Genomic DNA, 48,970 nt, shown 5'->3' with positions numbered 1-48,970 from the left:
CAAGATCGGGCATAATAAATGCCCCTAAATAAAATCCAAGGGCATTTTATATTCTATGTGTTCTAAAAATTAGGGCTACTCCTGAAAGTGCCTAAGTAGATCAAATAACGTAAACCCTAAATTTTATTATTGGTTTAATCCTAGGACTACATCACGGCTCCCTATTCTGTCTTTGCTTTAGGATGTGAGTTCAAAATATCCTGAAGGTTAGTTACGATTTGTTTATTTAGTCCAGCAATGTTTTTAGTCTCATTGGGGTCTGTCTTATAATCAAATAATTCGTATATAACATCCGCATTATCTTTAAGGTTGGTCCATCTTACCATACGATAACGGTTGTTCCTGATAGCTTCCCCTAAATAGTTATTCCTGATATATGAGTGATAGGCATAATCCGAATTTCCTAGGACTTCTGCATCCAAATCCAATGACGCTTTTAAACTTGTTCCGTCCAAAGGCTGAGGAGTGATCGGTAATTTCAACCCTGCCAAATCAACCAGTGTTGGGTAAATATCTACAGTTTCAGCAATTCGGTTAGTTGAACTTCCAGGTTGAGTAATCCCAGGTGCCACAAATATCAGTGGAATACGGGTGGCCTGTTCATAATTAGTGTGTTTAGTCCAAATACCGTGATCACCCAAGTGCCAACCGTGATCTCCCCACAATATAACAATTGTATTTTTATCTAAATCCAGTCGCCGAAGTTCTTCTAGTACTTTGCCCAATTGTGCATCCATATAACTTACACTTGCGTAATATCCATGGATCAATTTCCTCTTCAATGAATCTTCGTATAAGTCAGGGCCTACTGGAATTGGAGTGAATTGATCTATCTCTCCTCCCCTTTTTACAGCAAACTTGGGTGATCCTTCGGGATAACCCTCAAATTGTGGCATCGGCAATCTTTGTGGATCATACATATCCCAATATTTCTGTGGCACTGAAAATGGCAAATGGGGTCTAGCGAAACCGACGGCCATAAAAAATGGACTGTCTTGGTTCTTACTATGCATTCGTAAACGATCCACTGCTTCATTTGCCACTCTACCGTCGGCATATGCGTCATCCAATACATCTGGACTTTCCCAAGCTGCGCCTCTAGGAAGGTCCTTGTTCTTAGGCGTATCTGCAACATACATTCTGGTATTTTCAAAGAATGCTTCTTCCCTGGTCAATTCCCGCCCCGTACTTTCGGGAACGATATATTCGATAACCTTATCTTTATGATGTGGAATACTCCAAGATATTTCATCGTTGGTATTTCCGTGTCCAATATGATATACCTTGCCCATGGACTCGGTATGATAGCCAGCATTTTTAAATACCTGTGGTAAGGTAATTGCGTTAGGGAATGGCTCTCTAAAGTCTTTTCCAAAACTGTATAGACCTGTACTTGTCGATCTGGACCCCAACATCAAATTGTACCTAGAAGGAGCACAAACCGCCTGGTTGGCATAAGCCATGTCGAAGCGCATCCCCATCGATGCCAAGTTATCTATATTTGGACTTTTAACTGTTGTGTCTCCGTAAGTGCCAAGAGTAGGTTTTAAATCATCTACAAGGATTAAAAGTACATTTGGTCTAGTCTTCTGTTCTCTTTTTTGTCCATAAGATATTGCAAAGCAGAGCAACAAATTAATTGCCCATAGAATTGATTCTTTCCTAACGTAATTCAGATTGGTTTTATTTAACATAATAGTGAATTCAATTTTATTCGTAAATTTTTGCTTACTTCCAAATATTCATCGGCTGATTATTGCTAATGCTTTGTTTTCCGTGCAACCATGATATTAAGTGCTTCGTCCCATGGAAGTACTTTTTTTTCCTTAGCCCAATCATTCCACATCTCAATCATATGAGCCACTTTTTCAGGCTCCTTCTCACTTAGGTTGTTTATTTCACTCCTATCCTCTTCAATGTTATATAGCTCCCAATTATTATCTTCGTTAGACTTCCATTCCATTACTAATTTATAATTGCCCAACCTAACCGCCTTGTTGCCTTCATGTTCCCAAAATATAGGTTCAGAATGAATAGATTCCTCTTGGCCTTGTAGTAAAGGAAGAAAGCTTTTTCCCTCCATAGGTGGTATAATATTTCCCTGAAATTCTTTAGGGTACTCTAAATTGGAAATATCAACAAAAGTCGCCATGATATCCGGTAGAAAACCATATTGATCAATTATTTTTCCGTTTAATTTCGGGTCGATATTGTTTGGCCAATGCACAATCATTGGGGTCGATATACCCCCCTCATGCACCCAATGTTTATATTTTCTATAAGGCGTGTTGGATGAATTCGCCCATGCCTGCCCGTAAGAAAGAAAATATCCCGATTTTGTCCGTAGGTTTTCAGAATTTCCTCCACCTAACATACCTCCTTCTGCACAAGCTCCATTATCGTTTAAAAAAATAATAATAGTGTTCTTTAATAATTTTTTATCCTTTAAATGTGATACCAACTTTCCTATGTTCTCGTCCATCTGATCTACCTGTGCTGCATAGATTGCCCGCCGAAGCGAGAGTTCCTCTTTTTGGGTGTCACTTAATGTATTCCAAGATATAGCATCTTCAGAGGTAAGGGCCCACCCTTCATCTATTAAACCCAATTTCTTCATTTTATCATAACGACTTTCACGTAATTCTCTCCATCCATCTTTATATCGTTCTAAATATTTGCTTATTTTTTCCTTCGGAGCCTGCAATGGCCAATGAGGCGCGGTGTAAGCCAAGTACAAAAAAAACGGTTTTTTATTTTCCTTCCTTTCCGACTCATCGATGAATTCTATGGCATGGCCCGTAAATGCATCAGTGGTATAGTAGTTGTCCTCATGGACTGCAATTTGTTCATTATTAAAAGTAATACCCCTTGGCCATTCAGGTTTAAAGTAATTGGATGCTCCAGCAAGAATTCCATAAAATTTATCAAACCCCCTCTGTAAAGGCCATTGATTTTCATTATCCATGCCCAGGTGCCATTTTCCTGACAAATAGGTTTTATACCCGTTCAACTTTAGAAGTTCTCCTAAGGTAACGTTGTTACGATTTAAAAAACCTCTATAAGACGGTACACCTAAATCATGTGAATTCGGGTCCCCAGGAACATTAGTCATATGGCCTATACCGGTCTGATGCGGGTACAGGCCCGTCATTAGTGATGCCCTTGTGGGGCAACAACGTGCGGCATTATAAAACTGAGAAAAGCGAACTCCATTATCCGCCAAATAATCCAAATTTGGAGTTTCTATTTCACCCCCATAACAGCCCAAATCAGAATACCCCATATCATCGGACATTATTAAAATGATATTTGGCCGATTATCATCATTGGCCAGTAATTCCCAAGAGCCTTTTGATTCTTTAAAATAAAATATAGAACCAATTGTAAAGACAACGAATAATAGTACAGTTTTCAATATATTCATTCTTAATCAATTTCAATTAATATTAGTTACTCTTTTCCTTTAACTTTTGATCGTGTGACATCCACTTGCCCTTTCCTTTTTGACGCTTAAGAGCTTCCTTTTCTGTTTCCACTCCTTTATCTCCTTGTTGTACCATCCAATTTTCAAGAATAGCGGAAAGTTCATTTTTCACTTTTGCCATTTCCGGTCTTCCCGCTAAATTGATTTTCTCAAATGGATCATTTTCTAAATCATATAATTCTTCAAATGGTCTTTTTTGATATTTTTTGACCCAATCCAGTTCTTCTTCTGTTTTAGCATTTTGTATCCAATCCTTATATATACTGTCGCGTACTACAACTATGTTATAAAAATTGCTTTCGGAACTTAGATTTTGAATATACCTGTATTTATGCGATCTCACAGAACGAATTGGATAAGATTCGGAACCATCAATTATACCTCTGGTTGTTTGAATCCCATAAGTATAATCACGGTGCTCATTTTTCTTGCCCATAAGAACTTTCAAAAAACTTTTGCCGTCAAACCCATTGTAATCCTTTGCATCTGAAATACCCGTATTTATTTTTTGTGGAACTTCGTCTATAGCTTCTAATAGTGTAGGTACTACATCCACATATTGTGCTGTTGCTCTATTTCTAGTCCCTGGGTCTATTTTCCCCGGCCATTTTGCAATGAATGCTGTTTTTAAACCCAAATCATAACATGTCCATTTGCCAAATGGATAAGAATATCCCTGCTCACTAGTGAATATAGATATGGTATTTTTTGTTTTCCCAGCTATTTCTACATATTCTAAGGTTTTCCCGAGAAGGCTATCCATATATGTTATTTCGGCATAGTATCGGGATAATCCCTCTCTCGTTTTAGGGGTATCTTCCATATAGTCGGGCACTTGCAGTTTATTAGGATCGTACATGCTCGGATTGCCCCGATTCCATGGGGAATGTGGCTGATTCTGAGCTACTATAAGAAAAAAAGGTCTGTCGTCGTTTACTATTGGTTCGATTACTTCCAAATCAATATCGGCTCCATCCTTTCCGCTATCGTGCTGTCGTCCGCCTAAATATTCCATTGGAAAAGACGCATCCGGTCCATAATGTTGTTTTCCGACCAATGCCACACGGTATCCCAAATCCCCAAAATAATGTGCAAGGCTTTTGACTCCGTCATATACTTGTGAATGGTTTGGAAATGCACCACTGCGAACAGGGAACAATCCAGTCATGAGTTGCTGTCTGGTAGGTGCGCACATAGCAGTGGACGTAAACATATTGTCCAGAGATATCCCTTCACTTGCCAGTTTTTGAATATGGGGGGTTTTTACATCGGGATTGCCATAAGGCTCACAATCCCGCCAGGTCATATCATCTGCCAAGAACATAACGATATTCGGTTTGGGTCTATCCTGACCAAAAATTTGTTTAGTTTTAGTCCTGCATGAGTTCAATACAAGAGTAAGTATAATTATAACACCTAGTATTGGTTCAATTTTCTTGGTTACTTCGTATCTAAATCTTGCACCTCTATTCATGTGCTTTTTTAATTTTCCAATTTTTAGGGGGAATCCAATCTTTCGGTTCTCTAATGTATTTTCCCTTTTCAATAGTTTTAAAAGAATCAACCACGGTTTTTAATCTTTCAAAGACCTCAGGATAACTATCTGCAACATTTTTTGTTTCACTCATATCTTCATCTATCTTGAACAATTCACCTTTTACCAATTTGAAGGAATCGTTGACCAGAGCACCGTTCCCTAAGAAAAAGTCCCTTTTCCTCAGTGGTTCGCCAGATAATCTGCTTTTGATGCTGATGCCATCAACTTGATGTTTCGGAATTTCTGAAACCATATCGGCCAAAGTTGGAAACACGTCTATATACCCGACCACTTGGTCAATTTCTTCTTTTTTGTTAAGTGCCCCTAAATCCTTTAACAGGGACACGACCCTTACGCCACCTTCCCATTCTGTATGTTTTTGTCCCCGCAACGGTTTATTATTCCCTCCAAAATATTCAACGCCCCCATTATCACTTAGGAACCATATGATCGTATTATCGTAGATGCCTTCTCTTTTTAAATATTGCATTATTTCTCCAACCGAATGGTCTAAAGAACTGACCATCCCAGAAAAGGTTTGTCTCAAATTATTACCGCGTCCCTCCATGCCATATATCTCCTTTTCCCTTTCGGCACCTGCCATGCCCCCTACGGGAAAGTCTTCCATTTTCATATTGGGGTCAAAGTCATATTTGTTAAGTTCTTCAAGTTTTGACTGCATTGGAGAATGAGGTGCGTTAAAGGCCACATATGTAAAAAACGCACCTTTCGTTTTCACACTGTCTATGTATCTAATTACATCTTTTTCCACCAAATCGGTGGAGTAGCCCTTATCGAAACTTGTACTATAGTTTTTATGCCAATCGAGTTCAGCATCTCTTTTGTGCGTAAAATAATCTATCGCACCATTATAATGACCATAAAAATAATTGAAACCTTGATTTAAGGGATGGTATTTTATATTGGAATGGCCTAAATGCCATTTACCAAAGGCAGCCCTGTTTTCATAGCCATTATTTGCCAAATATTCAGGAAAGGTAATCTCTTCTGGTGGCAACCCATTTTTTGTAGGGGGCGATACTACACCGTAACGCATTCCGAAACGGTTGGGATATTTGCCCGTCATCAATCCTGCTCTCGTAGGTGAACACACCGGTGCAGTATAAAAGCGATTAAACACAAAAGATTCTGTAGCTAAAGCATCAATTGAAGGTGTTTTTATGTCACTTCCATGGAAGCTTACATCGTTCCACCCCAAATCGTCAGCAACAATTACAATGACATTTGGCTGCCCTTTCTTGATTTGAAGTGATTTCGTTGCCGGATTTTCTTTGCATGACAAAATAATTAAAATGAATGCAACTAAATAAAAAAGCTTTACCATAAGATTCATTGGATTTTTTTTTAAAATATTTATGACAGTGGTTAAGCCAAGTAAATATTTTTAAAAAATACCTGTTTTAACTACATAATAATGCCCACAACTATCATCCAAAATAATGTTTGTCTACATTATCTCAAACTATTCAGATACAGTACTAAATTACAATCTATACCTTTCGATATCCTATCTCACTATCGACAAATTCAAACCTATTGATTTTACTTAACGGAGTCATACCATTCCAGAGTTTTATTAGACATTGCACGCACCAAATTCTTATGGTGTTCAGCCACGTTATTAGTCTCAGCATGATCCTGTTCCAAATTATACAATTCAACGCCTTTACCATCTGGGTTTATTAGCAACTTCCACTGGTTATCGCGCATGGCAAGCTTTGGACTTCTAAATCTGGGGTTTCCTGGTTTGATATCAAACTCACTTCCATACTCCCAAAAAAGAGGACTTATCCTCGATTGAGGCTTCCCTAATAAGGCTTTACTCATATCCTCCCCATCAAGATTTATGGGAGTCTCAATACCACAGATTTTCATAAGAGAAGGAAAGAGATCTGTCGCATGTAAAATAGTGGAAACATCTACTGCTCCAGCTGGAATGACTTGTGGCCATCGAACTATAAAAGGTTCTCGGATTCCGCCTTCATACAAACTCCATTTACGCCCTCTAAAAGGATCTGCACTACCAGGGGGAGTGAAATTTTCATTATAATAATGTTGCCAATCGGTAGGTCCATTATCGCTCGTAAAAATTATCAATGTGTTTTCGGCCAACCCCAACTCATCGATACTATCCAATAAGCGCCCAATTTCCATATCCAACTCATGTAAAACTGCAAGGAATTTTTGTTGATAATGATTGTTTTCATAATAATCATAGGCTTTTTCAAACTTTCCCTTTGGGCGAAATGGATCGTGCACATCGCCTGTCCAAAGATTCACATAAAAAGGTTCGTCTTTATGTTCTCTAATAAACTTGATCGTTCTATCTACATAAATAGAGGTTCTTTCGTGCTTTTCAACCCATGTTATATTACCCTGTTTTAATTTGGCACTTTGTTCCGATAAACCATGGTCCTTGTCCATCAACAAACGATCACCTAAACCTTCAAAGGACACCAATGATTCATCAAAACCATAGGCACTTGGCAAAGGGGCATCATCCACATCTCTACCCCCTCCCATGTGCCATTTTCCAAAATGTGCGGTAGCATATCCAGCCTTTTTCATTTCTCTGGCAATAAAAGGGGCTTTTGAATCCAAAAAACTGGCCATGCCCCGTTTTGTATTGTAATCTCTTGCTGCCAGATATGAATTTATTTTATGTCTAGAGGGATACTGCCCAGTCATGACACCTACCCTAGAGGGTGAACAAATTGGCGCAGCAACATAAAAGTTTGTAAATTTGGTGCCCTGTTTTGCCAAACGATCAATGTTTGGTGTCCGTATATAAGGGTTACCGTAACTACTTAAGTCTGCATATCCCATATCATCTATGAAAATAAATATAATGTTGGGAGAATCAATATTGTTATTTTCTGGAAACTGAAATGCCTTTGTTTCAATCGAAAAAACAATAAAAAAAGCTAATATTAGGAATCTTAGATTTATCATAATGTTTAGTGATGTTTATTAAGTCGTCTTTATGGTCAAGTAAAAAAAATATTTTCCAATAAAGGAAATTGTAAGCCATAGTTACCCAAACCTCGTCATACAAAATTCGTATGACCAAAAACTCTATACCATGTGGTAAGTCAAACTATTAATTAGTATCCAGGGTTTTGTACTATAGTTCCATTGGATGACCCAATTTCATTTTGAGGCACTGGTAAATGAACGTGAAAATCCTGTATGTTCTCTCTGGGCGACTGTAAATAAACTGATGTTGTATTTCTCATTGTTTCTATATTTCTTAATTTATTTAAGTGTATTGGTGTTGACCGTCAAGAATTAACCCCGTAACCCTTTCTTTAATAATCACCTGTCTGTTCTACTAAGCTTAAAATTTTATTCCTAGCCAATTTAAATTTAAAGGTGATACAGAAAAAGCAGACTTAACAGATTAATTCCCATGGTGATACAATATTGTAAAATTTCAAAGAATTATCCGATACAATTCATCCCATAGACCATGCAATTCGGGTCAAATACATTGAATTTTTATATTAAAATTTAATTTGAATGGTTTGAACGAAAAAATGATACAATATGTTCTTATTATTAAGGCTAATAATGATTTATTTGAATGGATAGAGTAAATAATATTTAAGAACACATGACTCTAGTTCGTGTGATCTCAACAAAAGGCAATTACTGGTATCCAATATTTCCAGGGGATTCATTATTCATTTCATTAATTTATGTCTTAGACTTTGGTAATTTACCTTTCCCAAAGCAGAAAGAAAGTAATGGATGCTTTCCCGCTTCAAAGTTTTTTATAGATTTTACTTACTAAAAAATCAACTTAAAGCAGCTCAGATGAGTATGAACCGGAAATTATTTTATTACCAGGCTTATCCCATAAAAAGGGGTAATTATTTAATTTATATACAACTTTATTAGGAATGTTTTTTAAACTTATATGCGGCAGAAGGAAGAGAATTTTAAATTGGTATTTGAGCAGCTATATGGCCCTGTCCTGGCATATACCAAGACATTGACCAACAATCATGACAAGGCGAAGGATATAGTTCAAAATTGCTTTGTTATGCTTTGGCAAAAACGTCCAGACTTGATAGAAAGCCAAACCCTGAAAAGGTTTCTATTCACCACTGCCTATAACTCCTATGTAGACCTCTACCGAAAAGATCAACGCAAAAACAGAATTCTGGATGATCTAAAATATAGCATGGCCAATGAATATACAAGTGAGGAAAATGGCAATGTTGAACTAAAAATAAAAAAACTGAAAATGGTAATTGAACAATTACCTCCCAAATGCCAGGAAATATTACTTCTAAATAAACGGGATGGCTTAAAGTACAAGGAAATAGCCCTTAGAATGGATATTTCCGTTAAAACTGTGGAATCCCAAATGAGGATAGCATTTAAAAAAATAAGGGAGACCTTTAAAGCCGATGAAATTCTGCTTTTTTTACTATTCACCTAGAAATTCGTTTTACTGACCCATAATCCCAAAATTTTTATGCAAACTCTTTTTTTAGCTATAAAAAAAGGAACAACGGTCACCCATTGTTCCTTTTCCAACTAAACTAACAAACTCTAACTTATTTTTTACCGTTATTCCTGCAAAAGACCAAAACTATCTGGGCTCCAAAAAGCAAAGCCGGTTTTACTCTATTTGGGCAGCTCATTGAAAAATTCCGCGCTGAAATGAATATCTCGCTGTTCGATCATCCATTTCCTAAGCCTTTCTCGTAGATTTAATTTGACCTTTTTATATTCAGGGTTGTTCGCAATATTATTTAACTCGTAAGGGTCCTCTGTCAAATCGTAAAGCTCTTCACTTGGACGATGTAAATAATTATCGACCATTTTTTTTGCTCTGGTACTTGTATCCGCGGCAGCTATCCATGAAAGCCAATACCCATAATGACGGTCATATCCCGGCCAATTGTCACCCAATGTCGAATCGGTTATCCAAGATGTATAGGTTTCGTGGTATTCCGGGTTTGTAATATACTTGTATTCTTTAGATCGTATAGACTTGATTGGGTAATCGGTCTTATTGCCATCTTTGGAAGAGCTGGAAAATGCATAAGTCTTATGATTCGCTGCCTTGCCCAACAATACAGGCAGCATACTTTGTCCATCTAACTTTTTAACAGGCTTTCCTCCTGCTATATTTATCATTGTTGGGACTATATCCACAAATTCAATCATTGCCGAGGTTCTGGAATTGGATTTTATATGACCGGGCCATCTTGCTATAAATGGAACTTTTATACCCTCATCATAAAGTGTGTATTTACTATGGACAAATTCGGCTCCATGATCACTGCTCATAAAAACTAACATGTCATCATATAAATTTAATTCTTGGGCTGCCGAAATAGCTTCTCCTACTTTTTTATCTGCAATCTCCACATGTGAATAATACCTGGACATTGTTAGCCTTGTTTGGGGCTCATCCACTAAATAGGGGGGTAATTCAACCTCTTCAGGAGTTTTACTCCATTCCGATGGCCACGGCGTATGCGGATTCGAAATACAAACAAAGAGGACGAATGGCGCCCCTCCCTTATTTAATATTTTCATGGCCGATAGCATCTCATTTTTGGTCAATGTAGAATCCCAGGCAAAATCTTGAAGACGCTTTACGTAATCAAAATCAAATGAATCTATAGGATTAATATGGGTTTTCCCAATGAGTCCAACCCGATATCCCAAATCTCCCAAATATTTGGAGACACTATTTATACCCTTCTTTATAGGAGCATGATTGGCTTCGGCACCATGCCTCATTGGATATAAACCGGTCAATAAAGTTGCTCTGCTAGGGACGCACATGGCCGTGCTTGTAAAGGCATTGTCGAACACCATACCTTCAGAAGCCAACTTATCCATATTGGGCGTACTTAGCACTTTATTACCATATGCTCCCATATCACGTTGACTTTGATCATCAGTTAGAATGAAAAGCATATTAGGTCTATCTGAATAGGTCTGAAAAGATGATATTTGTGCCCAGCTAAAATGGAAACCAATAAAATAAAATACAATCATTCTAAAGTAATGCAGAGTTATTTTGTTCTTCATTTTCTATTTATAGTTTCATATCTCCAACTTCCAAGTTATATTCACAATCAGGCCTATAACCACTCATCTCTAAAAAAGATATTTCTAAAATAAATCCTGCTATAATCGAAATACTTTATTGTTGAAATGAATTGTCACTGGAACATTCCAAACTATTCCTACTAGTATCAGGATTTACCCTTAATCTTCTATGAGTTAAGGTCATTCACCAGTTCATTATGATAATACTTGTCTTATTCATCTTTAAATAATTCTTAACTGGCTTATCGCTTTACTCATTTGCCAAATACTCGATTGTTAGATTTGAACTTGACTTCTAGTTACGATTCAGTATTAAAAGATATCCTCAATATCAAAATTTTATGTTGTTTTGCCTTAAAGGGCCTAAATCTATAAGCCCAGCCCAACAACCATATTACAATAAAGTTCCTCATAAGTATATAAACAATGGCATAAAGACTAATTTATTGTCTCATTATAAGCCTCCCAACTATCCGTGGAATTATCATTCCTTTCAGTCCAATTTTCCAATTCTTGGGACAGTTTTAATTTTAATTCTTGATATCTAGAATTTTCCGCTAAATTATTTTGCTCGAATGGATCTTCAGAGGTATGGTAAAGCTCTTCAGCCGGCCTTTTCAAATATCGATTTACTAATATTAGAGTATGCTCGTTACTAGTACTCTCATATAACCACGATGACCAATAATCACTTGTACGTGTTGTTCCCATAAGGTGCTTAAGGACATAAATTGATTCACTTTCAATATTTTTAATATAATGCCAATTGCCATCGGTTATGGAACGAATTGGATATGGTGGACCTTCAGGAATATTATTATGCATTCCATATGCAAATTTCCTATGCTTTGATACATTGTCTTTTATGACACCTAAAAAACTACTTCCATCGAAATCTTTCTCATTGAGTTGACCACCTGCTGCATCCAGCAGCGTAGGTAATACATCCGCATATTGTATTAGTGCATCAGTTCTTTTTCCCTGTGGTGTTTTTCCTGGCCAGCAAACAATAAAACCAGTATGTACACCCATATCATAATTAGTCCATTTGTTGAAAGGAAACTTGGAACCTTGTTCTGTTGTAAAAATAACTATTGTATTATCAGCCTTTCCTGATTTCTTCAACATTTGCAAAGTCATGCCAACTTGTTCGTCCAATACTTCGATTTCGGCCAGATATCTTGAATAATTTTCTCTTGTTTCAGGAGTATCTGCCATATAAGAAGGTAAAATAAGCTGTTCTTTATTAAAATGGGTTGCATCTCCAACAGTCCAAGGCGCATGTGGCACTACCAATGACGTAACAAGACAAAAAGGACCGTTATCTCTAGCGATAAATTCCTCCATCCCAGCACTGTCGAACTCTGCAGTTTTTGCAACACAGTTCCTCTCTAGACCCTCTACTTTTTCAAAAGGGAACACACTCTTAGGTTCTAAATGAATTTTGCCGGCAATACCTGTTCTATAACCCAATGGAGCTAAATATTGAACTATGCTCTTTATATTCTTTTTTGCTTTTCCATGGTTATAGGCGACTCCATTGTTTTGTGGGTATTTGCCTGTAAATAATTCTGCCCTGCTCGGCGCGCACATGGCCATTGACAAATATGCCCTATTGAATACTAAGGATTCGGAGGCCAACAAATCTATATTCGGTGTATCAACGTTTCGTCCTCCGTATATCGTTAAATCACTAAAGGTACAATCATCCGCTATTATAATGAGTATATTTGGCTGCGGACCTTGACCATACTCAACACTGTTCTTAATTTGCAATCCTAATGCTTCAGTATCTTTCGGATGCATATCCATGCAAATGAAGATTACTATTATTAAACATAGCTTTAATTTCATATTTACCTACTTTTGGTTAGTTGTAATTATTTTCCCACGAAAGCAATAACTAGTGTATTTAACACCCTAGTTTTAACTCTTCTTGAGGCTATTCAATCTTACTTTGCGCTTTGTTTTATACCAATGAATTACCTTTTCGCTAAGTACCATAACAAGCTCTGGATGACTACCAGCTACGTTGGTAGTTTCATTCCAATCCTTATTAAGGTCAAAAAGCTCTAATTGGGTGCCATCCGAATTTACCAACAGTTTCCATTCCCCACGTCTAATTGCCAAATGTTGACTTTGGTGATATACTTGTTTTGGTTTATTAAAAAATTCATTCCTACCAAAATCCCACATAAGATCTGTATTCCTTTTTTGTTCATTGACCCCCAATAAAGCCTTACTCATATCCTCTCCACTACCTTCATAGTTTTTTGGAAGCTTCACTCCGGTAATGCTGCAAATTGACGGTAATATATCCACAGAGGACACTACACTTTGATTGTTAACTTTCCCCGATTCAATTTTAGAAGGCCAGTGTACAATAAACGGCATTCTCAAACCTCCTTCGTACAAACTATTCTTAGCTCCACGCTGACTATTTGTACGTATTTGATCGAAGGTGGGGTATGCCCCATTATCACTGGTAAAAATAACCAAGGTATTTTCTGAAACCCCTAATTCTTCTAGCCCAGTCATTAATCGGCCAATTTGACGATCATATTCCTCAAGAACGGGAACAAAAGCTTCACGACTTGTCCATTTATCCTTTTCTCCATAATATGTCCTATCTGGAATCCATGGGTCATGCATATCATCGGGCCATAAGTTTACAAAGCACGGCGCATCACGATTTCTAGAAATAAAATCAAGGGTTTGGTCTACAAAATAACCTGTTCTTTCCCAGCGCTTTATACTATCGTTTTCACTCCAAATCCAGTCTGATGCCGTAATTAACGGGTCGGGATCTGGACCTTCATATGTGGTTACATATTCATCAAACCCGTATTGCTTTATAGATGGAGCGTCATCTACGTCCCTTCCACCACCTAAATGCCATTTTCCAATATGTCCCGTTTTGTAGCCTATATCTTTTAGCATACGTGCCATGGATGGAAAAGATGGGTCTAAATAGTCGAATTGCTCATGTTTTAAATTACCTGCCCTGCTATGCAAATAGGTGTTTATGCCCAGTTCAGTAGGAAAGATTCCTGATGTAATAGCAGCGCGTGAAGGTGAGCATACCGGTGAAGCTGTATAATAATTATTGAATTTAAGTCCGCCAGCAGCCAGTTTATCAATGTTCGGTGTATTCACCCACCCACTATTATAACAAGAAAGGTCGCCTATTCCCATATCATCAGTGTATATAATGATGATATGAGGCTGCTCTTTAGCGAATGCTTCACGAGTGGCTATACATGAAACTAAAATTATCAACGTCAAAATAACAGCAAAACCTTTTATAATTCCCATCAAATTCCTTTTGTTACGGTTCATCTTATTGATTTAATTTTTTTCTAATAAAATCTATATTTATCCCCCCATCCCTAGGTTATATTCCAATAAAAGATTAATATCCTGGGTTTTGAACCATCAATAGATTAGCATCGATTTCTCCCTGAGGAATTGGGAACAATTTGTGTTTTTCTTGTGCACTATATCCTCGACCTATGGCAGATTCAATAAATTTGCCCATTCTTAACAAATCCGTTCTTCTATGCCCTTCATACCAAAACTCCCAGCGACGTTCATCCAAGATATGATCTCTTAAACTATCTTTTGTCGGAAAGTCGGATAACAATTTATCTTCTAGTCCTGCCCTATTACGTATCATATTAATATAGTCAACGGATTCTTGATTTGGTCCATTAAGTTCATTTAATACTTCCGCCTTGCTCAATAGTATATCCGCATACCGAACAATGGGAAAATCATTACCATGGCGTTCGCCCTGTGTTGCAGGATCAGGTGGGTATTTGACGGCCCTAGTATTATTGGGGGTTGCCAATAAATTAACTTCATTTCCATTTCCCTGTATATACCTTGTAAGTATTCTACTATTTCTTGTATCTCCATCTTCAAATGAATTATAAAACTCATCATACAGTCTGTATTGAGAAGCGAAGTTTGACCAAGTATTATTCACGGCGTTTTCCATACCTCCATCAAGTCCTACCTTATACCCTGGAGGTAAGCCTGTAGCAATAAAATTAACAGAATTAGGTTCGTTTGCTAAAGAAGTTCTAACCAGCATAAATTCGGAATTATGCTTATTCTCCAATGCAAATAAATCAAAGTAAGATGGATATAGACTATAAGTTCCATCATCGATAATATCATTTGCTATGTCCAGACATTTTTGCCATTGTTTGGTATTTAGGTACCATTTGCACAATAATCCTTTTGCCCCTCCAGTGTTCACACGACCATAATTTAATTCCTTTCCTGGCGAGGGTAAATTCGAGATTGCTGCCAAAAACTCAGTTTCCATAAAAGTTTTAAACTCTTCATCACTAGATCTAGCAAGCTGTTGCGGATCCGACAGACTGGTTCTAATTGGCAGAGTGCCATATTGAATATAAAGCATGTAATAGGCCTGAACACGTAAAAATCGTGCTTCTGCTATAAGGCCTTGTTTTTTGGCATCATCGATATCACCAACGTTTTCAATATTATCCAATACGGTATTGGCATCCCTTATTACATTCCAATATCTGCCCCAGTCGAAGGCTTCTAATGTAGCATTGGAATCCCATAAAAACCCAATCAAACTTACAGCGGTACCATTTTCACCACCCCCCGTTTGCCAAAGAATGTCAGTTGTCATTTCTTCCCGTTTCACATGATTTCTTGAGGAAATCAGATCATTTAAAACTGAATAGGCATTGGCAATAACAGTTGTGATTCCCAATTCCGAATTCAGAAGGTTATCAGGTGAAAGTTGCGATTTATTTTCTTCTTCCAAAATAGATTCACAACCAAAAGCCATGAACAATCCTGAAATGCAAATAAGCAGAAAGAATGTTTTTATATATTTTTTCATTTTCAAAGAATTTAATTATTAAAGGTCTATTCTAAAACCAAAGGTGTAAGTTCGGGCACTTGGGTATGAATTAAAATCAACCCTAAGTGTGGCATTATTATTTGGGTTTAATGCCGGATCAATACCGTCATAGTCACTAATTACAAATAAGTTGTCAACAGATACAAAAAATTGTCCCGACGGAAACCATTTTATATTATCTGGTATATTATAAGTTAACTTAATGTTTTTCAACTTAAAGTAAGATGCGTCTTGAACTGTTTTTGAGTTAACAGTTTTTCTGCCCTGTGAAAGAGGATCAACAAAAGACGGATACTCATTAGTTGGATTATCTGGAGTCCATCTATTTAAATAATCTTCTGCAAATTTATTTCTCCTAAAGTTAATAGGAAAATAACTCTCTATCAAGTTTCCATTAAGCATTTCAATACCTTCAATACCTTCAAAGAACACAAAAAGTTCCAAGTTCTTATAACTGAAGGTATTCCCCATAGACCATTGAAAATCTGGAAAAGAATTACCTAAAATGACGCGGTCATCACCATTTACAAACCCATCACCATTTTGATCGACATATTTAAGACTACCCGGCTCTACGTTTTCCTTTGTGGTGGAAAAATCGTCGCCTTGTTGCCAAACACCTTCTATTTCCCAGCCAAAAAATGAGTTCAAAGGATTCCCTGGCTTAATGATGCCTATTTGAGAAACATGCAAAAAATCGCCACCAGAATAAATTTCCGGAATTCCCCCTAAATCAACCACTTTATTTTTCATGGTGGTAAGCGTAACATTGGTAGTCCATTGAAAATCACGTGTAGTAATGTTCTTTGAATTGATTGATATATCAAATCCAGAGTTTTTGATTTCTCCAATGTTTCTCAAGACACTATTAAAACCAGTTGATACTGGAATTGGAAAATCAAAAAGCATATCTGATGTAGTTTTTGTATAATAATCCAAAGACCCACTAATTCTATTGTTCCATAAACCAAAATCTAGACCCACATTAATCTGTTCTGTTTGTTCCCATTTTAAATCAGGATTGGGTTGCCTAAGTGGCTGAGTGGCCGTTACGGGCATTCCATCCCAAATGGGAGAACTGCTTCCCCCAAAGGTAGATTGATAAGCAAAGTTTCCTATTTCCTGATTACCTGTTTGCCCCCAGCTGCCTCTAAATTTTAAGAAGTTGAACAGTTCGCTGTCTTTTAAGAAATCTTCTTCAGATACCTTCCATGCCACGGCTGCCGAAGGAAATGTTCCAAACCGGTTATTGGCACCGAATCTGGAAGAACCATCACGTCTTACTGTTAATGTTGTGGAATATTTATTCTTGTAGCCATAATTAGCTCTACCTATTAAAGATGCCAAACGATTACCCGATACTGAATTATTTGAAACCAATGTTTGTGAGTTTGCCAAACCCATATTATTGGCTCCTGTTGCATCACTGGGAAATCCATCACCTCTTTGAGCACTATTTGCAGAAGAAAATCTTTGATATGACGTTCCCCCCAACAAATCCAATACATGATCTTCACCGAAGGTTTTATTATAATTTAAAGTAAACTCTGCCAAATAACTACCGTTTTCGCCTTGATAATTTCCTGCTATACCACCGCTATTACTACCATTTTTAGTGAGTCTACTTATATAATTTTTTCTGTTTTCATTAACCATATCGCCTCCCAAGTTCAACTTAGCAGTTAACGCATCTGTAAATGCGTACTCTCCAGTAACTGATGCTAGAATTCGGTTATTTCTTGAATTTGAGGACGTCCCATCAATTAAAGCCATAGGGTTATCTATACTTAAAATTGGTGAAATCACAAAGACCCCATTTTCATCCTTGACCGGTAGAGTAGGATCAAAATTTACCGCAGAATATAGAGCTCCTGCATTTTCGTTGGTACTAAAACCATTGGGGACGAATGTATTTTCCGTATAGGAGGCTGATAAGTTTAATCCTACATTAAATTTATCTGAAACTTTTGAATCTAAATTAAACCTCAGACCATATCTATTAAAATCAGTCGATTTTACAACACCCTCTTGATCTACATAGTTTAAAGACATAAAATACTTTGTAGCATCAGTACCTCCCGTAAAGGATACTTGATGATTTTGCATCAATGACAAGTCATTCGTTACCAACTCTTGCCAATTTGTACCTTTTCCTCCATTGGATATATCGCCTACAATTTCCTCTTGACTCCCACCTCCTTCAGCAATAATGTCGTTGAGTATTCTTTTATAATCTTGTGCTGAAAGTAAATCCAACCTGTTGAATACTGTTTGAAATGATGTGGAAGATTGAAAAGATACCTTGACCTTACCAGTTTGACCACTCTTGGTTGTTATTAATATAACCCCATTGGCTCCACGCGAACCATATATTGCTGTAGCAGAGGCATCCTTTAATATTTCAATCGACTCAATATCCTGAGGGTTTATTGAAGCCAATGGGTTTCTCGGACTTCTACTTCCAGAAAATCCCGGATCACCACCACTACCCAAAGCAGGCGAGTTATCAACAGGAAAACCATCTATAACATACAGTGGACTATTCCCTGCACTTATAGAGCTTGCTCCTCGTACATTAATAGAAAAACTACCACCGGGTTCCCCATTGTTTTGGATGATATTTACACCAGAAACTCCATTTAACAATCCATCAACTGAAGTGTTAGTTCCTTTTTGAAAATCATCTACTTTTACAGAAGATACAGATCCTGTTAAATCACTTTTCTTAACAGAACCATAACCAACAACCACTATTTCATCCAAGGCTGCAGCACTCTCTTCCATTATAATATTGATAGTTGACTGCCCGTTCAATACAATTTCCTTAGTAGAAAATCCAACGTAAGAAATGACCAAGGTGGAGTTTTCATCGGAAACCTCGATCGAAAAATTACCATCAAAATCTGCCTGGGTCCCATTAGTGGTTCCCTTTTCAAGAATGTTCGCTCCGGGCAAAGGGGTGCCACTGTTATCGCTGATCGTCCCGTTAACAATGTTTTGTTGCGCTTGGATCTCGATCGACTTGGGAACAGGAGGTGTGTATATCAGTGATTTCTGTTTATCCTTTTTTAAAATGATCTGCCGATCCAATATCCTATAGGTAATGTCGGTACCTCGAAATAAATCGTTCAATATTTTATCGATCCTTTCCTTCTTGACATGCACCGAAAACAATTGTACATTGTCCAAAACTTCCCTATTACCCAAAAATTTAAACTCGCTCCGTTTTTCAATCTCCTCAAATACGGTCATTATACTTACCGCATCCAATTCCAAGGTGATCTTAGTATTTTGGGAATAGGTACTGGCCTGTATCCTGAACAATGCAATTATTAAAAAAAGCGTGGTCAACTTCATTTTTAAGCTGATTTTGGGAAACAGAATATACGGTATTCCCAAAGTATTATTTTTTTTATTCATACTTTTGATTAGTTATTGTGGTTAATGATTTAATCACCTTTTACAGTCGGGGTATGTTGGAGCATATCCCGATTTTTTTATTTTCCAAGGTGAAGTCTAAAATGAAGGTTTAATCATAGGCGGCTATTTATTGTGGTTGGTCGATCTCTATTCTATCCCCGTTCCTTGTATACTGAAAGGGAGTACTATTCTGAAAATATGTCAATACTTGTTCTATGCTTTCCGTATCGAACTTTGCAAAAAATTGTTGCCTGTCCAACAGTCTATAATTATTGGTAATCGAAACGTTGTAGTGGCGTTCCAATACTTTTAATATTTCAGGAAAGGGCCTTATCCTAAATATTATCTCCCCGTTTATCCATGAAGTATATTCGTTTACATCCGTCTCTGCAATATTAATATTATCCATCGATTTGTTCCATGAGCCGATCTGTCCTGGTTCCAATAGATATTTTTCTTCACCTATGGTACTGCGACCGGATGTAGATATCTCAACAGAACCTTCCACCAGTACGGTACTGACATGCTCATCGTCCCGATATGCGCTGACATCAAATTTGGTGCCCAATACTCGAATATCGATTTTATCCGTATTTACAATAAAAGGGGCGGTGTTACTTTTGGTCACTTCAAAAAAAGCCTCTCCTTCCAGAAAGACCTTTCTGTCCTTATTCTCTAAAAATTTAACGGGATACTTCAGACTGGTACCTGAATTAATATGGACTACTGTGCTATCGGATAGGATCAGTTTCATTTTTTTTCCATACGGCACTACCAATTCATTATAGGTCAGGATATCATTCGACAAGTTGTCTGCCTCCGCAGCAACAGAATTCCTATAATCCAATTGAGTTCCATTTTGTTTACCAATTATTCGGCCCTTGTTATCTACTATTTCCACACTGCCGTCTTCCTTAATTATCTGAGCATTTCCATTTTCCTGTTTAATCATGATAGCATTCCCATTAACTTCCATTTTGTCGGAACCTGCTGTTGTCCGTTGTATCATATAGGCTAGACCAAGAAGGCCAAGAAAAATCGAAGCTCGTTTAAACCATACAAAACCTGAACGGCTCCTGGAAGTGCTCTTGCCTTCTAGTTTATCCATAAGTAAAGAATATTCCCTGTCCAAGTCAACCTCTTGTATTCCCAGGTTGATCAGATAATGGCTCTCTAAAATGGTCTTGAACTTTTTTTGGTTCTTTTCCTTTTCCAACCAAACTTTAAGTCTCTCCATTTCCAAACCATTGATGGAGTCATTTAAATATTTATCTATTAATTCTTTCAACTTGTCTGATTCTTAATTAACCACCTATTAAATTATCGTATTCTAATTGTAAACGAATAGAAAATGCAAAACCCTTAAAAAACTCAAAATAATTTTCATATTTGTATTTTTTTTACATCCAAGCTTAACTTTGAACAACTTTATCGGGAAGTTTTTTTGAACTTATATGCAGCAGAAGGAAGAGAATTTCAAATTGGTATTTGAGCAGCTTTATGGACCTGTACTGGCATATACCAAGACATTGACCAACAGTCATGACAAGGCCAAGGACATTGTCCAAAATTGTTTTATTATCCTATGGCAAAAACGTCCGGACTTGATAGAAAGCCCTACCCTGAAAAGATTTCTGTTCACAACTGCCTATAACTCCTTTGTGGATTTATACCGAAAGGATCAACGGAAAAATACAATCTTGGATGACATTAAATACAGCATGGCCTATGAACATACAAATGAGGAAAATGGCAATGTTGAACTAAAAATAAAGAAACGGAAAATGGTGATTCAACAATTACCGCCCAAATGCCAGCAAATATTGCTTCTAAATAAACGGGATGGCCTTAAATACAAGGAAATAGCCCTGAGATTGGATATATCCGTTAAAACGGTGGAATCACAAATGAGGATAGCATTTAAAAAAATAAGGGAGACCTTTAAGGCCGATGAAATTATGTTTTTTTTACAATTCCTTTAGAAATTCGTTTTAATTCCCCATAATCCCTAATTTTTTATACAAACTCTTTTTTTAGCTATAAAAAAAAGGAACAACGGTCACCCATTGTTCCTTTTACAACTAAACAACAAACTCTAAATTATTTTTCACCGCTATTTCTGCAAAAGATCAGAACTATTTGAACTCCACAAAGCAAGGCCGGCTATTATCCCATTTAGGTAGTTCTTTAAAAAATTCCACACTGAAGTGAATATCCTGCTGTTCGATCATCTATTTTTTAAGTCTTATTCTAAGATCCAGTTTAATCTTTTAATATTCAATACTATTGTCAATATCATGACCAGGCCATCATGCTATAAATGGAGCTTTTATACCCTGATCGTAAAGCGTTTATTTACTATTTACAAATTCGGTTCCATTTATAAATATAAAAGTCTAATTATAAATGGCCTGAAAAAACATATTATTTATAAATGTACTTGCCCATTTCACTACATTACACTCTATGGTTCTTATTACAAATTGGACAGAATTGTTTCTGGACCGCTCCATCTTACAGCATCTGGCAAAGAATTATCAATAACAATACTATGAGTGCCTTTTTTCAACCCTATTACACCATACCTTTCCGTATTTGAGGTGGCTTTAGGATTCAAGGGTATAACTACCCTGCCGTTAACCTCTAAATTACCCTTACCACTGAGATAAAAAGTATAATACCCATCCACTGGGACATTAATATGCCTCGCTGACTTCATAATTTTAGATTGATATTTAGTGGTATCAATCACAATCGGAAAACCAGATCTTTTTGCCGGCATATGCTCCGACGCCAATAATTCTGTAATAATTCCTTTATCTCCATTTCCTTCCATCCATTCATGCAATTGTTTTCTGAGCTCTTCCTTAACCTTGAAATATTTAGGATCATCAGCAAGATTATTTTGATTATACGGATCAATATCATCGTCAAATAATTCCTCGGCTGGTCTATATCTATACTTTTTTACCAATTTGCTGGTATTGGAATTGACTTTTGCGTCGGCCTCCCATTCCTTAAAAAATGGTTCAGTAAAAACCCAATTGCTAAATGCCACCTCAGAGGAAATGTTAAATATATATCTATATCTACCATTACTTATTGACCTGATAGGATAATAATCGGAACCATTAATTATACCCCTAGTTGTCATTTCCCCATAAGTATATTTCCTATGTTCCTTTTTTTGTTGTGTCAAAACAGGCACTATGCTTTTTCCATCCAATCTTGTTAAAGGGCTACCTCCTGCCAACTCTATGAATGTCGGTACAATATCACTATATTCCACCAAGGCATCCGATACGGAACCAGGTTTAACTACTCCAGGCCATTTTACTATCAATGCTGATCTTAGACCTGCATTATAACATGTCCATTTAGCAAACGGAAGAGCATTTCCCTGTTCACTTGCGAACACAAAAATCGTATTTTCGTCGAGTTTGTATTTTTCCAAGAGACTTAAAGCCCTTGCTACCTGTCCGTCTAAATAATTAATCTCAGCCAAATAATCCCTATATGCACTCCGTGTTTTTGGTAAGTCAGGATAAATCGGAGGTAATTTTAATTTTGCCTTATCGAACAGGGTAGTATCCCCCTTATTCCATGGGGTATGCGGCTGATTTGAAGTAATAAATAAACAAAAGGGCTGTTCTTTCTTGGATGTTTCATTTAGGAAGGCATCAATGTTGTCGAAATTCGGGTCGGCGTCTTGGCCAGTTGCTTTACCAAGATATTCCAAAGGAAAATTATCACTAGGACCATAATGCCTTTTTCCACTCAAGGCCACCTTGTAACCTAAAGGCTTTAAATATTGCGCAACACTTTTTACATTCGTATTTACGTTGGTATGGTTAGGGTATGCACCAGATTTTACAGGATATAGACCTGTCAAAAGATTCTGCCTTGTGGGAGAACACATTGGTGCTGATTGATAGCATTTGGTGAACATCATGCCATCTTCCGCCAATTGATCTATTGCAGGGGTCTTTGAGTCCTTATTTCCATAAACACCTATATCCCACGAAGTACAGTCATCAGCCAACATGAATACTATATTAGGTTTTCGTTGGGCACTCGAATAAAATGTCCACAGTAAAAAGAATAAAATATTAAAGGTAAATTTCATTTGGGTATTTATATTAATTAAACCAAATTAATCAGAATTATAAATCTTGTTTTTAGCTACAAACCAAATGCCATATAGAAGGCCATTTTCTTGTTAAAATCCGTGTTTTCACATAATTTATACAAAAGTATTTAGTTTTCATTTTATCGCAGGTTCTTGTTCTTTATAAGGATTTTGTTACTTAATGTTTTTCTTCCTTCTTCTTTTTCATTATTTGTCTTACTTCATTCCATGGTAGGACACCCATTTTATCAGCCCAGTCATAATATAGTGCAATCATTTCTTTAGCGCGCTCCGGCATCTTTTTAATGAGATTGTGAATTTCGGTGCGGTCATTTTCCAAATCATATAATTCCCAATTATCATCAATATCCTGTTCCCACATTTGCACAAGTTTATATTTTCCAATTCGTACCGCTTTGTTTCCTTCATGCTCCCAAAAAATGGGTTCGGTATGGATACGTGTTTCCCCTTCCGTAATCAGAGGCTTCAGACTTTTACCGGACATAGGTGTAATTATGTTGCCATTGAATTCTTTAGGGTAATCGGCACCAGCTAGATTAAGGCAAGTGGCCATAATATCAGGTAGAAAACCATATTCTCGGACAATCGACCCTTGCCGATTCTTATCAATTCCTTCTGGCCAATGAACAATAAACGGCGAAGCAATTCCTCCTTCATGCAACCAATGTTTGTATTCCTTATAAGGCGTGTTAGACGCATTAGCCCATGCCTTTCCATAGGATAAAAAATAACCTTCCTTAGTTTCCAACTGACTGGCAGGCCCACCCCCGAGCATACCCCCTTCGGCACAAGCTCCATTGTCATTTAAGAACATTATTATAGTGTTATCGTATAGGTTCTTAGCTTTTAAATCGGCAACCAGTCGACCAATGTTCTGGTCCATTCTATCTATCATCCCTGCATAAATGGCCATTCGTAAATCCATTTCCTTTTTCTTATCCTCGGATAAGGCATCCCATTCAACAATATCATCCTCAATGGAAAGTTTCCATGAAGCATCAATAAGTCCCATTTCTCTCATGCGTTCGAAACGTTCCGATCGCAATTTTTCCCAACCGGCCATATACTTGCCACGATACTTATCAATGTCCTTTTTGGGTGCTTGCAATGGCCAATGGGGCGCATTATATGCTAAGTATAGAAAAAAAGGGCTGTTGGGCTCCTCTTTTTTAGAGTCGTTGATAAACTGAATGGCGTTATCGGTAAAGGCATCGGTGGTATAAAAATTCTCATCATTAATTGTAATGGTATCGTTGCCCACGAAAATTCCTCTAGGATAAGTGGGCTGAAAAAAATTAGATGCCCCGTCAACTATACCATAATATTTTTCAAACCCCCTCTGCAAAGGCCATTGTTCTTCCTTTTCAAAGCCCAAATGCCATTTACCCGTCATTAAAGTATTATAACCCGCTCCTTTAAGAACCTCTGCGATTGTCACGGTATTGCGGCTCAAGAAACCTTGATACTCCGATATTCCCAAATTATGTCCATCAGGGTTTTCTGAGGGATTAGTCATGTGTCCAATCCCTGCTTGCTGTGGGTAACATCCTGTCATAAGGGAGGCTCTAGTCGGACAACAGCGTGCTGTATTGTAAAACTGTGTAAACTTCAATCCACCCTCAGCAAGTTTAGTTAAATTAGGGGTTTCAATTTCTCCTCCATAAGGTGCTATATCAGAATAACCCATATCGTCAGACATTATTAGAATTATATTCGGACGTCCATCTTTCACCAACTGATGGCCAGTGTCCTTTTCCGACTTCCCCTTTCCACAGGAACACAATATGACTAGACTTATATAAATAATAACAATATAATTCTGTTGCTTACTTGTTTTCTTCATTTTTAAATTTGGCTTTATTGGGTTGGAAATATTGAATGAAACACTACCTTATTACCCAGTTTAAATTCAATAAATTATTAAATAATACATTAATTTTCTGCTTAAAACCCATCAAATACATACAGGGCCCATTCTAATTATCGCTTGATTTAATTTTTACCCCATCTATCCATACGGTTGAATTATTATTCATGCCCCCAAAATGGAAATAAAGTTCATAATTCCCATCTTCGGGAATTGTTATATCCGGCAGTGAAAAATCCTCTATTTCTTTTTTTACTGTCACAATATTGCGGACAAGATCGGAAATCGTGGAATTGACTTTTTTTAATCCAAAAGACACATTGGAAGGTTTATTGCTCTTAGACCTAAAAGCAATACTCAATTTTTCACCTTTTCTGGCAGGATACCTCCATGACATTGACAGGTCTTTTTGATCATTTCCGGCTTTCTTGACTTGAATTTTGGCCGCATTTTTACCACTAATTTGGCTTGTATGATCAGTTTCAATGACAGCGTCGATGGTTTCTGATTTCTCTATCAACCAATCTCCCAAATTCATATCGAATTCGCCATTGATATTTCTGCGATATAAACGCATTCTCTGACCATATCCTAAAGAATTCATTGGAAAGACATTAACATCCTTTCCCCACTCAAGCCATTGTAGATACATATTATCCAACTGCCCGGGAAATAACAAGGATAGGTCCTTTGTTTCGGTAGGGTCCGACTTCAAATTGTAAAGCTGCAGGTTAGACATTGAAAACTGCTCACCGGGCTCCGTCTTGGCTACCATTTTCCAATCGCCGTCACGCATAGCGATATTAGCCTCATGCTCCCAGAAAATTTTTCCCCTTTCACGCATTTCACCCTGTATAACCGGCAAAAGACTTTTTCCCTGCAATGGTAAAATAACTCTATCTTTAATTTTTTTCGGATAGGTGGCTCCGGATACCTCAACGCATGTTGCCATAATATCCATAATATGCCCGTAGTCCTCAGTGAAGGTTCCTATTAATTCTGAGTTAATGGATTCCGGCCAATGAATAATTAACGGTGTTGCAATACCACCTTCATAAGTGTAATGTTTATATTCCTTAAAAGGAGTGCTACTGACATTGGCCCAATTAATTCTATAACTTTCCCAGGTATTATCTGATCCATCCACTGTTTTGCTCTTTCCATTACTTACAAACTCAGCGGTTGCTCCGTTATCACTTAGGAAAAAAATGAGGGTATTATCCAAAAGATCATGTTGCTTTAAAGTTTGAACTATATGACCTATTCCTTGATCCACAATATCTAACTGAGCGGCATAAATTGCCATACGCATAATGTATTCTTCTTTTTCCTCCTCAGAAACCTGCTCCCAATCAGGAACTTCAGAATCTCTAGGGTTTAAAATAGTTTCATTAGGAAAGAGTCCCTTTTCTTTTTGATTCTCGAACCTGGATTTCCTAATATTGTCCCACCCCACTTTATAGGTACTTTTATATTTATTGATTTCATTCTCTAAAGCATGTAAAGGAAAATGTGGAGCAGTATATGCCACATACAAAAAAAATGGATCATTAGGATTATTTAGTACATGGTCTTTTATATAAATCTCACTAGTATCGCTAATAGCTTTTGTTAAATAAAAATCATCAGGAGCTTTATAACTTGTGTTGTCACTATAAAGGGTAGGTGTAAAATAACTTGCCCCCCCTGGAATAATCCCAAAATAACGATCAAACCCCCTTTGTTTAGGCCAATTATCCGATACTCTGCCCGAAACCTTTCTATCATTGGTCAAGTGCCACTTACCTGTCATATAAGTCTTATAATTAGCAGTTTTTAGCAATTCGGCAATTGTTACATTGTTTGCATTTAAATCTCCTTGATACTCTGGAGTGCCCATATCTGATGCCGCCATCCATCCCATTCCCGTTTGATGCGGATATAATCCTGTCATTAAAGCAGCTCGTGAAGGACAGCATCTTGCTGCATTATAAAACTGCTTGTATCTTATCCCTTTTTGACCTAACTGATCAATGTTTGGAGTCTCGATTTCTCCCCCATAACATCCCAAATCAGAATAACCCATATCGTCAACCATTATCAAAATAATGTTTGGTCGCTTTTCCTGGGCTACTATAAATAAACTTATTAAAAATAGGATTATCAGAAGCTTTGTCCTTAAATAATAGAATCTTGCCATACTATTCTTTAAAACTATAATTTGATATGTGATTTGTTTTTCCAAAGAAGATATTAAAAAGGAAGCGGATAGTTTACCGTAATAATTGGTTCAAAAACCACTTCCTTTCAAACTAACTAAACAACCTCAATTTTTTGTAAACAAACCTAAAAGTTAATGAAATCAATACCCTTCATTTTGTACAAGGTTTTCATTGGCATCAATTTCAGTCTGTGGAATAGGAAATAAAACGTGAAATGGTTTAGCAATGGTAATTCCTCTGTCCAAAGCATTTTGAATAAATCTACCATGCCTAATTAAATCTGACCTTCTTTTTCCTTCACTGTAGAACTCCCAACTTCTTTCCTCAAGTATTTTATCTACATAGGTCGCTTGATCAGGAATATCAGTAAGCGTGTAATCAGGTAGACCCGCTCTATCCCTTACTTCATTTAATAAATCCAATGCCTCTTGAGAAACTGCACCTGTAGACATTACCAATCCCTCTGAACGCGTTAACAATATATCCGAGTACCTAATGTAAGGGACGTCTTGACCTCCTATCGTCGGATCTGCTGAATCTTCGTCAATGGGATACTTAAAACTTCGAGGATGATTGTATTTATCTCCTACCGGACCTTCATTAGGATCTAGTAAATTCACGAATACTCCTTTACTTGAAATATATTCAGTAACGATCAATTCAGCTCTTTCATCGTTAGAATCAAACGTATTGTAAAAGGGGATTGGAACAACTGATTGGGTTGCGGCATTTACTACATTAGTAGGGTAATCTCCAGGAAGCGTATTTCGAGTCCAATTTCCTCCTACAGGGGCAACATCTAAATTAGGGAATGTATGAACCAATTCAATATTTCCTTCGTTGTCTAATGCAAAAATATCTGCATAGTTAGGTAATAAACCATAGACCCCTAAATCAATTACTTTCTGGGCAGTTTGAGCTGCATCCCCCCAGTTTTTAGTATTTAATTGAAAATGAGCTAATATGCCCAAAGCCCCTCCACGTGTGGCTCTTCCAAATTCACTTGCAGGTCTAGTTGATGGCAACAATGGAGCCGCGACATTTAATTCCGATATAACAAAGTCCTCAATTTCCTGTGCTGAAGCCCGGACTGGGAAAAGTTCTGTTGAAGTCTCAGTAATAAGAGGAACCCCTCCAAACCATTCATGAAGTAAGCTATAAGCGGATGCCCTAATAAACTTGGCTTCTCCAAGGTAGATGTCTTTTATATCATCACTCAATTTTGGGTGATTAGGAATCTCAACAATCAAGATATTAGCATCTCTTATAGCTCTGTAGCATTTACGCCAATAATCTTCGATAACTGCCGTGTGGCCTGCGTCAAAGGTAAATTCTTGATACCTTCTCATGGTGTTGTTGAAATAAGCCCCTAAGTAAACTCTAAACGTATCGGTTGTCCCCTCGTTTAAAGCTATATAATCGGCAGCACCTCCCCAACCATTCAATTGGTGATTGGCATAAGCGGAGGCTAAAAGTGCTTCTATACCTTCTTGTGTATCCAAAAAAGCCCCTGAAAATTCTGATTTTGGTTCAATTTCTAGTGGCTTTTCACAGCTTACCAGAAAAAAAGTTAAAATTCCTATGGTAATTACTATATATTTATTTAATGGTTTCATTTGTTTTATTTTAAAATCCCACATTAATTCCTAATTGAAATACTCTTGATGACGGATATGCATTACGATCTATACGTACCCCTGACTGACCCAATGAGCTAACATCAGGATCGAATCCTGAATAGTCCGTTAGCACTAATAAATTCTGTCCTCCAACGAATATATCAAGCGAGTTTAAAAAGTTTATTTTATCCATTGGAACCGAGTATGTTAATTGTACATTCTTTAGACGAACGAAAGAAGCATCCTCAACTAAATAGCTATTGGATTGTGAGCCTTGGTATGTACTTGGATTTAATCCAGAGGGCCATTTATTGGTTGGATTATCTGGAGTCCAACGATTAAGCCATGGATCTGCTAATCGATTTCTAAAATTATCGTTAGGATATATAGCATCATATGATGCAAAATTCATTAACTCCTGACCTAATGCACCATCGAAGAACACATTCAATTTAAAGTTGTTATAATTGAATGAATTATTGATGCCAAATGTGAAATCTGGGTAAGGATTACCTAATACAACCCGATCCAGATCATTTATTACGTTATCCTCGTTGGCATCTAACCAAATTGGATTTCCTGGCACTAAACCAGGTTGGGCGTCCACAGGATCTTGGCCTTCTTGAAAAATACCGATAGCCTTGGTACCATAATATGAATACAATGCCTCACCTGGCCTGATGAGTGAATTTATTTGTGCATTTGATTGAATAATCTCAGGTATATTACCCAAACTTATTACTTCATTTTTTAAAAAGGAAAAATTCAGATCGGTTGACCACATTAAATCTCCATTAAGGTTATGTGTACTAAGCATGAATTCAAATCCCGAATTATTAACCTGACCTACATTGCTTGCCAGTATCGAAAATCCGGAAGTACTTGGTATTGGAAGGTTTAACAATAAGTCTTTATTAGATTTTTTGTAATAATCGATACTTCCTGTAATTCGAGAATTTAAAAAGCCAAAATCTAAGCCGAAATTCAGTTGTTCTGAAGTTTCCCATTTTAGATCTGGGTTTGGAATTCTGGAAGGAGCAACACCAGCTATCTGTTGACCACCAAAAACTGCAATAGGTCCTCCCGAATAAGTTGTAAGGGCGCGTGCTATACCGATATTGTCATTTCCAAGTTGTCCCCAACCTGATCTTAATTTCAAATCAGAAATTACTGAAGAATCACTTAGAAATGCTTCTTTGTTTATTTTCCATGCTCCTGAGAAAGAAGAAAAATAACCATATCTATTATTGGCCCCAAAATTGGATGATCCATCAGCTCTTAATGATGCAGTTAATAAATATTTGTCATCAAAACCATAATTAATTCTACCCAAATATGACAACAACCTGCGCTCTGAAGCAAAACTACCTACTTGATTTTGAGCTTGGGTTCCTATCCCCAGATCATTTGTTTCAATGATATCCGAAGCAAAACCTTGTGTTCCTGCTGAAACAGTTCTATTTTCAAACGCCTGATAAGTACTTCCTATTAATGCCGTTAGTGAATGCTTATCGGCAAGCGTTGTATTATATGTCAATATCCCCTCTAGCAAAGTATTGGACAATTCACCAGAAATAATTGTGGCAATACCTCCTGCCGATTCCCCTTGTGTTGATATTCTATTTGAATATATATCTCTTCGTTTGGTTGTTCTATCTGAACCAAAAGTTACTTTAGCTTTTAAATCAGGAATAATAGTATATTCCCCATAAATATTAACAAGAGTACGATTTACTTTTTCATTTAATTCTTGTCCATATAATGTACCATAAGGGCTATTTAGGGTCAAATTAAATATTCCATCTATTTGAGGCCTAAAAACACTGCCATCATTATTAAAAACGGGATTAACTGGTGCATTATTAAGTGCTAAATAAATAACATCACCTTGTTCGTTAATTGCACCTCCATTTACGGGAACTTGTCTATTATTTTCCAAGGATGTATTTAACTTAATACCAAAGGTAAATTTATCACCAATCTCTTGATCTAAATTCAATCTAGCTTGAGAGCGGTCGTATCCTGTATTCTTTACAATTCCTTCTTGGTCATAATAACTTAGCGATGAATAATAGGTCGTTCCACCCGATTTTCCAGATAAGGATAAGTTGTGACTTTGTGTGGAACCCATTTGAAATATCTCATCCTGCCAGTCTGTTCCTGCCCCAACAGAACTAATGTAATCATTATCAAAAGGCGCAGCATTACCTCTAGCAACTTCTATCTGATTCATTACATCAATAAACTCCGATGTACCTAACACATCCATTTTTGACCTGATCTTGGAAACAGAATAACTCGTATTAAATTTAAACTTAGGAGCGCCTATTCCGGATTTTGTAGTTATAATAACAACCCCGTTGGCACCTCTTGCTCCATATATAGCAGCGGCAGAAGCATCCTTCAGGATTTCGATGGACTTAATATCTGCCGGATTTATAGAATTCAATGGATTGTTGTCAGGCAGTTGTCCGTCAAAACCACTATTTAATTCTCCGGTTGCGGTGGCAACATTATTCAGAGGGAAACCATCAACAACATAAAGGGGCTCTTGCCCTGCAGTTATTGATCCAGTCCCTCTAATTCTAACAGAAACACCTCCTCCTGGGGCATGACTTGCTTGTGTAATTTGCACACCAGCAGCTCTACCCTGAAGCAATTGATCCGCTGATACAGGATTGACTTGGTTAAGATCCTCTTCACTTAGTGAAACAACTGATCCCGTTAAATCACTTTTCTTTACAGATCCATAACCAACAATTACAATTTCATCCAACGCAGCAGCACTCTCTTCCAAAATAATACTTATGGACGACTGCCCATTCAAAGGAACTTCCTTTTTAGAAAAACCGATATAGGAAACAACCAAAATTGCATTTTTGTCAGAGATCTCCATGGAAAAATTTCCATCAAAATCCGCCTGGGTACCATTGGTAGTTCCTTTTTCTAGAATATTTGCGCCTGGCAAGGGGTTATCATCTTTATCACTAACCGTACCATTTACTTCAATTTTTTGCACGGTGTTTGCCGGGATTATCCCGTGAGTCAAAACGATTTGATTTTTGTTTATTTTAAAAGTAAAATTCGCTTCCACCGATAATTTGTCCATTACTTCCTTAATGGTTTCTTTGTCTACCCTAATGGAAATTTTTTGCTTAACATCTATTTCCTTTACATTATAAAAAAAACGATAGCCGGTTTGTGAATTAATTTCGTTTAGGATTTGCTTTAATGGAACATTAGTGTATCTAAATTCAATTTTTTTTTGTGACATTACCGTATTAGCCGATAATTGAAAAAGGATTAGAGAAGCAATTAGTAAGGAAAACTTCATCTTAAATTTAAATTTTTTGCAGCATTTCTTTTTAAGGACAGCGTCCTCATAACTTTTTTTCATAATTTTGGGTGTCTTTGATTGTTAATAATTATTATTTGACGGTCAATTAGATTAGGGGAGTGGCTTCAACACTTCCCTAACTTTTTTTTTAATCTGTTATTGTGATTATGTTCTGGTTTATTTCATAAGAGAATGGGGTACTAAGAGAAATCGTCTTAAGAACAGATTTAATATCCTCATCCACGAATTCACCTTCGTAAAATTCATCATTTAGGTTTTCAGAATTATTAATAAATTTTACCGAGTATCTACGTTCCAGTTTGACCAGTATTTCGGAAAACTTTAAATTATTGATGACCAAACGATTGTGCATCCAGGCAGTATAATTATCAATGTCCACCTTTTCCTTAATGAAATTGTTACCAAATTTATTATAATGGGCCTGAAAACTTGGGGTCAATATCACTCCATTATCAGGTGTCCTATTTTCATAGACACTAACCGACCCTTCAACCAAAGTGGTAGCTATGTAATCATCGTTTTCATAGGAAGTAATATTGAATTTTGTACCAAGCACTTTTACATCCACTTCCTGCGTATTTACAATGAATGGCTTGTTCTTATTTTTCTTAACTTCAAAAAAGGCCTCACCTTCCAAATAGACGGTTCTATTGTTATCAGTATTATCGAAGCTTTGAGGAAAACGTAGTTTTGACCCCGCATTTAGCCATACCAATGTTCCGTCCGAAAGCTTTAACTTAAAAATTTCTCCATTGGGAATAAAAATCTCATTATATATTGAAGCGGTTTTCACCAGTTGCTGAATAGAGTCGAAAGCAATCGAATTTCTATCCACACTTGCTACAATATTTCCATTTGCATCGGACAACACATCATTTCCCCCTGACCTTAATACTTTGGTAGTACCATCCGCCAATTTGATTAAAATCTCACTACCTGTATATGCTTTTTTCTCATTTTCCACAACTTTTATCGAGGTTTGGGAAACATCAGAGATCACAAAATGTTTTGCAATAAACCCAATAGTCAACAATACCATAAACACAGCTGCATACCTCAATAGTGCATTAATATGATTTGAAGTGTTCTTTTTTGATTTAACCGTCTCGAAAAACCTTTTATACGCCTGGTCAGAATCGAAGTCTTTAGATATTTTAACATAATTTTGTTTAACATAATTTTTAAAAGTGGACAAATTGGACTCGTTATCCCCAACCCACTTCTCCAAAGCCTTTCTTTCCTTGGATGAGATCGTACTGTCCATTAATTTGTCAATCAGTAATTGATAATTATACATATGGCAATTCATTTAACTTAAAGATGCAATAATCACAAAAAACCCCTACGTTTTTTTATTTTTTATTAGATTTGAGCAATAACCGGTTCAAAATGAAGGATCAAAAATTGATTAAAAGACTCAGAAAAGGCAACCCAAAGGCGTATAAGTATTTGTTCACTGAATACTATGATTGGCTTTGTAACTACATTTATAACCTGTGTAAAGACCATTCTTTGGCGGAGGATATTGTTCAAGATACTATGGTCGGTCTATGGGAAAAAAGGAATACAATAATGATTACTGCATCTTTGAAAAATTATCTTTTTAAGACATGCCACAACCAATTTTTACAGCATATTCGAAGCAATAAAATGCGATTTGATACATTAGATAAGTTAAAGTGGGACCTTATTTCTGAAATTACTTTGGAAGAGGATTTATATGACTATAAAATGGAAAAGTTAAACAATCTAATAAACCAGTTGCCCCCTCGCTGTAAAGAAATATTTATTCAAAACAAATTGGAGAAAAAGAAATATAAAGACATTGCTCTAGACCTGGGTATATCAGAAAAAACCGTTGAAAATCAAATGTCAAAGGCACTTAATTTCTTAAGGACTAACGCTACTACTTTTATGTTATAGAATTTGCCACGATTCTATAAGTGTCACTCATGTCTTTTTTTGTGTCGGTACTTTCTGTTTTTCTGATTTCTCCAGGTACTTGATTTTAAGATAGGGAAAATGTTCCTTTTATTCTTAAGAAACCCACAACAGTGATTTTAGGAATAAGTTAATGAGATGGTTTAAATTTCTACCCCAAATCACTAGCACTTATGAACAGTATTTAGCCTAAAACCTACGTGTAGTCAGGGGAAAGACCGCCTTTACTTTGAGTCAGTGAAAAGTGGATAACGAATTGTAAAAATTATCACATGTAAATAAATATCGATATATTCCAAAAGCTGCTTTCATATGCTCTTAAAATGAAGTCTTGTAAAAAAGGTATTATTCGCGATTGGAGGTAAAAAGTAATAATCATGGTTGACACTTACTTCTTTTAAAAGCTTGAAGAATAACCATCATAATTCCCAAAATACCATCCTTTTTCTGTGAATGCTTGGCTTCATCAGAATTTGACAAACAACTTTCGTATATATCAAATTGCCATAACAAAGATCTGCCATCACTCATACTTAGACTGGTCGTCTCCCTTTTAATTAAACACTCCAATACATATGACAATTATAAAGATTAGTTGAAATTTCTCATTCCTCATTTATTCAGGTCAAATTTTATACAATTAACTCCATTTGACTCATTGTGTTGATAATTTGACACGAATTGAAACTCAAAATTATGGAGTTGTTACTTCCTTTGAAAAATCACAGTTTCCCGGTGATTTACCTTATGACATTGTAATTCACAATATTACAAAACTTATTTGGTGAAGTGACATAGGGAATATATAATCATCCCTATTCAATATTTATATCATTAGTTGTACTAATTCTACAGATCTAGGAGTACGATTTATTTAAATAAAACATATATGTTGAAACAAATAGGATATGGATCTTTGTTACTAATGGCCTTTGGTGTCGCATGTAAAACGGATGGGGCAACCAAAGCTAAGGATGACATCATAAACGACTCGAGACCCAATATTGTGGTAATTATGGCCGATGATCTCGGATATTCGGATTTAGGCTGTTATGGTGGGGAGATAAGTACGCCAAACTTGGATAAGCTAGGGAACAACGGGTTACGATTCAGTTCATTTTATAATACCTCACGCTGTTGTCCTTCCAGAGCTTCAATGTTGACGGGTCTTTATCCACATCAGGCGGGTATTGGCCGTATGACAATGGATATGGACCTACCAGGTTATAGAGGTACACTGGGGGAGAATACGGTAACCATAGCAGAAGTTCTCAAAGATGCCGGATATCAGACCGGTATGACAGGAAAATGGCACGTATCACCAACCAACCGATTGGAAGAAGATAAACAGTTGAAATGGTTGGCGCATCATGAAAATTACGGAAACTTTTCAGATACCTTAACCTACCCTACTTCCCGTGGTTTTGATAAATATTACGGAAATATTTGGGGGGTAGTTGACTATTTTGATCCTTTTAGTTTGGTTAATGGTCTTAAACAAATAGAAAATGTTCCGCCTGGATATTATCATACCGACGCTATTGGTGATTCTGCTGTTGCATACGTAGAACAGTTTTCTAAAAATAAAAGCCCCTTCTTTTTATATGTGGCCCATTGCGCCCCCCATTGGCCATTGCATGCTCCGGAAGAAGAAATAGAAAAATACGCAAGCACCTATAATACGGGCTGGGGTGAAATTAGGAGAAATAGATACCAAGGATTAATTGATAAGGGTATCATTAGGACCGAGAACGCGAAAATGCCAGACTTTATGTTTCCGGAACTAGATTGGGAGTCTAACCCAAATGCAAAGTGGGATTCCCGAGCTATGGCCGTTCATGCGGCTATGGTAGATCGAATGGATCAATCCATAGGCAAACTGGTGGATAAACTGGAAGCTACTGGTGAATTGGCAAACACGGTCATATTTTTCTTTTCGGACAATGGAGCAAGTTCTGAACGCCCTTCAAAATATGGCCCTGGATTTGACCGAGCAGGAAGCACAAGAGACGGTCGAGAAGTAGTTTTTCCAGTACAAAAAGATAGTATGCCCGGGGCACAGACAGTACATTCTGGAATTGGCCCCGAATGGGCACACACCATCAATACGCCGTTTCGTTTTTGGAAGGCGAAGTCGTTCGAAGGTGGAATTAATTCTCCGCTTATCGTGCATTGGCCAAGCAAAGTTACAGACAAAGGAATCGTTAAGGATAATCCGGCCCATGTGGTAGATATTATGGCCACTTGCATCGATCTGGCTAATACATCGTATCCAAAAAATTACAAAGGTCATGTAATTAAACCAACAGTAGGAAAGAGTATGTTGCCTATTCTGATGGGCAAATCCACCGAAGGTACTCAGGAGGTCTATTTCTGGGAACATTTTGGTGCTGCTGCATTAAGAAAGAAAGATTGGAAATTAGTACGCCTTGAAAAAAACGGACCTTGGGAATTGTACAACTTGGCGAAAGATAGGACGGAAATTAACAATGTGGCAGAATCGAATCCAAAAATAGTACAGGAATTGAAAAAGGAGTGGGAGGATCTAGCCCAGAAATATGAGGTATATCCAGCGCCTAATTAAGGCTCGTAAAGAGGATATCCGAAGAAATCTACCGGATTAAGTGAATCTTTTTCAAGGCTTGGCGTTAACAATTTAATATTAACTAGAAATAAGTAAACCAACTAATTTAAAACAGCAGTATGAAAAAATGTAAACAAAGGATTTCAAAACCATCTTGGTTTTTGCAGCTCCTATTCTCGATTCTATTTTCTTCCGGATTGGCGGCCCAGAGTGTCTCTGGAACAGTGACCTCCGCAGGGGATAACGCACCTTTACCAGGGGCAAGTGTAGTGGTAAAGGGAACGACGAATGGTACACAGACAGATTTTGATGGTAATTACAACCTTGAAAATGTTCCTTCGAATGCAACTTTGGTATTTAGTTATATCGGTTTTCTGCCCCAGGAGCAACAGCTTAATGGCCGTATTAGTTTGAATGTTTCCTTGGCAGAAGATACCCAGGCCTTGGAAGAGGTAGTTGTTATTGGCTACGGTAGTGTAAAGAAAAGCGATCTTACAGGGGCAGTTACTTCCTTAAAAGCGGAAGATTTAAATGCCGGTGCCAATGTATCTTTGGAACAATCGCTACAAGGTAGGGCCGCGGGGGTTCAGATTTATCAAAAAAGTGGGGAACCAGGAAGTGCGATGTCAGTCAACATAAGGGGAGCAAGTTCCATAGATGCCGGAAATGAACCACTTTATGTTATCGACGGTGTGCCTTCGAACAATGCTGCACCGGTCACTGGGTCTGGAGCCGGCTTTGTAGGAAATCAAAACCCTCGTAATCCTCTGAACACCCTAAACCCAGCGGATATTGAGTCGGTGGAAATATTAAAAGATGCATCTTCTACGGCAATTTACGGGGCCAGAGGGTCTAATGGGGTAGTCTTGATTACCACTAAAAACGGAAGTGCTGGCAAAATGAAAGTCAATTACGACACCTATGTAGGCTGGCAATCGGTTGCTAACCAAATTGAACTTTTATCACCTACTGAATATCGCGATGTGCTCAACGCCATCATAGATGATGGCGGTGGAAGTGAAGGTCAGCGTGTAACTGAAATTCAGGGTTCAGGAACTGAATGGCAAGAACAGTTATACCGTGATGCCCTATTACAAAGTCATAATGTCGCAGTTTCAGGTGGTTCAGAGAAAGCTACATATTATGCATCCCTAAATTATTTCGATCAGGATGGTGTGGTCAAGAATTCAGGAATGCAGCGGTATAACGCCAGGGTGAATATCGATGTAAGGGAGGCCAAAAAATATGCTTTCGGTATCAACCTGAATTCATCATATATTTTTGACGATTTCGTTTCCAATGGTGTTGGGATCAATGAAAATGCAGGAGCTGTGTATTCCGCTATAAATTATGACCCAACGATTACAATATATGATACTGAAGGTAATTTGCAACAATCTGCTTTTGTTGGGCCACAAATAGACAATCCAGTGGCGCTTTTAAATGGTGAGGAAGCTACACAAGATTCCTTTCGAACCTATGGAAATATATATGGAGAATATTTTCTTGTTCCCTCCTTGTCCATAAAGGCTAGGTTGGGAGGAGACGTCAATAATACTCGCAAGGACGTTTTTGTTGACCCCACGACTATAGAGGGAGCTGGTTCTGGAGGTATAGCCTCTATACTTACGGGAAGACGCGACTATTACCTTGCTGAAGGAACTTTAAATTATAATGAGGAATTTGGGGACGATACAATGAACGCAGTTTTCGGTGCTACATATGAACATTTCGGATCAAGTAGTTTTACTGGAAACGCAAGAGGATTCGCCCTACCAGATTTGACTACAAATGCCATAGGCAGTGGAGATCCTTCACTTAATAATTTAGGAAGTGGCCGGCAAGAAGCAACCTTTGCATCTTATTTGGGGAGGATAAATTATTCATTGAATAATAAATATTTATTTACGGGTTCTGTTAGAGCTGATGGATCCTCTAGATTTGGACCAGAGAATAAATGGGGGTATTTTCCTTCTGGAGCCATCGCTTGGAAAGTGCACAATGAGACGTTTTTAGAAAATAGCCAAGTGCTGTCAGAGCTAAAACTCCGAGCCAGTTATGGTAGTATTGGAAACGCCAATATTGCTAACTACCTTTATCTACCTAGCTTTGACACCGGTGGCTCCGTCTTATTCGGAGATGATCGTTTTGTAACTATCCTGCCTTCACGGATACCAAATCCTGATCTAAAATGGGAAGCGGCCAATCAGTTGGATGTTGGGTTCGATTTCGGTCTGTTCAATAATAGATTAAGTGGTACAATGGATTATTACCATAGAAAAACTGAAGATCTTCTCCTTAATGTTCCCAAACCATCAAATACTGGTTTTACCAGCAGGATCGAAAACGTTGGAAGCATGGAAAATTATGGATTTGAGTTTACACTAAATGGACAGATTTTATCAAGCAAAGATTTTAGTTGGGATTCCAATTTTAACATCACTACAATCAAAAATAATGTCTTGGATATAGGGGAAGCCGAATCTATTATAAGAGGTGGATTAGGGTTTGTAAATGGTGCTACCATTACCCGGACAGGTGATCCCTTAAACTCTTATTATGGTTTTATTGTTGACGGTGTTTGGCAAACCAATGATGATCTTTCGGCAATAGAAGGTGTTGCTCCTGGTGATTTGAAATATAGGGATATCAGCGGACCTGATGGGGTCCCTGACGGTGTAATAAATGCCGATGACAAAACTATAATAGGCAAACCTTTTCCTGATTACAACTGGGGATGGACAAATACGTTTAGGTATAAAAACCTAAGTATGAGTGCATTCTTGGAAGGTGTTGAAGGTGTAAGCACCTTGAACAATAATTTGGTAGACACTTATTTTCCAATAAATTTTAGAAGAAACAAGTTTGCAGAGCCATATTTAAATCGTTGGACCCCGAGTAACCCTACTAACAGGTATCCATCTTTTGTAAATCCACAGGGAGGAACTGAAGTGAATACTCGAACTGTGGAGGACGCCTCTTATATACGCCTGCAATCGGTAAAGCTTTCATACGATGTGCCTGTGGACAAATTGAAGGCGTTTAGTAGACTGACTGTTTATTTAACCGGGCAAAACTTACTAACCATTACTGACTATTCGGGAGTCGATCCAGTGGCAAACACGGCCGGAAGTAACAACCTTAGAATTGATTACAATGCCTACCCATTCTCAAGAACCTATTTATTTGGTCTAAATGTTGAATTTTAATTCATAAAGATCAGTTGAATTGATATAAAAAAACTAAACGGAAAAAAATGAAAAAAAGAAAATTAATTGGACGGATTTTAGCAACCTTGGCTCTTATAGGAGCGGTCGGTTGCACCGATGAACTAGAACTTACCCCTCCAGGAGAGTTTTCTAGTAGCAATGTTCTGCAGAGCGAATCTGGTTTTACAGCTGTTCTTTATTCTGCCTATAACTATGATAATACATTTGATAAGCAGGTAATAAACCCTATTGAAGTTTGCACGGATATGGGATATAATACTGGAGGAGGCGAAAACAGGACCTTATCCTTATTTATTAATTTTACCTGGGATGCTTCTACAGGATGGATAAATGGGGATTTTTGGTTGCCAAAATACAGGGCCATCCGAGATGCCAATGTGATTTTAGATAATATCGATAACGCTGAGGGGGTAGATACCTCATTTAAAACTTTGATTATCGCAGAGGCAAGGTATATAAGGGCAAGTTCCTATGCATGGCTTTATAATTATTTTGGTCCTGTACCACTGCGCACTACTGGTGACCTAAATGTGCAAGAGGCCAATTTGGCGAAAGCTACCAAGGAAGAAATGCTGTCCTTTATTGAAACCGAGCTCACGGCCGTAATAACCGATTTACCAAATCCTGGCCAAGAAGCACAATATGGCAGAGCGACTAAAGGCCATGCACTAGGGATTTTAACCAAATTTTACCTGGAGACTAAACAATGGGACAAGGTAATTTCCGCCTCTGAACAATTAATAGCTTTGAACTATTATGAGTTGTTCCCTTCTTTTAGGGAGTTGTTTTTTATCGAAAATGAGAAAAATAAGGAAATGGTAGTGGCTTATCCTAGGTTAAACGTACAAGGAAATGCCACCAATTATCAGAATGGAGCTTTTCCTCCAGGTTTTAGGACTGCTCCCAATATTCCGGAATTTGAATGGACCTCAAGTATGGCGAACTGGGCAACCCAATACCGTTTACAGGATGATTTTGTGGATTCATATAATCCTAACGATACACGTTTACAGACCATTATTCAAGAGTATTTTAATGGAGCAGGAAATCTTGTTAACCTAAGAGCTGAAAATGATAATAGCAGATGCTTGAAATTTTTCGACAATGCCCAAACCGGTAATTTTTGTGGGGCCGACATGCCCTTTATACGATATGCGGACATATTACTCTCCAGAGCGGAAGCTTTGAACGAGTTAAATGGACCTACACAGGAGGCCTTGGATCTTATTAATCAAGTTAGGAATAGGGCGGATTTGGTTGACCTCACTTTTGTAGAAGCCACAAGCAAGGAGGTACTGCGCAATCTTATTTTGGATGAACGTGGATGGGAATTTGTAGCTGAAGGTAAGCGAAGGGACGACCTCGTACGTCATGGAAAATTCATCTCTAGTGCCGTCGCACGGGGGCACAATGCAAAGCCACATCATGTATTATGGCCTATTCCCCAAGATGAGATTAATGCGAACCCTAATATTGTTCAAAACGATGGCTATTAAAATAATTAAGTTAGAATTAGTGTGAGTTAGTTTAGTTTTAGAAGGTGTGGTTCTTGCCACACCTTTTTTAAAATATCCCAAAATGAAAAGAAAAGAATTTTTGTTACCGGTAGTCTTTCTTGGTCTTTGCCTTATTGCAAGGGCACAGGAAATAGGAGCTAATTTCAACCATAACCCAGAGATTATCAATTTTGACTACCTGAAAAAGGTAAAAGTAGAATGGATCAGAACCACTCCAAGGATCTTTGATTATATAGAGGGTGAATTAGAACTTAAGAGTGACACTGGACTTCAGAAAGTAATTCAGGCCGGGGAAAAAGGATATAAAATCGCCTTTGGATTTAGGTGGGATTTTAAGATGCGCAACAAACGTCTGCCAGAACCTAATTCTGAAGAGGAGAAACTATACTTTGAGTACGCCCGTAAGATTCTGCAAATTGTGGGCCCACATATTGACATTTTCAAACTAGGGAATGAACCGAATTTAGAAACCTTACCTGAGGATTTATTGGAAAATGAAGAAGGAGTTGTTCCCTTGGTACGATTTACGAAAAGGCAGCTGACAGAAGTGGTAGAACCTTATTTCAAGGAAAGGGATAGCTCAAATATGCCAAATATTTATATAGGTTCTTTTCCAAGACTTTTTATGAAGGAAGAACAACAAAAAATAGGGATACGAAAAATGATAGAATTGGCCAATAATGACGATAAAATTACTGGATTGGCCGTGCACTTGCATATTTCAGATATCTTACAGATTGACCAGTCATTTGAATTTGTCAGAGGCATTATGCCAAACAAGGCTATTATTGTACCTGAATTTTCGTTTCATCGATTATACCTAACAAAATTATCTGAATCAATAACAGTCAACAAAAAGGGCAAGGCATTTGTCCGAAAATATGGACACAATCCAAACTGGAAATTGTACCAATGGTTTGGACATGCTAATACTAATAGAGTATCCCCAGAAGAATGGAAGGATCTTTTTGAAACGCTCGATTGGTTTCCGGAACATAATCTAAGAGCCTACTATGATCGCTTTAGAAAGTATGGTGTCGTCCTAGCTACTTATCCACTTTTTCAACAGAGCTGTCCCAAAAATATGACACCTAATTCTCCGGCATGGTTTATTAATCCTGTATTTTATCAGCAATCACTTATACCACAAAATAACGGAGATTATACACCTAGCCCCCTATATTATGAAGATTTTGTAAGCCTGGTGCAGCGGGGTAAAAAAACGAAAAGAGATAGGTAAAATCCTCAGGTAGCTCTCATGGATTGGTGGAATCTATCTCACTTGAAGAGATATAAATTCTAGTCTTAAAAGAATAATTTATGAAGAAATGGAGTTCGATGGTCTTAATTTTGGTCTTGGTTTTGTTAGGGTGGAGTTATATAGAGGAATATCCGGGCAAATCTACGGCACAAATAGAATTGCCTAATATTGTTTTTTATATCAGCGATGATCTAAGCGCTTCGGATATTTCACTTTATAATCATAATGGCGTTAAAGTTCAAAATATCGAAAAATTAGCTTCGGAAGGATTGACTTTCAATAGAGCCTTCGTGGCCTCCCCATCTTGTGCTCCCAGTCGTGGCGCTTTGTTGACAGGATTGTATCCAGCTCGAAACGGAGCTATGGCTAATCATACCTATCCTAGGGAAGAAACAATGAAATTGCCGAATTTACTTAGAGAAATTGGCTATGAGGTTATAAGTTTTGGCAAGGTGGGACATGGTTTTGACAAGCAAAAGGCCGAGGATTACGGTTTTGACCATTTCAGTAAGGAATCCGTAAACCTTCCAGATCAAGTACGACTGTTTTTTAAAAATAGAAGGAATATAAAACCAATCTGTCTCTTAGTGGGGGATCGTAGACCCCATGTGCCATGGATTAAGAGTTCGAAATATCCCATCGACTCGGTTTCCTTACCGGCCTTCCTATTGAAGAGTCAGGAAACCAATGAGCATTGGGCAAGATACGCCACCGATATCCAAGGAATGGATAAAGATTTGGGAGAAATCCTAACTCTAATAAAAGATATGTTCGGTGATGACTATTTATTTCTGTTTTCTGGTGACCATGGTAGCCAATGGCCATTCGGCAAATGGAATTTATATGACTACGGAACTCATGTCCCGTTGGTGGTATCATGGCCCAAAAAAATGGAGCGTTCGGAAAGAACAGACGCTCTAATAAGTTGGGTAGATATTTTCCCGACTTTAATTGATTTGGCAGGAGGAAATGTTCCCGATAAATTGGATGGAAAATCATTTCTAAAGGTCTTAAAAAATCCCAAATTGAATCATCGTGATTTTATTTATACCACTCATTCAGGAGACGGCCATTTTAATGTATATCCCATGCGAAGTGTAAGGACTAAAAGATTTAAATACATTCATAATCTTTTCCCCAATTATTACCACACTAACCATTCTGACATTCTACGCAAAAACGGTGCTGGAGCCTATTGGGATTCATGGGAGGAAATAGCCGCAATTGACTCGGTGGCCAAGGCGATTATTGATAAATATCATATACGTCCAGAATTTGAATTTTTTGACTTAAGCACTGACCCATTAGAACAACATAATTTGGCTGGAAATCCCAAATATGAAATGGATCAAAAAGAGCTTAAGAAATTACTCGATAAAATGAACCTACAACAGAATGATTCGTTGCCATTAATTGGAACCCCTTATCCAAAAACACGAAACTTGCCCACGCAAGAAGATATTCAAAAAAGGCTTCAAGCTCATAAAAAAGACCGATAATATACAGTATTTAAACTTTAAATTAAAAAAATAAACGCCAGAAATTATGTTAAGCGATATCATAAAATATAGGTTTGCAAAAAATAAAATGAGATTACATTTTGTTCCTTTTCTATTGTGCAGTATGATGGTTTTTGGCCAAACATCTACTACCAAAAAACCAAATATCATCTATGTAATGGCCGATCAACTCCGTCATGATATGATGGGATATACTGGCAACTATAATGCCATTACACCAAACCTAGATAAAATGGCAGCAGAAGGATTGAATTTTAAAAATTGTGTTTCGGTTACCCCTGTTTGCTCGGCACATAGGGCGTCCTTAATAACAGGAAAATACTCAACTAGTACAGGGATGGTTACAAATGAAATTCGTATGAATCCAAACCATAAGACTATCGCTCATGTACTATCGGAAAATGGTTATGATACAGGATATATCGGCAAATGGCATATGTGGTCCAATATTGCAGGACATCACGGAGAATTTGAAACCTCATATGTTCCACCTGGACCATATAGGATGGGATTCGATGGGTATTGGGCGGCATACAATTTTAATCATTCAAATTACAAAGGGTATTATTATGAAGATACTCCGGAAAGAAAAACTTATAATAAAGAGTACGAGCCGGAAGCCCAGTTTGATATGGCTATAGATTTTGTGAAGAAGAAATCTAAAAACAACGCCCCTTTTGCAATGTTTTTGAATATTGGCGTACCACACGACCCATGGGTAAAATCAAATGTTCCCGAAGAGTTCTATAATCTGTTTAAGGATGTGGAATTCAAGTTGCCGGATAATTGGCAGGATACTCCTGATCCCTATATGGACAGAAATACCAACCCCGATGAATGGTTGAATTATTGGAAAGAAAATATTCCAGAACAACAAAGAGTTTATTATGCGATGGTTGCCAGTATAGACGTTTATATGGGACGTCTCATGGCAAAATTAAAAGAACTTGACATTGACGAGGAAACCATAGTAATATTTTCTGCGGATCATGGTGAAATGTTCGGTGAAAATGGTCGAGTGTTTAAATTGACATTTTACGAAAGTGCAGCACGCATTCCCTTGTTATTTAGGTGGCCGGGTAAAATCCCCGCAGGTTTAGAGTCAGAGGCAGCCATAAATACGCCTGATTTGATGCCTACTATATTAGGTTTGGCTGGTTTGCCTTCTCCTATTTCGGTAGAAGGTATGGATTTAAGTGCAACGTGTTTAGGTAAAGTAGGAAAAGAACCAGAATACGCTTTTTTACAAGGAATGGGGCATACCTATTTATGGAAAGATGGTCATGAATGGCGTGCCATAAGAGATAAACGTTTTACTTATGCTAAATATCTAATAGATGGTAAGGAGCTGCTTTTTGATAATCTCAAGGATCCACAACAGACAAAAAATTTGGCGAACAATTTTTTTTATGTTGAAATCCACAAAAAAATGAAAGATAGGATGATAGCTAAAATGACCGAGCTTAAGGACGAGTTTAAAGTTATGTCCTACTACAAAGAAAACTGGGTAGATAATGAAAGAAATATCATTAAATCTGCACAAGGAAAATTTTAATTTTGTATAGCAAGTAAGGACTTTTTACACACTATTACGAGAGACAAAAGAATTCTTCCACTATTAAGAAAATTGTCTTCTTTTTCAGTTGTCTTTCAAACATTCGGAACCTTCTATTATAATCAATAGGTAATTATTGTATTCAAAATAATCATTGCATAACCTGAAATACTTTCCTTCCTCCTACTGTGCCTTTCTTCATCAAAATATAATAAAAACCCCGGGACAAACATATTGAGTTTCTATCAGCACCTGAAAATGAATGTACTTTCTCCCTTAAGTTTATATTCCAATTGCTATCGCAGGCACAACTTGTATGGAATAAATGGCCCCCTGCTTTTTTATTATCAAACTCAAAAGCACATAAGAAATAGAACTAATGTAAAATATTGATTATAAGAGACATACACTTACACTCACAGCATTTCATATTCTTCATTTTCCAGTGATAAAAAACGAAAGTGAGCCAATTGTAAGCCTTTTGGTTTCCAAACTCTTGGAAGTGCTTTGTTAAATATTTATGGAACTTGGACTACCTTCCAGACTAGCACTCTCACACCTCATGGCACTAGATTCCTATTAATTAGAAGATTAGTATTTTTTTTAAAAATTAATAACGGCATCCAACGCATCATCAGCTTCCTTGTGAATGAAGTTCGCTTGGTACCCTATAGTAGTTTTAAGATCACTATGACGGTATAACTTTTGAAGCATATGAGGACTAATGGTATCCCCTGCAATATTCCCGAAACTGTGACGGGCAATATGATTCGATAGGTTCTTTTCGATACCGCACTGCTTTGCTATACGCTTTAAATATTTATCGAACAACCTACTTGCGTTTCTGATTTTGACAAATTTATCATATTCATTTTTTGGGTTTACATTGTGCAAAAACGGAAAGATATAATCCGAAGATTTGCGCTTCCTTTTATATAGTTCAATAATTATCTTCGCTTTTTCAGGTATTTTAAGGCTAACCGGTTTTTCATTTTTATTCATAGTATAGAACAGACGCCCATCTTTAAAGTCGGACCATCTCATCTCTAACACGTCAGATACTCTGATTCCGGCAAAGTAAAAAGAAAATAACCATACGTTCCGGGTATGCCAGATACTTGTTTGATCCTCCAATTTCAAATCTTCTATCATTAAGACTTCTTCTTTTGTCAATCCTATTTTATGGCCGGAGGTAATTTTAATTTTTTCCTTCTCTCCTGCAAATGGATAATACTTTCTATCAACTTCACCATCAGTAATGACTTGATTAAAAAGGGTGCGAATAAAAATCAATTGATTTGTAATCGTGCGTGTTTTTTGACCCAAATATGCAGCACAAAAGGATTTATATTTATTCAAAAAAGCCGTGTCGATTTCCTCAAAGGAAAGTGTTTTCTTCTTGGCAAAAGCTTTAATGCCACTAATCATCGAATTTTCCGGTTTACGCCTGTGAACCATTCTTTTTTTACGACGTTCCTTAATCTGCTCGATAACAGATTCCATTGGCTCACAGGAATTTAAATTTAAAAACTCTTCTATGTTGCACAGAATAGACAGTTCTGATTTCGCAACTGAAAACGTTCCAGCTTTATACTTACGTTCAATTCGTTCTGCTGCAACTTCAAAAAATGAAACTCTATTTCCCTTACGCTTCACTTTATTCGTTATTTGTTTAGTTGATAAACTATCGTCGCTCGTTTCCGCATCAAGGAGACTTGCATGAGCCTCACTCAACTTTTTTTGCAGTAAATTATTTAATCTTGTAGAATTCGGATGCGACTTTTTAATACATCGTTCTGTAGGATTCCAATCCTTTTCAAGAACGTAATTCCCTGTAAAAATATAACTAGGTTTACGATTTTTTATGAAGCGAACGGCAATAGGGACTGAACCATCTTTTTTCTTTTTATGCTTGACAAGTACTATCTTTACTGACGCCATAAGCTTTACTGTTAAGTTATAGATATACAAAACTAGTCAAAAAAGGGTAAAACATAGGTAAAACATTTACTGCTTTTTAGTGGTTTTTTATGTTTTAACATAAAATACAAACCCCCATAAACACTAGCTTTTACTACATATCAGACCATATCCAACCATTCCCCCCAAGGCTCATAACCCGAAGGTCACTGGTTCGAGTCCAGTTCCCGCTACTAGGAAAGACAAGGGTTTCAAGAGATTGAAGCCCTTTTTTTATTTCCTTCCTAAAACATACCTAAAACAATTTAGCAGATTTATTATGGTTTTTTCGGATCAAGTCCAAAAGGGATCAAGAACAAAACTTGGGTCTGAAGAGAAAAATAATTTTCTTTGTGCTTTAAATTACATTGATGAATAAAGGCACTGAGTTATCCTTGTTAAGTTTAATATTACCAGAAGGAATATTAGGGATCAAGAACAATTGTTGTGTTTATGCAAATATTGTGGTCAATCTATAAAGGAAGAATTCTACGTTTTTGACTCCTCTGAATTGCGCTCTAAAAGCCTTTACTTTGGCATTAAAGGATTCTGCTGAAGCATTTGTACTCCTGTTTATAAAATAGTTCAGGATCGACCTATAATTGAGCGATATGGTATTAGCAATAGTATTGAAGGCCCTAAAGCCTGTGTTCTCTACGTCTTTGTACCAATGTGCCAGCTTTGTATATGCTGTTTGTATAGAAGTTGCCGTATTGAATATGTTCCTGAGCCCCTGTACCAGGTCGAAGGCCACCTTTATAT

The 48,970-nt window shown here is 37.2% G+C and carries 29 protein-coding genes; 9 read left to right on the top strand and 20 right to left on the bottom strand.

The genetic code is table 11. The features are described 5' to 3' along the window. Positions 1 to 161 precede the first annotated feature (161 nt). The 6 genes from MWU82_RS21965 to MWU82_RS21940 all read right to left on the bottom strand — a co-directional run bounded on the left by MWU82_RS21965 (position 162) and on the right by MWU82_RS21940 (position 8,278). Complete coding sequence (locus tag MWU82_RS21965) at positions 162 to 1,694, bottom strand: sulfatase (RefSeq protein WP_247097940.1); 1,533 nt, start codon at positions 1,692 to 1,694, stop codon at positions 162 to 164. Positions 1,695 to 1,759: 65 nt separating this feature from the next. Further along, positions 1,760 to 3,424 (bottom strand): arylsulfatase, encoded by a 1,665-nt coding sequence (locus tag MWU82_RS21960; protein ID WP_247097939.1) that lies wholly within the window; start codon positions 3,422 to 3,424, stop codon positions 1,760 to 1,762. Between the two features lie 22 nt (positions 3,425 to 3,446). Then, entirely contained in the window at positions 3,447 to 4,958 is a 1,512-nt protein-coding gene (locus MWU82_RS21955) for a sulfatase (protein ID WP_247097938.1), read from the bottom strand. After that, positions 4,951 to 6,375, bottom strand: coding sequence for an arylsulfatase (locus MWU82_RS21950; protein WP_247097937.1), 1,425 nt, complete (start codon positions 6,373 to 6,375; stop codon positions 4,951 to 4,953). The genes MWU82_RS21955 and MWU82_RS21950 overlap by 8 nt, the downstream gene beginning before the upstream one ends. A 209-nt stretch (positions 6,376 to 6,584) precedes the next feature. Next, on the bottom strand, positions 6,585 to 7,994 hold the full coding sequence (locus tag MWU82_RS21945) for a sulfatase-like hydrolase/transferase (protein ID WP_247097936.1): 1,410 nt from the start codon (positions 7,992 to 7,994) through the stop codon (positions 6,585 to 6,587). A 152-nt stretch (positions 7,995 to 8,146) separates the two neighbouring features. Then, positions 8,147 to 8,278 carry a RagB/SusD family nutrient uptake outer membrane protein gene (locus MWU82_RS21940; protein WP_247097935.1) on the bottom strand — a complete coding sequence of 44 codons (132 nt, stop codon included), beginning with the start codon at positions 8,276 to 8,278 and terminating at the stop codon, positions 8,147 to 8,149. A 683-nt stretch (positions 8,279 to 8,961) separates the two neighbouring features. On the opposite strand from MWU82_RS21940, the gene MWU82_RS21935 reads away from it, so the two are divergent. Further along, the gene (locus MWU82_RS21935) at positions 8,962 to 9,489 is read left to right on the top strand and encodes an RNA polymerase sigma-70 factor (RefSeq protein ID WP_247097934.1); all 528 of its coding nucleotides are present in this window, start codon (positions 8,962 to 8,964) and stop codon (positions 9,487 to 9,489) included. A gap of 188 nt (positions 9,490 to 9,677) precedes the next feature. Here MWU82_RS21935 and MWU82_RS21930 read toward each other — a convergent pair whose 3' ends face one another. From MWU82_RS21930 to MWU82_RS21905, 6 genes are all read right to left on the bottom strand, one after another. After that, positions 9,678 to 11,099 carry a sulfatase gene (locus tag MWU82_RS21930; RefSeq protein WP_247097933.1) on the bottom strand — a complete coding sequence of 474 codons (1,422 nt, stop codon included), beginning with the start codon at positions 11,097 to 11,099 and terminating at the stop codon, positions 9,678 to 9,680. Positions 11,100 to 11,558: 459 nt separating this feature from the next. After that, positions 11,559 to 12,974, bottom strand: a complete 1,416-nt coding sequence (locus MWU82_RS21925; protein ID WP_247097932.1) for a sulfatase — start codon at positions 12,972 to 12,974, stop codon at positions 11,559 to 11,561. Between the two features lie 72 nt (positions 12,975 to 13,046). Then, the gene (locus tag MWU82_RS21920; RefSeq protein WP_247097931.1) at positions 13,047 to 14,459 is read right to left on the bottom strand and encodes a sulfatase-like hydrolase/transferase; all 1,413 of its coding nucleotides are present in this window, start codon (positions 14,457 to 14,459) and stop codon (positions 13,047 to 13,049) included. Between the two features lie 73 nt (positions 14,460 to 14,532). Then, positions 14,533 to 16,005, bottom strand: coding sequence for a RagB/SusD family nutrient uptake outer membrane protein (locus MWU82_RS21915; protein WP_247097930.1), 1,473 nt, complete (start codon positions 16,003 to 16,005; stop codon positions 14,533 to 14,535). 18 nt (positions 16,006 to 16,023) lie between these two features. Then, positions 16,024 to 19,446 carry a TonB-dependent receptor gene (locus MWU82_RS21910; protein WP_247097929.1) on the bottom strand — a complete coding sequence of 1,141 codons (3,423 nt, stop codon included), beginning with the start codon at positions 19,444 to 19,446 and terminating at the stop codon, positions 16,024 to 16,026. A gap of 127 nt (positions 19,447 to 19,573) precedes the next feature. After that, positions 19,574 to 20,734 carry a FecR family protein gene (locus MWU82_RS21905; protein ID WP_247097928.1) on the bottom strand — a complete coding sequence of 387 codons (1,161 nt, stop codon included), beginning with the start codon at positions 20,732 to 20,734 and terminating at the stop codon, positions 19,574 to 19,576. A gap of 166 nt (positions 20,735 to 20,900) precedes the next feature. Between MWU82_RS21905 and MWU82_RS21900 the strand changes: the two genes are divergently transcribed. Next, entirely contained in the window at positions 20,901 to 21,428 is a 528-nt protein-coding gene (locus tag MWU82_RS21900; RefSeq protein ID WP_247097927.1) for a sigma-70 family RNA polymerase sigma factor, read from the top strand. 494 nt (positions 21,429 to 21,922) lie between these two features. Here MWU82_RS21900 and MWU82_RS21895 read toward each other — a convergent pair whose 3' ends face one another. The 6 genes from MWU82_RS21895 to MWU82_RS21870 form a co-directional block, all read right to left on the bottom strand. Next, entirely contained in the window at positions 21,923 to 23,572 is a 1,650-nt protein-coding gene (locus MWU82_RS21895; RefSeq protein WP_247097926.1) for a sulfatase, read from the bottom strand. A 181-nt stretch (positions 23,573 to 23,753) separates the two neighbouring features. Further along, positions 23,754 to 25,439: an arylsulfatase gene (locus tag MWU82_RS21890; RefSeq protein WP_247097925.1), complete on the bottom strand. Its 1,686-nt coding sequence runs from the start codon at positions 25,437 to 25,439 to the stop codon at positions 23,754 to 23,756. A gap of 133 nt (positions 25,440 to 25,572) precedes the next feature. Then, entirely contained in the window at positions 25,573 to 27,642 is a 2,070-nt protein-coding gene (locus tag MWU82_RS21885) for an arylsulfatase (RefSeq protein WP_247097924.1), read from the bottom strand. A gap of 162 nt (positions 27,643 to 27,804) precedes the next feature. After that, complete coding sequence (locus tag MWU82_RS21880; RefSeq protein WP_247097923.1) at positions 27,805 to 29,280, bottom strand: RagB/SusD family nutrient uptake outer membrane protein; 1,476 nt, start codon at positions 29,278 to 29,280, stop codon at positions 27,805 to 27,807. 10 nt (positions 29,281 to 29,290) lie between these two features. Next, on the bottom strand, positions 29,291 to 32,680 hold the full coding sequence (locus tag MWU82_RS21875) for a SusC/RagA family TonB-linked outer membrane protein (protein ID WP_247097922.1): 3,390 nt from the start codon (positions 32,678 to 32,680) through the stop codon (positions 29,291 to 29,293). Between the two features lie 88 nt (positions 32,681 to 32,768). Beyond that, entirely contained in the window at positions 32,769 to 33,938 is a 1,170-nt protein-coding gene (locus MWU82_RS21870) for a FecR family protein (RefSeq protein WP_247097921.1), read from the bottom strand. A gap of 92 nt (positions 33,939 to 34,030) precedes the next feature. On the opposite strand from MWU82_RS21870, the gene MWU82_RS21865 reads away from it, so the two are divergent. From MWU82_RS21865 to MWU82_RS21835, 7 genes are all read left to right on the top strand, one after another. Beyond that, complete coding sequence (locus MWU82_RS21865) at positions 34,031 to 34,564, top strand: RNA polymerase sigma-70 factor (RefSeq protein WP_247097920.1); 534 nt, start codon at positions 34,031 to 34,033, stop codon at positions 34,562 to 34,564. A 907-nt stretch (positions 34,565 to 35,471) separates the two neighbouring features. Then, positions 35,472 to 37,166, top strand: coding sequence for an arylsulfatase (locus MWU82_RS21860; RefSeq protein ID WP_247097919.1), 1,695 nt, complete (start codon positions 35,472 to 35,474; stop codon positions 37,164 to 37,166). Between the two features lie 119 nt (positions 37,167 to 37,285). Then, a complete protein-coding gene (locus MWU82_RS21855; RefSeq protein ID WP_247097918.1) occupies positions 37,286 to 40,375 on the top strand; it encodes a TonB-dependent receptor in 3,090 nt (1,029 codons plus the stop codon). Positions 40,376 to 40,422: 47 nt separating this feature from the next. Beyond that, positions 40,423 to 41,892, top strand: a complete 1,470-nt coding sequence (locus MWU82_RS21850; protein ID WP_247097917.1) for a RagB/SusD family nutrient uptake outer membrane protein — start codon at positions 40,423 to 40,425, stop codon at positions 41,890 to 41,892. An 82-nt stretch (positions 41,893 to 41,974) separates the two neighbouring features. Beyond that, positions 41,975 to 43,153, top strand: a complete 1,179-nt coding sequence (locus tag MWU82_RS21845; protein WP_247097916.1) for a hypothetical protein — start codon at positions 41,975 to 41,977, stop codon at positions 43,151 to 43,153. An 80-nt stretch (positions 43,154 to 43,233) separates the two neighbouring features. Next, positions 43,234 to 44,673, top strand: a complete 1,440-nt coding sequence (locus MWU82_RS21840) for a sulfatase (protein WP_247097915.1) — start codon at positions 43,234 to 43,236, stop codon at positions 44,671 to 44,673. An 88-nt stretch (positions 44,674 to 44,761) separates the two neighbouring features. After that, a complete protein-coding gene (locus tag MWU82_RS21835; RefSeq protein ID WP_247097914.1) occupies positions 44,762 to 46,249 on the top strand; it encodes a sulfatase in 1,488 nt (495 codons plus the stop codon). Between the two features lie 603 nt (positions 46,250 to 46,852). On the opposite strand, the gene MWU82_RS21830 is transcribed toward MWU82_RS21835, so the two are convergent. Together MWU82_RS21830 and MWU82_RS21825 are read right to left on the bottom strand one after the other, a co-directional pair. Then, the gene (locus tag MWU82_RS21830; RefSeq protein ID WP_247097913.1) at positions 46,853 to 48,190 is read right to left on the bottom strand and encodes a tyrosine-type recombinase/integrase; all 1,338 of its coding nucleotides are present in this window, start codon (positions 48,188 to 48,190) and stop codon (positions 46,853 to 46,855) included. A gap of 469 nt (positions 48,191 to 48,659) precedes the next feature. Further along, positions 48,660 to 48,970: transposase (locus tag MWU82_RS21825; protein WP_247097912.1), on the bottom strand; the 311-nt coding region annotated here is incomplete at its 5' end.

Source organism: Arenibacter sp. S6351L (assembly GCF_023016025.1).
Classification (GTDB): Bacteria; Bacteroidota; Bacteroidia; order Flavobacteriales; family Flavobacteriaceae; genus Arenibacter; species Arenibacter algicola_B.
The sequence above is the reverse complement of the archived record's forward strand: the minus strand, read 5'-3'. Positions and strand labels throughout refer to the sequence as shown.

Excerpts from the sequence above, each read along its gene's own strand:
- MWU82_RS21955 (WP_247097938.1), bottom strand. The coding sequence starts at position 4,958 with ATGAATAGAGGTGCAAGATTTAGATACGAAGTAACCAAGAAAATTGAA.
- MWU82_RS21860 (WP_247097919.1), top strand. The coding sequence starts at position 35,472 with ATGTTGAAACAAATAGGATATGGATCTTTGTTACTAATGGCCTTTGGT.
- MWU82_RS21900 (WP_247097927.1), top strand. The coding sequence starts at position 20,901 with ATGCAGCAGAAGGAAGAGAATTTCAAATTGGTATTTGAGCAGCTTTAT.
- MWU82_RS21935 (WP_247097934.1), top strand. The coding sequence starts at position 8,962 with ATGCGGCAGAAGGAAGAGAATTTTAAATTGGTATTTGAGCAGCTATAT.
- MWU82_RS21835 (WP_247097914.1), top strand. The coding sequence starts at position 44,762 with ATGAGATTACATTTTGTTCCTTTTCTATTGTGCAGTATGATGGTTTTT.
- MWU82_RS21965 (WP_247097940.1), bottom strand. The coding sequence starts at position 1,694 with ATGTTAAATAAAACCAATCTGAATTACGTTAGGAAAGAATCAATTCTA.
- MWU82_RS21895 (WP_247097926.1), bottom strand. The coding sequence starts at position 23,572 with ATGAAATTTACCTTTAATATTTTATTCTTTTTACTGTGGACATTTTAT.
- MWU82_RS21915 (WP_247097930.1), bottom strand. The coding sequence starts at position 16,005 with ATGAAAAAATATATAAAAACATTCTTTCTGCTTATTTGCATTTCAGGA.
- MWU82_RS21925 (WP_247097932.1), bottom strand. The coding sequence starts at position 12,974 with ATGAAATTAAAGCTATGTTTAATAATAGTAATCTTCATTTGCATGGAT.
- MWU82_RS21870 (WP_247097921.1), bottom strand. The coding sequence starts at position 33,938 with ATGTATAATTATCAATTACTGATTGACAAATTAATGGACAGTACGATC.
- MWU82_RS21960 (WP_247097939.1), bottom strand. The coding sequence starts at position 3,424 with ATGAATATATTGAAAACTGTACTATTATTCGTTGTCTTTACAATTGGT.
- MWU82_RS21865 (WP_247097920.1), top strand. The coding sequence starts at position 34,031 with ATGAAGGATCAAAAATTGATTAAAAGACTCAGAAAAGGCAACCCAAAG.
- MWU82_RS21885 (WP_247097924.1), bottom strand. The coding sequence starts at position 27,642 with ATGGCAAGATTCTATTATTTAAGGACAAAGCTTCTGATAATCCTATTT.
- MWU82_RS21880 (WP_247097923.1), bottom strand. The coding sequence starts at position 29,280 with ATGAAACCATTAAATAAATATATAGTAATTACCATAGGAATTTTAACT.
- MWU82_RS21920 (WP_247097931.1), bottom strand. The coding sequence starts at position 14,459 with ATGAACCGTAACAAAAGGAATTTGATGGGAATTATAAAAGGTTTTGCT.
- MWU82_RS21875 (WP_247097922.1), bottom strand. The coding sequence starts at position 32,680 with ATGAAAAAAAGTTATGAGGACGCTGTCCTTAAAAAGAAATGCTGCAAA.
- MWU82_RS21940 (WP_247097935.1), bottom strand. The coding sequence starts at position 8,278 with ATGAGAAATACAACATCAGTTTATTTACAGTCGCCCAGAGAGAACATA.
- MWU82_RS21945 (WP_247097936.1), bottom strand. The coding sequence starts at position 7,994 with ATGATAAATCTAAGATTCCTAATATTAGCTTTTTTTATTGTTTTTTCG.
- MWU82_RS21830 (WP_247097913.1), bottom strand. The coding sequence starts at position 48,190 with ATGGCGTCAGTAAAGATAGTACTTGTCAAGCATAAAAAGAAAAAAGAT.
- MWU82_RS21930 (WP_247097933.1), bottom strand. The coding sequence starts at position 11,099 with ATGAAGAACAAAATAACTCTGCATTACTTTAGAATGATTGTATTTTAT.
- MWU82_RS21890 (WP_247097925.1), bottom strand. The coding sequence starts at position 25,439 with ATGAAGAAAACAAGTAAGCAACAGAATTATATTGTTATTATTTATATA.
- MWU82_RS21855 (WP_247097918.1), top strand. The coding sequence starts at position 37,286 with ATGAAAAAATGTAAACAAAGGATTTCAAAACCATCTTGGTTTTTGCAG.
- MWU82_RS21845 (WP_247097916.1), top strand. The coding sequence starts at position 41,975 with ATGAAAAGAAAAGAATTTTTGTTACCGGTAGTCTTTCTTGGTCTTTGC.
- MWU82_RS21950 (WP_247097937.1), bottom strand. The coding sequence starts at position 6,375 with ATGAATCTTATGGTAAAGCTTTTTTATTTAGTTGCATTCATTTTAATT.
- MWU82_RS21910 (WP_247097929.1), bottom strand. The coding sequence starts at position 19,446 with ATGAATAAAAAAAATAATACTTTGGGAATACCGTATATTCTGTTTCCC.
- MWU82_RS21850 (WP_247097917.1), top strand. The coding sequence starts at position 40,423 with ATGAAAAAAAGAAAATTAATTGGACGGATTTTAGCAACCTTGGCTCTT.
- MWU82_RS21840 (WP_247097915.1), top strand. The coding sequence starts at position 43,234 with ATGAAGAAATGGAGTTCGATGGTCTTAATTTTGGTCTTGGTTTTGTTA.